The sequence below is a fragment of the Novosphingobium olei genome (genome assembly GCF_012927405.1).
Classification (GTDB): domain Bacteria; phylum Pseudomonadota; class Alphaproteobacteria; order Sphingomonadales; family Sphingomonadaceae; genus Novosphingobium; species Novosphingobium olei.
This window is the reverse complement of sequence record NZ_JABBGM010000003.1, coordinates 112,049-168,154: the sequence shown is the minus strand read 5'-3', so window position 1 is coordinate 168,154 and position 56,106 is coordinate 112,049. Positions and strand designations below refer to the sequence as shown.

The following is a 56,106-nucleotide window of genomic DNA, read 5'->3' as shown; positions in this document are numbered from 1 at the left end:
GGCGAGCAGCTTGCACAGCGAGGTTTGCGGGCCGGGCGGGCGGCCCTTGGCCACTTCCGACAGGATCTTGAGCTCGATCATCTCGAGCGCCTGGACTTCGAGCCGCACCTTGGCGACGCGGCGCTTCCAGTCGCGGTCTTCGGCAAGCGTGCCGCCGAAACCGTCGTTCTGACCCTGCGCGATGACTTCCACCTGATCTAGATCGTAGCCGAGCTTGGGCGCGTGGCACGAACCGCCGCGCTCGTTTTCGAGCAGGAACTTGGCGAGCTTCCAGCCGTCGCCTTCTTCGGCGATGCGGTTTTCGACCGGCACGACGACGTCTTCAAGGAAGACCTGGTTCACTTCGTGATCACCGGCCAGCGTCAGGATCGGCCGCACCGAGACGCCAGGCTGGTTCATGTCGATCAGCAGGAAGCTGATGCCCGCCTGCTTCTTGACCTCGGCATTGGTGCGCACGAGCGTGAACATCATGTTCGCCCAGTGCGCATGGGTGGTCCAGATCTTCGATCCCGTAACCTTGTAGTGGCTGCCATCCTCGCTCAGCACCGCGCGGGTCTGCAGGCTGGCAAGGTCGGAACCCGAGCCCGGTTCGGAGAAGCCCTGGCACCAGTAATCTTCGCCCGACAGGATGCGGGGCAGGTACTTCGCCTTCTGTTCCGCCGTGCCGAAGGTGTAGATCACCGGGGCGACGAGCTTCAGCCCCAGCACGGTAAGGTTGGGGGCGCCGGCGAGCGCGCATTCCTTCTCGAAGATGTAGCGCTGCACCGGGCTCCAGCCCGTGCCTCCGTGTTCCTTCGGCCACTGGTAGGCGAGCCAGCCCTTTTCGTTGAGCACGCGGTTCCAGTGCTGGCCGATGTCGGGTTCGACGAAGACGGTGGGCGAGGCGGCGGCGCCGTCCTTCACGTCCTGCGGCAGGTTGGCGGCCAGGAACGCGCGGACTTCGTCGCGGAAGGCAAGGTCTTCGGGGGAAAGCTCGATATCCATCTTGGGTCTTATCGCTCGAGAATGGTGACGGCCGAAACGCCCGGCGCGCCGTAGACATGGGTGTAGGCGGTCCTGGGGTCGCCCGGAACCTGGCGGCCGCCGCCATCACCGCGCAACTGCACGACGTTTTCGTAGACCTGGCGCAGGCCCGAGGCACCGATCGGTTCGCCGCAGGCAAGGCAGCCGCCATCGGTGTTGACCGGCAGCGCGCCGCCGATTTCGGTGCGGCCTTCGGCAAGCCAGGCTTCCTGTTCGCCATCCTTGCAGAAGCCGTTTTCGGCCATGTGCATGATTTCGGCACCGCATTCGGTATCCTGCAGCTGCGCGATGGCGATGTCCTGCGGGCCGATGCCGGCCATCTCGAACGCGGCGGCCGATGCGATCTGCGTGGCGGTGGCGGTGCCGCCGCCGATCTCGACCGAGGGCGCGAAGACTTCGAAGCTCTTGGGCGGGCGGGTGCGCATGGCCGCGGCCTTCAGCCGGATCAGCGGCTTGCCGAGTTCCCGCGCCTTCTTCTCGCTGGCGAGGATCAGCGCGACGCCGCCTTCAGCCGGCGAGCAGAACATGTACTTGCTGTAGGGGTCCGAAACCATCGCGCCTTCGAGAATTTCGTCGAGCGCCACCGGTTCGCGCCGCCAGGCGTGGGGGGCGTGCACCGCGTTGCGAAACGCCTTCTCGGCGACCCGGCCCAGCGTCGTGCGGCTGATGCCGTGCAGGTGCATGTAGCGGGTGATCTTGTTGGCGAAGAACTGCGTGGTGACCATGTAGCCCGCATCGCCGTACCAGTCGGGCAGATTGTATTCCGACGGCAGCGCGTTGAACGCACCGCGCGGATGCTTGTCGAAGCCGACGGCAAGGCCAAGCTCGAATTCACCTGACTTGATCGCCATCTGCGCCGAAAACAGCGCCGAACCGCCCGCCGCGCAGCCGTTGCGCACGTTGATGAACTGCATGCCCGTCAGGCCGAGCCGTTCGACCATCGTATCGGGATTGCCCGCCGCGTCCGAGCCGCCATAGGCGAACTGGAGATCCTGCCACGCGACGCCCGCATCGGCGAGCGCCTGGCGGACGGCGAACACGCCCTGGTCGAGCCCGGAGACGCCATCGGTGCGCCCGAACGGGTGAATGCCGATGCCGACGATGCAGACGTCGCCGCTCATGCCGCAGCTCCTATGGGTTGAAAGGCGTGGATCAGGACGGGATCGGCCGCTTCGGGATCGAGCGGGACCAGCGTCATTTCCAGCGGCATGCCGATGCGGATATCCTCGAACGGCACGTTGATGATGCGGCTTTCGACGATCACTTCGCCGGGCAGCTCGACATAGCCGACGGCCCACGGGCGGAACGCTTCGGGCCCGGCATAGGGCGGGCTCTTGGGCCGGAACCGCTGGATCGTGTAGGACCACAGCGTGCCGGTGCGCGACAGGGCGCGCGGTTCGTATCGTCCGCCCGGCGGGCAAGGGAACACCACCCGGCCGGTATCGGCATCGACACCCCCGATCAGGCGCGGTTCTGCCTCGTCCGTCCATATTCCTTCGGCGATAGCGCGCATTCTGGCCCCGGCCCCGTCAATCGATTCCTTCATTCATCTCTTAAGCGCCACCGCGCGGGCAACGACGACTCTGCAAAACGCTAGGGTTACCCCTTTTGCCAGTGTGCCATTGTGCCGGTGCGAAGACGGGGAGAGGCGCGGGTCGCGAACGCCCCCCGCGCGCTGCAGGGAAGTTCAGGCTGATGGCGGTGATCAAGTTCAAGGACGTGCGGGCCGGGTCGGCAACGGGCGATGCGCGCGCCGTGGCCGATATCCGCCGCCCGCATTTCGGCTGGACGATGCTGGAAAGTCCGCGGTTCCTGGCCGAAGCCGGGGCGCTGGCGCTGAGCTGGCCGCTGCTGTTTTCCGCGCCGCGCGGCGATGGGCATCCGGTGATGGTGCTGCCCGGCTTTGCCACCAACGATGCGATGACCGCGCTGCTGCGCCGTTATCTGCAGATGGTCGGCTACGACGTGTTCCCGTGGGACCTTGGCTGGAACCTCGACCAGCACAGCGCGGGCGAGAACGGCGAGCACGTGGCGCGGCGGATCGAGGAGATCGCACAGAAGGCCGGGGCGAGGGTCAGCCTTGTCGGCTGGAGCCTTGGCGGCGTGATCGCGCGCGAGGCGGCACGGCGCGAAGGGCCGGACGGCGCGTTGCGGCAGGTGATCACGCTGGGCAGCCCGTTCACCGGCAACCCGCGCGCGACCAGCCTGACCTCGCTCTACGAGCTGCTGACCGGCAACAAGGTTTCGAGCAACGAGACATCGGCGCGCTATGCGCAGGGGCACCAGCCGCTGCCGGTGCCGTCGAGCGCGATCTACAGCCGCACCGACGGGATCACCGCGTGGGAGAACTGCGTGAGCGGGACCGACGCGCGGACCGAGAACATCGAGGTGCACTGTTCGCACTTCGGCTTCGTGTCGAACCCGGCGGTATTCTATGCCGTGGCAGACCGCCTCGCCTTGCCCGAAGGCGGCTGGCGGCCGTTCGAAAAAGCGGGACCGTTCGCCGCGTTCTATCCCTGAACGCGCCCGCTCAGCGCATTTCGACTCAACCCATGCCGTAAGCGGATTTGAGGCCGCCCTGGCGGTCGATGTTGAGCGCCATTATCGCGATGTCGTGGGTTTCCCCCTCGGCATCGCGGACATGGTCGCGCAGCAGGGCTTCGGGCACGAAGCCCATGTCCTCGAACACCTTGAGCGCGCCGGCCTGATCGGGGGTGAGGCGGGCGACGATCTTGGTGACCGGCAGGTCCAGCGCCTGCGCCATGCATTCCTGGGTGAAGGCGCGGCCGAAGCCGCTGCCGCGCAAGGACGGGTCCACCACGATGCGGATTTCGGCCACGTGGGGCGACCAGCTGAATTCATCGCGGACCAGCGCGGTGCAGCCGACGACCTTGCCATTGGCGTCATGCGCAATGAGGCTGGCCATCTGGCCACGCTCCACCTGTTCGACCCAGGCGGCGACGACCTTGGGATTGCGGATATCGCGCAGCAGGAACAGCAGGTCGTGCGCGGGGATCGAGCGTGCGAAGGCGACGATATCGTCGGCATCGTACGCGGCGAGCGGGCGCACCGTCATGCGGTGCTGCTTGGCCACGATGGTGCGGGGGTAGGAAACGGTCTGGGACATCAAACGGACCTTTTGCCAAGCCAGTCGTCGATCAGCGGCCACAAGCGCCGCAAGGCTGCGGGGCCGGCCACGAGGCTGACGTGGCCGCCCTTGGAGATGATTTCCTCGCGGTCGGTCGAGCCGGTCAGCGTCATCAGCGGGCCGGCGGCTTCGCGGCTGACCACGTGATCGTGCTGCGCGATGATGTTGAGGATGGGGCAGGTGATGGACGAGAGGTGGGCGATGCGCCCGGCAACCTCCAGCCGGTCGTTGACCAGGCCGTTGTCCCACATCAGCTTCTTGATCTGTTCGCGGAAGTATTCGCCCGGCACCGGCAGCGTTTCCGCCGCCCAGCGATCGAACATGCGGTAGGAGCGGACGAATTCGTCGTTCCACATGTTGGTCCACAGATGCATGCGGCCCGCCGTGCGGTTGGCGGGGCGGGCAAGATCGAACGCGCCGAGCATCAGTTCGGGCGGGATCACGCCCAGCCGTTCGACCATCATGTCGACATCGAAGTGGCGCTGGTCGGCCCAGGTCTGGAACAGGCGCATCGTCGCAAAGTCGATGGGCGTGGCAAACAGCAGCAAGTTGGTGACGCGGTTGGCCGCCGCGCCCTGCGCCTCCGGCCCCGAATGAAGCGCGGTATGGATCGTCGCCAGCGTGCCGCCCATGCAGTAACCCGCAAGCGTCAGTTCGCGTTCGCCGGTGATCTCCTCGATCCGGGCCATGCTGTCGGGGATGAAGCGATCGACATAGTCCGCCAGGCCGAGGTGGCTTTCATCGTGGCGCGGCGGCGCCCAGTCGAGGTTGAACACATCGTAGCCGCGCTGCAGCAGGTATTCGACCATGCTCTGCCCGGGGGCGAGGTCGAAGATGTAGCCCTTGTTGCTGGGGGGCGAGACGATCAGCAGCGGAAGGCGGTAGATCTCGTCGACCACCGGCGTGAAGCGGTAGAGCATCGCGGTGCCTTCGCGGTGCACCAGCTCCTTCTTCATCGCGCCGACGTCCTGCCGCCCGGCGGTCAGGAATTCGAGCCCCTTGATGTTGCGCTTGAGCGCCCGGTCCACTTCGCGGCGGACCCGCTCGGCGATGTCTTCCCGGCTCGGTTCGGTTCCGCTCGCCAAGGCAGGCTTATCCCTTCACCGGCGGCTTGCGCGTGCGTTTCGGTTCCACCGGCGCCGGCGCGGCATCGACCGGCGCGTTGCCTGGCACCAGCACGCGCGCTTCGATGGCGAGGCGCAGGCGGTCGATCGAATCCTCGATTCCCGCCATGCGCTCGGCCAGTTCCTCGACCTGCGCCTTGGTCGGCATGGCGAGGGTGGTGAGCATCGATTCCATCTGTTCCGCCACCATCCGCTGCACCACCAGCTGGATGCGCGAGACGTTGCCGACCAGCGCGCCGAACTGTTCGTTGTCGGTCATCTTCGCCGACCAGCCGTTGATCTCCTGCTCCCACTTCTGGACCATGTCCGCCCAGGCGGCGACGGGATCGAACGGCTTGTCGGTCATGCGGGGGTGCCTTCAGGTGTTGAGCGAGATGTAACCAAGCTGCGCGGCCTTGAAGACGGTCTGGCTGCGGTTGACCGCATTCAGCTTCATCGAGGCGTTGTGGATGTGGAAGCGCACGGTGGCGCGGCTGCGGCCCATGATCATGCTGATTTCGAGGTCGGTCTTGCCGATCGCCGCCCAGCGCAGGCATTCGACTTCGCGCTTCGACAGGCGCGAGCCCGGCGGCAGCGCCTGGACCGAGCCCATGGCGTGGACGTAGCTGGCGATGAACGTGCGCGAATAGACGCCGAAGGCATCGCCATGTTCGAGGAAGGCGTCATCCAGCTCGGTCACCGTCGGATCGACCGGGTTGAAGCTGACCGCGCCGATCTGGCCGAAGGGCAGGTGCACCGGCACGACGATCGCGGCGCGGGTCATCGCGCGCGTTTCGAAATTGGTGAGGTCGATCGCGTTGAGGTAATGGTTGGGCTGGCGGGTGTGGAACCCGCTGGCATTGACCCAGAACGGTTCGCTTTCGAACCGGCAGGCCGATGTGATCGGCGAATCGAGCGCGATGCGCGAATTGCGCCACCACACCTTTTCATCGCTCCACCCGAACACGTCGTTGGCCAGGATGTTGCCGTCTGCGTCCACCGGCGTGCGCTTGTCCGCGATGTCGTGGGCGGGCGCGGCGCGCATCCCGGCGGCCAGCGCAAATTCGTGCAGCGCCTCGGCTGCGCGCCGCACGTCTCCAGGTCCACTGATCCGGACCCGGTCGATCGATTCCACCGAAAGCACCGCAACTCTCCCAAAATGCCTTTTGGTTCATAGGGGTCTTATGGGCGCTGAACAATCATCACATTCCCGCAAGAGCCCTAGCTTTTTGCAGAGCGTGGCGAAGTGTTCGACGGTGGTAGGGCTGGCCGTCTGTTGGACAGAGGGAACCCTTCGTGAACTTCGACCTCACCGAAGACGAGGAAATGCTCAAGGCCCTGGCCGAGCGCTTCGTCGAGGACCACTATGACATCGATCGCCGCCGCCAATATGTCGCGGCGGACGAGGGCTTCTCGCGCGCCAATTGGTCGCTGCTGGGCGAACTGGGTCTGATCGCTGCACCGTTTGCCGAAGAACATGGCGGCCTGGGGCTGGATGCCACGGCCATCGCCACGGTGTTCGAGGCGCTGGGCCGCGGGCTCGTGGTCGAACCGCTGATCGACAACGTGCTGGTTGCGGCGCGCCTGTTCGCGCAAGCGGCACCCGATGCGCTGCGCGATGCCTGGCTTGCCGGGCTGCTCGACGGCAGCCGCCGCATCGCGCTGGGCCATGCCGAAGCGGGCAGCCGCGATGGCAGCCTGTGGGTGGAAACCCGCGCGCAAGGTGCGGGGGCCGAGGCGCAGCTGACCGGGACGAAGGCCTGCGTCGTCGCGGGGGCGGGGGTCGATGGCTATATCGTGAGCGCGCGCGCAGCGGGCGCGGCGGGCGATGCCGAAGGGCTTGGCCTCTACTTCGTCGAAGCGCGGGCCGCCGGGCTTGTCGCCACGCCCTGGCGCATGGCCGACGGATCGGTGGCGGTGCGGCTCGAACTGGCGGGAACGCCCGCGGTTGCGCTGGCCGGCGGACAGGCCGAGCTTGCCGAGACCGAGACGCTTGCATCGCTGGCGCGGTCGGCCGAAGGGCTGGGCATCATGCAGCGCCTGTTCGACGACACGCTCGATTACCTGCGTACGCGCAAGCAGTTCGGCGTGACGCTGGGATCGTTCCAGGCGATCCAGCACCGCATGGCCGCGCAGTATGGCGTGATCGAACAGGCCCGCGCGCTGCTCAACCTCGCGATGGTCAGCAGCGGCACCGATGGCTTTGCCAAGGCGGTGGCCGGTGCGCGCGCCTACATCGCGCCAGCCGGGGTGACGCTGGGCCACGAGATGATCCAGTTCCACGGCGGCATGGGCGTGACCGACGAACTGACCATTGGCCACGGACACAAGCGGTTGCTGGTGCTGTCGCGCTGGCCCGACAGCCCGCTGGCCGCGCTCGACCGGTTCGCCGATGCCGCTTGATCGCGGCGCCGGTCGGTCGATCGCCGTTCCATCGAAGGCAGCTCAATCGAAGGGTTTGAGGCGGTCGCGCAGCGGCTTGCCGATCTCGACGATGGCCTTGTTGGCGGCATCGTTGCCCGCGTTGGTCACCAGCAGCGTGATGATGTCGTGCCGGGGCATGATGCGGATGTCGGCGAGCCAGTAGCCGTTGCTGCCCGAATGGGTCAGCAGGTCGGGCTTGCCGTCCGCCCCCGGCTTGACGCCCCAGCCGAGCGCGTAGGGCGCCACCACCACCGTGTGCAGCCGGGCATAGGTTTCGGGCTTCAGCAGCCGGCCCCGTCCATGGACGCCGTCGAGCTGGTCCTGCGCGAACAGCAGCCAGTCGTGCAGCGGCAGGCTGATCATGCCGGCCGGGCCGATCAGCGGCGGATTGTCGCTGCCCGGCGAGCCCGGATCGATGGCGACGAGCCTGCCGCGCACCGGCTTGTGGCCCCACGGCTGGTCGTGGGCGTGGGGCAGGGCGGGGTTGCCGAACCCCGAGTGCATCATGCCGAGCGGGGCGAACACTTCCTCGGCCACGAGCTGTTCCCACGGCTTGCCGGTGTGCGCTTCGGCGATGGCGCCGGCGATGATGTAGCCGAGGTTGGAATAGGCGAAATGCCCCACGGCGGTGGCGGGCGGACGCGACAGGAAGGCGCGGGCGACATTGGCGCGCTGCACCTGCCAGCCGCCGCTTGCAGGGCCGGCGATCGCCATCACGCTGTCGAGGTCCTTGTCGTCGGTCACGGGCAGGAGCCCGGCGGTGTGACTGAGCAACTGGACGATCGTCACCTTGCGCATCGCCGGGTCCATCGTCGCCGCCCAATCGGGGAACGCCTCGCCCATCGTCTCGTCGAAGCGCAGCAGGCCACGCTCGACCAGGCGGGCGATCATCGTGGCGGTCATCGCCTTGGTATCGGAGCCGATGTGCCAGAGATCGCCGGTCGTGACTTTCTCGGCAAAGCCGTTGGCGCGCAGGCCTTGCGCGGTTTCGGCAACGATCCGCCCGTCGATCTGCACCACGGCGGCAACGGCAGGCAGGTGGTTGCGCGCGCGGACCTGTGCCACGGTGCTCTCCAGAAAGGCCTGGAGGCCGGGATCGGGCGCGGCCATCGCCGGGAAGCCCACAGCCGCAAGGCCAAGGCCGAAGATCATGCGGGCCGGGCGGGGCAGGCGGAACGACATGGTGGGACCTTCCTGGCGCCGATCCCCGAAACGGGAAACGGCAGGGGCCACTTGTGCGCCCTGCCGTCCGTTGTGGCAAAGCCTCCGGTCGATGCGGGAGGCGAATTCGTCGAGTTCAGCCCTGGTTGGGCGCTCGGTCCTTGATCCAGCCGATCCCCCGCCGCAGAAGGTCGTAGAATACCGGGAGATCCCACGCGCAGCGATCCACCGTGGGCCACCAGTCGAGCATCGGCTGGAGATCGTAGTGACCGCGGCAATGGCCGAGCGTGTTGTAGAGCACCGCACCCTTGCCATGGGCCTTGATGTACATCACCGGATGGGTGCCGGGCGCGTCCGCCGCCTCGACGAAGCCGGTGCCGGGTTCGGTGCACTCGGTTTCCAGCAGCACGTGCAGATCGCCGTGGCATTCGAGGTGGTACAGCTCGTCGGTGGTGTCGAACGCCTCGATCCCCTGCGTCAGCGGGTGATCGTGGTCGGCCACGGTGACGGTGTAGGGCGCGATCGGCGGGTGGCTGATGAACTGGCTGCCGAGCAGGTCCATCATCAGCGGCGCCCAGCGCGGCGCGTCCCACAGGTCCTTGTTCGGCCCTTCGGTCAGGAAGCGCAGCACCGAGTTGGTGCCGTGCAGCGCATACCAGCGCCCGCCCGCCTGAAGCCAGCTGCGCAGCGCTTCCTGCGCCTTCAGCGAAGGGGTGACGTCGCAGGTGTAGGTGATGAGGATGTCGGCCGCCTCGATCGCGGCGATGTTCTCGTAATCCTCGAACACGCGGGTGCGCACGCGCGGGTCTTCGGCCAGCAGCTTCAGCAGCTCCAGCCGGGCGAAGTCCATGTCGTGCCAGACCCCGCCGCAGACCAGCACGCAGTCGATGCGCGGCGGATGGCTCTCTGTCGCGTCGTCGCTCATGGCTTGGCCCCCAGCTCGCCGTTCAGGTACTTGTCCAGCGTCTGGTGGAACTGGCGGATGCGGATTTCCTGGTAGTCGCCCAGATTGACCTGGCCGGTCTTGGAGGCGTGGAGGCCCCGCTGGACGTAGGGCAGGTTTTCCATGTCCTGTTCGAACACGTCCCCCAGCACGCCGAGTTCGGGCGCGTCGGTCCACTTCTGATCCGCCGTCAGCAGCTTCATCGGCACGGCGCGAGGGATCGGTTCGCCCTTCTTGACGCGGGCGAGGATGCGCACTTCCATCAGGCAGGTGTCGGGCGTGGCGCCGGGGCGCCAGCGATAGACGATGTTCGGCATGAACCCGCCCCACGGCGCGAAGTTCGGGAACACGTTATAGACAAGGCCATCGAGCAGTTCGGCATCGGTGGCGTGATCGTGGTCGTAGCCGGTCTGTTCGGTATAGCCCTTGCGCATCGCAGCACCGAGCGCTTCGCGCGCCGTCATGCCTTCGGGCACGGTCACCGCGAAGGGATCGCCGCTCGATTCGTAATTGTCGGCGCTGCGGCCGTTGTACTTGACGAATTCGTCGACGATCCACTGCTGGCTGCGGCCTTCGCCGTCGATGTGCGGGCTCATGATGCCGAAGGGCACCAGATTGACGTTCACGTTGTCGCCCCAGGTCCAGTAGGCGCTGTTCGCGTCACCGGTGAAGGGCAGCAGCTGCGGGTGGGTGACGACGGTGTGCCAGGCTTCCATGAAGGCTTCGGCGGTGACCTTCCAGTTCGCCGGCACTTCCTTGGCGACGTAGATCACCGTGGTGCATTCTTCGTGGCGCCAGCGCTTGAAGAATTCGGGGATCGGGGCGAGGAATTCCTCGAGGCTCGGCCCGCCCTTTTCCTCGCGCAGGAAGATGTATCCGCCCCAGCGGCCGACTTCGGCCTCGGGCAGTCCCATCTTGTCCTTCTGCAGGTGCTTGAAGTCCCACGAACAGGGCATGCCGTCGAAGCTGCCGTCCTTGTTCCAGGCAAAGCCGTGGAACGGGCAGACGAACTTGTCGGCCGCGCCGTCCTCGGTGCGCAGCTTGCGCCCGCGGTGGAGGCAGACGTTGTGCATTGCCTTGACCGAGCCATCGTCCTGCCGGCTGATCAGCCAGGAACGGCCGACGTTCTCGAACACGATGTAGTCGCCGGGCTCGGGAATGTCCTCTTCGCGCGCGGCGAACTGCCACACGTGGGGCCACATCTTCTCGCGCTCAAGCTTGGCAAAGTCCTCGCTGGTGTAGCGGGCGGCGTCGAGCGGCTCGCTGCCGCGGTACTGGTAGCTTTCTTCGGTCAGGATCGCGGGCGCGGGCCGCGAATCCTGCGCCATCAGGTCCTGCCAGCTGATGCCGTTGTCGCAGCGGGCGAGTCCGCCGCCGATTTGGGGGTCACTTTCGGCCATTTTCTCGATTCCTCACCCGGTCGGGATATTTCCGTCAATGTTGCCGGTTTTGCCGGTCCCGCGCGCGCGCGTCACCTTGCAAAAAAGCATAGGTTGCGCAGAGAGCCCAGTCGCCTACCACTTTCGACCACGGAATTCCTGATGAGCCGGAAACCGGCGGGAGAGAACATGGCTGGAAGACTGGAAGGCAAGGTCGCGCTCATCACGGGCGGCACGACCGGGATCGGCGCGGCCGCCGTGCGGCGACTGAGCGCAGACGGCGCGAAGGTGTTCTTCACCGGCTCGAAGGCCGAAGTCGCCCGCGCGCTGTGCGAGGAAACCGGCGCACGCTTTGCCACGCACCGCGTGCAGGATGCCGATAGCTGGCCCGGCCTGATCGACGAGGTTCTGGGCGCGTTTGGACGGCTCGACATCGCCTTTGCCAACGCCGGCACCGAAAGCGGCGATGCCAGCATCGAAGACGTCGGGATCGACGGCTGGAACAACGTCGTGGCGGTCAACCAGACCGGTGTTATGCTGACCGTGCAGCACGCGATTCGGGCAATGAAGGCCAATCCCGGCGGTTCGGGCGGGTCGATCATCATCAATTCCTCGATGAACGCCACGCGCCCGCTGGGCAACTACGTCACCTACTCGGTGACCAAGGCGGCAGTCTGCGCGCTCGCCAAGTCGGCGGCGGTGCATTGCGGGCAGCGGGGCTACAACATCCGCGTCAATGCGATCCTGCCGGGCGTGGTCGAGACCGAGTTGATCATGGGCATCCTTGCCGCGCAGGCCGATCCGGACGGCGCGCGCGCGATGTACAACGCGATGTCGCCGATGGGCCGCATGGCCAAGCTGGAAGAGATCGCTGGCCTCGTCGCCTACCTCGCTTCGGACGAGGCGGCCTTCGTGTCGGGCGCGGAACTCGCCATCGACGGTGCGACAACTGCCGGCATGATGGGGGTCTGAGAGCATGGAATTGTCTGCCCAGCGGCTGAAGGGCCGCGTCGCTTTCGTCTCCGGCGGCCTGCGCGGCATCGGCCTAGCCTGCGTCGAACGCTTCCTGGCCGAAGGTGCCGAAGTCGTGCTGTCCGACCTCGATGCGCCAGACAGCGATCTGGCGCGCGAGACGATGGCCAGGCTTGGCCAGGCGGCCAGCTACGTTTCGGCCAATGTCGCCAAGGAAGAGGACTGGGAGCGCGCCGTCGCCTTAGTGAAGGAGCGCCACGGCAAGTGCCACATCCTGGTCAACAATGCCGGCATCGACCTGACCGGTGCGGTCGAAAGCCTATCGATGGAAGGCTGGCGGCGGATCATGTCGATCAACGTCGACGGAGTGTTCCTGGGCGTGAAGCACTTCACCCCGCTGATGGCCGAAAGCGGCAAGGATGTTCGCGGCGGTTCGTCGATCATCAACGTCAGCTCGATCATGGGCCTTGTCGGCATGAACGAGGTTTCGGCCTACAACGCCAGCAAGGGCGCGGTGCGGCTGTTCACCAAGGGCATCGCCATCGAATTTGCGCAGAAGCAGACGCCGATCCGCGCCAACTCGCTGCATCCCGGCTTCGTCGAAACGCCGCTGCTGAAGGCCGGCTTCCAGCGCTGGGTCGACCAGGGCTTTGCCGAAAAGCCCGATGATCTGGTGGCGGGCGTCGTCGCCTCCACGCCGATCGGCCGTCTCGCGCAGCCGAGCGAACTGGCCAGCGCCGCATTCTTCCTCGCTTCCGAGGATTCAAGCTACATGACCGGCGCCGAGCTGGTCATCGACGGGGGATTCACCGCACAATGACAATCGCTCTCGACAACGTGGTGGCCGTCGTCACCGGCGCCGCCGGCGGCATCGGCCGCGAACTGGTCAAGGCGCTCAAGGCCGCAAACGCCACGGTGATCGCCACCGACATGGCCGAAACCGCCGATATCGAAGGCGCCGATGCCTATGTGCGGCACGACGTCACCAGCGAGCAGGACTGGGAAGCGCTCGCGGGCAAGATCTACAAGGACTACGGCCGGCTCGATGCGCTGGTGAACAATGCCGGCATTTCGATCGTCGAGAAGTTCGAGGATACCAGCCTCGAGGCGTTCCACCGTGTCAACGCCGTGAACGTGGACTCGATCATCATCGGCACGCAAGTGCTGCTGCCGCTGCTGCGCGAAGGTGGCAAGGCGCGCAAAGGGGGCGCCTCGGTGGTCAATTTCTCGAGCGTGGGCGGCCTGCGCGGCGCGCCGTTCAACGCGGCCTATTGCACCAGCAAGGCGGCGGTGAAGATGTTGAGCAAGTGCCTTGGCGCCGAATTTGCCGCGCTGGGCTACAACATCCGCGTCAACTCGGTGCATCCGGGCGGGGTCGATACCGGCATGCTCGGTTCGATCATGGACCGCTATGTCGAACTGGGTGCAGCGCCTTCGCGCGAAGTGGCGCAGGCCAACATGGAAGCGCGCCACCCGATCGGTCGACAGGGCCGTCCCGACGAGATGGGCGGCGGCGTTGTCTATCTGTGCAGCGAAGCGGCCAGCTTCGTGACCTGCGCCGAATTCGTGATCGACGGCGGTTTCAGCCAGGTTTGACGCCATCGTCCAGGCGACATGAAAAAGGCCCCGGTTCCATCAGGAGCCGGGGCCTTTTCGTTGCGCGGCGTGCGAACCGGTCAGCGCGTCAGGTAGCCGCCTTCGACCGCAAGGCTGTGGCCGGTGACATAGCTTGAGGCGTCGGAGCAGAGCCATGCGCTCGCTTCGGCGACTTCCTCCGGCTTGCCGAAGCGGCCGAACAGCGACAGGGCAGGGGCAAAGTCTTCCTCAGTATTGCCCGTGGTTTCGAGCGCGCCGCGCAGCATGGGCGTGTCGATGGCGCCGGGCAGCACGGCGTTCACGCGAATGCCCTTGCCTGCGTAGTCAAGGCTGCCAACCTTGGTCAGGCCGATCACGCCATGCTTGGCGGCCACGTAGGCGGGATTGAACGGTTGCGGTCGCACCGAGCTGACCGAGCCGATGTTGACGATCGAGCCTTGCGTGCCTTGGCGCAGGATCTGCGCAATCTCGTACTTCATGCACAGCATGACCGAGCGCAGGTCGACGTTCATCACCCGGTCGAACGCCGCCATGTCGGCTTCGTGGATGGGGAGGTTGTCCGGCGTGATCGCCGCGTTGTTGACCGCGCAATCGAGCTTGCCGAACACCGCGACCGCTTCTGCCACCAGACGTGCGACCTGCGCTTCGTCGGCAACGTTGCAGCGGAAGGCGTGGGCTTCGCCGCCCGCCGCGCGGATCGCCTCCGTGGTGGCGGCGGCAGTCTCGGCGTTGATGTCCGAGACGATGACCCTGGCGCCACGCGCGGCGAGCAGGCGGGCGGTCGCCCGGCCCATGCCGACGCCGGCGCCGGTAACGATGGCGACCTTGCCGGTCAGGTTCACGAGATCTGGATTCACGTTTTCGCTCCCGTCCTACTTCGCGTTCTCTAGCGTGCCCGATAGTGGCAGCAGGAAATCCATGGTGTAGCGCGTGGCCTTCCAGCCGGCGGCGGTGCGCCGGACGTCGAAGTAATAGCGGCCGTTGACGGTGACCGTGCTGCCGTCCTTGCCCACGCCCATGCCGATCACATAGGCGCGCATCGATGCCGTATCGCCGGCATAGGCGGTGACCGCGAAGTTGGTCAGGTAGTGCGCATGGTGCGCCATGTTGGCAAAGACGTTGGTGAAGAAGCCGCGGATGCCGTCATGGCCTTCGAGCGCGGCAAGGCCGATGCCGGAAAGATCGAACACCGCATCCTCGGTGAACACGTCGAGAATGCCATCGATGTTGCCGATGGTGTCCACGGCATGGGCATAGGCGATCATCAGGTCCTGGATCGCAAGACGATCCTCGATCGGGCAAGTCACGGACACGGTTTTCTCCCAAGGTGATGTGGTGTTGTGATGCGCCCTTTGCGGGCTGCATCGAGGTCTGGGATCAGGCGAACAGGGGGCGGAGTGGCTCGGTCACGCCGTCCCAATCCAGCGCGGCCTGGGCGATGCGGGTGAACGCCTCGGTCTGGCCCGCATCCTCCTCCACGATCTCGATCATGCAGCCGAGCGCGGGCGAGGTATCGATGTAGCAGAAGCGCATCGCGCCGAACCGGCCATCGACCGCGCTGATGAAGCCCTGGTCGAGATAGCGCTGGCGCGTCTCGTCATAGGCATCGGTGTAGATGCAGAAGTGGTGGAACCCCTGCGCACCCTTGGCGATGGTGTCGCGATAGGCGCTGGGGCGGTCGCAGTGCTGCTGGATCAGCTCGATCTGCGTGCCGCCCGACTGGGCGAGCGCAACCGAGAAATCGATGCCCTCTGCCGGTTGCCCGCGATAGTCCAGCTCGGCCAGCTGGATGTGGGGCACGATGAAGAAGGGACCGATGCCGGTGGCCCTGGTCCAGGCCCGCGCGGCCGCTTCGACGTCATCGACGATGAAGGCCGCCTGCATCAGGTGCGGCCCCGTGCGGCCGGGAACGATCGCCGGCAAGGCGGCCGTCCCCTGCGCCAGTGCGCTCACGCGCCGCCCTTGACGTAGTCGTTGAGCAGTTCGTGGAAGCGCTGGATGCGCTTTTCCTGGCCGGGCAGCAGGCAGCCCTTGAAGCCGCGCGAATTGAGGCCCTGCTGCTGGGTGGTGCCGATCGACAGGTCCTGATCGGCGACGTAGCCCACCGAAACGCCGTCACCGTAGACCGAGTGGCGGTGGATCGCGTCGTGCCTGAACGGTGCGCGGCCCACGGGCGTGTCGATCTCGGTCATGCCTTCGACCGGCGGATAGAGGCACCAGTGCTGGAACACGCACTTTTCCGGGTCGGTCGGGTGCGGTTCGGTGCGCAGAATCTGGCACTGTTCGGGCGACATCGTGATGGTGAGGTTCGGGAACAGCGTGCAGTGGAAGTAGTCCACCAGCTGCTGGTCGGTCATCTCGCTGTAGTCATAGCCGCGCTCGGCGCCCTTTTCGCGCTTGGCCTTGATCACCGCCTCGCGGATGTCGTTGGTGCGGCCGCGATATTCCTTGGGATCGATGCCCCAGGCTTCGGCCGCTTCATAGAGGCCCGGCGGCACGTCGCCGCTGACGTAGTCCTTGCGGGTGGTGGCCTGGTGGCCGATCATCCACATCGCGTTGTGGCCGCTCTCGTACATCTCGAACAGCGTGGTCGGCAGGCCGTCGTTGATGAAGGTGGCCAGTTCGGGGTGGATGGTGGGGAGGTGGTAGCTTTCGTTGAAGTTGTCGCGGATGATCTTCCAGTTGAAGTTCGCATCGGCCGACACATTCAGCACGCGCACCCAGTTTTCCAGCTTGTAGCCCTTGAGCCGTTCGGGGAAGGGCGAAAGCCATTCGTGCAGCGGGGCGACATCGTCGTCCATGCACCAGAACACGAACGGACCCCAGGTTTCGCAGCGCAGTTCGGACAGCTTGGTCTTGCCGCAGGGGTTGCCGCCGGCGAAATCGTCCGGGTCCTGCACGTGGACCAGCGTGCCGTCGGGATCGAACTGCCAGCCGTGATAGCCGCAGGTGATGCGCGGGGTCGAACCGGCATCGCCCAGGATCAGGCGGTTACCGCGGTGCGGGCAGGAGTTGTAGAACGCCTTGATCGAGCCATCGGCCTGCTTGACCATGATGACCGATTCCTTGCCGAAGTTGTGGCGGATGAAATCGCCCTCTTCCTCCAGCTCCGCCGTCACGCCGCCCAGGTGCCAGACCTTGGGCCACAGCCGGTCGCGCTCCAGCTCCATCCATTCCTTGCTGATGTAGCGGTCTGCGGTGATCGTGTCGCCGCGCACGGCGACGTCGAATTCGGGCGAATAGCGCGAGATCGGCTGCTCAACGGTCATCTTCGGTTCCTCTCCAGGCGGCTCCCCGCAAGGGGCGGTCTGACGGCGAATCTGGAACGCCGGCGACCGTTGGACCGCACTATCCTCCTGATGCCCGCCCCATGCCCACTCACCAAACTCGCAGGTTGCATTTCTGCGGCTTGAGGCGTGAAAACAGGCACCCTTGCCGGTTTCTTTTGCCACCGTTCACACGCGCGAAGAACCTGAAGTTTGTGATAGGAGCCCGAATGGCCACCACGATGCAGCAACGCATGCTCGATGCGATGCTTCCTGCAGATCTCGCGGCAGAGCCCGAGCGCTGGCAGCAGCGCAAGAGCGTGCGCACGCGCGTCCGGCTGGTGGAGGCCGCGATCGACTGCCTGGTCGAGGAGGGGTACTCCGGGCTCACCACGCAGAAGGTGGCAGAGCGCACGGGCTCCTCGCGCGGGGCGATGCACCATCACTTCGCCACCCGCATGGACCTTGCCGCCGCCGTGGTGGAGCATGTGTTCTATCGCCGGATGCAGGCCTTCCTCGACGATTACCTCTCTGCTGTTGCCGGCGCGCGCGACGAAGCGCTGTTCGAGATCAGCACAGAGGCGTACTGGCGCAGCGTCCAGACGCGCGACTATGCGGCCTATGTCGAGCTGGCTGTGGCGGCCCGCAGCGATAGCGACCTGGAGCGGGTGTTCCTGCCCGCCGCACAGCGCTTCGATGCCGTCTGGATCTCGGAAATGATCGAGAGCTTCCCGCAATGGCAGGCGCGGTGGGAGACGATGAAGCTCGTCAGCGATTTCGTGGTGACGGCCCACATGGGTCTCATGCTCAACCTGCCCGTCATCGGCGCGAAGCGCGCGGCGCTGGTTCGCCGGCTGGTGGCGCGCGTGGTGGCTTTGCTGCACGCCGAGGCGGCTGCCGGCATTCTCGACCTCGAAGAAAACAATCCGACTGGACTTTAATCTGGTTCTTCTGCCAGTATCCCGCCGTGCACCGCTGGGCCACAGCTTGGCCCACGGCATCCGCAGCAGACGGACGGGCGGGAGACGACGATGAACGAGAACAGCGCCAGCTTTGCCGCGCTCGATGGCCGCGATCCGGCCAACCTGCGTGGCGATCCGATCACCGGCGATCGCTACTATTCGAAGGAATTCGCGCAAAAGGAGTGGGATGGCCTGTGGTCGCGCATCTGGCATGTCGCCGGGCGCACTGCCGAAATTCCCGAGCCGGGCGACTTCCTCGTCCACACCTTCATGAAGGAATCGGTGATCTGCATCCGCCAGGATGACGGGTCGATCCGCGCCTTCTACAATTCCTGCCGCCACCGTGGCATGCGCATGGTTGCGGAAAGCTCCTCGCTTGAGGCGATCACCTGCCCGTACCACGGCTGGAAGTGGGGCAAGGACGGCGTGCTGCAGTTCGCGCAGGACGGGCACGATTTCCCGCAGGGCGATCCGTGCGGAAAGCTCAGCCTGAAGGAACTGCGCTGCGACACATGGGGCGGGTTCGTGTGGTACACGATGGACCCCAAAGCCGAGCCGCTGCTCGACTATCTCGATCCGATGCCGCAGCTCTACAAGAACTACCCGATGGACACCGCGGTCCGCGTGGCGTGGTACCGCATCGCGCTGAACGCCAACTGGAAGTTCGTGACCGACAACTTCTCGGAAAGCTACCACACCCGCACCGCGCATCCGCAGGTGCCGCCGTGGATCGACCAGGATGTCGACACCGCACGCCACGAAATGTGGCCGCGCGGGCATGGCCGCACCGTGCAGCCGATGCGTCCGTCGCTGTCCGACCGGCTGCCCGAGGGCGTGCCGCACCCGTTCGAGGCGATCCTGCAGCAATGGGATATCGATCCGTCCAGCTATGCCTCGTACGAAGACATGGCGATGCAGGGCTGGCTCGACCTGAAAGCCGCCAAGCGCCGGCTGTGGCAGGAGCGGGGCTATGTCCACTACAAGGACATGGACGACGAACAGATCACCGACAGCCCGCACACGGTGATCTTCCCGAACGTGACGATCAGCTTCCTGCCCGACAACCTGATCTTCTTCCGCAGCGAACCGCACCCCGAGGACCCGGAGAAGTGCTTCTTCGACCTGTGGTGCATGGCATTCCCGGTGGAAGGGCAAGAGACCTGCCAATCGATCATGGCCGGCGAAAAGCCGCTGCGCGAGGTGGAAACCTGCGAGCATCGCGATTTCGATGGCGGGCGCGGCATCCCCGAACTCGCAGGACAGATAGTTTACCAGGACATGGAGCTGGCCGAAGGTATGCAGGCCGGCATGCATTCGAAGGGCTATGAAGACGCCTACCTGCCGGCACAGGAAACCCGTGTGCGCTTCTTCCACGAAGTGCTCAACGACTGGCTCGAAGGGAGAAGGTAAGTCATGGCAACCGTAGCAATCACCGGCGCCGCGCGCGGCATCGGGCTGGAGATCGCGCGCCAGCACGTCGAAGCGGGGGACAAGGTGATCGCGCTGGCGCGCTCGGCCAGCGACCAGCTCAACGATCTTGCCGCCGCATCGAACGGCAAGCTGACGATCCATGCGATGGACGTGGCCGAAGATGCTTCGGTGAAGGCCGCCGCCGCCAGCGGCAGCGATTCCATCGACGTGCTCTACAATGTCGCCGGCGTGACCGGGCCTTCATCCGAGAAGGAGCTGGAGACGGCGGACTGGCAGGCGTGGAACGATACGTTCAACGTGATGGTGCAGGGCCCCTTGCGCGTGCTGCAGGCGTTCCTGCCGCGCCTGGGCAAGGGTGCCAAGGTGATCAACATCACCAGCCAGCTCGGCGCGTCGACCTGGCCCTATGGCGGGTTCTATGCCTATGCCGCGTCGAAGGCCGCGCTCAACCGGCTGATGCGCTCGGTGGCGATCGATCTCAAGGACAAGGGCGTCATTGTCGGGCTGGTGCATCCTGGCTGGGTGCAGACCGACATGGGCGGCGCCGGCGCCGACATCACGCCCACCGAATCCGCTGCCGGCATCCGCAAGGTGGCCGCCGACTGGACGCTCGAAACCTCGGGCGATTTCCTCAAGTGGAACGGCGAACCGCACGCCTGGTAAGGGAGGAGCAAAGCCATGCCGTTTACCGGCCCGATCGAGGACCGCACCGCGATCCGCGAACTGATGGATACGCACGCGCACGGCGTGATGACGAAGGACGCCGCGCTGTGGGGCTCGATCTGGGCCGAGGACGCGCAATGGGAACTGCCCGAATACCCTGATCTGGGGGTGTTCATGGGCCGCGAGACGATCGTCGCCGGCTGGGTCGAATCGATGAAGGCCTATGGCCTCGACAACATGACCCGGCCAATGATCTACTTCATGCAGCCCGGATCGATCGAGGTGGATGGCGACGAGGCCACGGCCGTTGCTTATACCATAGAGATCTACGACGACCCCCAGACGGGAAAGCGCGTCTACAATAACGGCCGCTACGACGATCGGCTGCGCCGGATCGACGGGGCCTGGAAGTTCACCTACCGCGCCTACAGGATCGTGTTCGCGGAATAAGGCTTCTTCTCCGAATCGGAATGGGCGGCTGCGGTAAGCGGCCGCCCGTTCCTTTTTCAGAACTCCACTTCGAGCAGCAGCCGCAGCTGGCCCCGGGTATCGTCGCGCGCCTTGTCGATGGCGAAGAGATAGCCGGCTTCGATCGCGATCTCGGGCCCCAGGCCTTCGACCTCACCCTTGACCACCGGGCCGAGGAAATGTTCGGCATGCGGCGCGAACCGGCGGAAATCGCCCAGGTCGCCGAACGCGGCCAGGCCCAGCCGGACTTCGTCGCCCGCCACGGCGTAGTCGGCCGACGCGGCATAGCCCAGTTGCACGCGCTCGCCCGTGGCCAGCGCCTTCTGGAAGATCAGGTTGAGCCGCGCGTCGAACGGTCCGGCCTTGCGCTGCAGCAGGATCTTGCCTTCGAGCGCATCGGGCGTTTCGTGCAGCAGGCCGACTTCATATTCGCCATAGACGGCGACATCGATGCCTGCGACGCGGCCGAGGCCGTATATCGCTTCGAAGCTCATCGCTTCGGCCTTGCGCGGGCCCGAAGGTTCGCGTTCGAGCTCGACTTGCGCACCCAAGCGCAAGCGCGAGGAGGGCGAGTAGGCGGCTTCGAGCTTGAGCGCATCTTCGCCGGCATCGGCGCCGCCCATCAGCCGGCCATAGCGCGATTCCAGCTCAACCTTTCCGGCCTCGGTCGTCGCACCATAGACTTCGTCGCCGGTGCCCGGCGCGGCGAAGGCCACCGCCGATGGCAGCGCCAGCGACAGGGTGAGCGCAGCGCGCACGATCGAATTCAAGATGTTCATGTTCCCCCCATCGCCCCGCACGCCGGCTAATGCGATAAACTCGCATTAGCAATGCAGAAAGATTCCGACACAAACATTGCTTGGGATCAAACAAGGGAAAACTGCGGCCGCGGACTCGTAATCTGCCCGCGCAGATTCTATCTCGGCCCTCGACTGGAGGACCCTTCATGGCGACGACGCACAAGACCCGCATGCTCATCATCGGTTCCGGCCCCGCCGGCCTTTCCGCCGCGATCTATGGCGCGCGCGCGGGCATGCAGCCGATCGTGGTGCAGGGTCTGCAGCCCGGTGGCCAGCTGACCATCACCACCGATGTTGAGAATTACCCGGGCTTCCGCGACGTGATCCAGGGCCCGTGGCTCATGCAGGAAATGCAAGCCCAGGCGGAGCACGTCGGCACGCGGATGATGTGGGACACGATCCTGGAAGTCAGCCTGGATGGTTCGCCCTTCCGCGCCATCGGCGACAGCGGCGATGTGTACGAAGGCGATGTCCTGGTCATCGCCACCGGCGCACAGGCCAAGTGGCTTGGCGTTTCGGGCGAAGTCGAATTTTCGGGCAAGGGCGTTTCGGCGTGCGCCACGTGCGACGGCTTCTTCTATCGCGGCAAGAAGGTCGTGGTCATCGGCGGCGGCAACACCGCGGTGGAAGAGGCGCTCTACCTCACCAACCACTCACCCGACGTCACGCTGATCCATCGCCGCGACAGCCTGCGCGCCGAGAAGATTCTGCAAGATCGCCTGTTCGCGCACCCCAACGTCAAGGTGCTGTGGAACAAGGCGGTCGAGAGCTTTTCGGGCGACCTTGGCGGTGGCGGCCTGCAGGCAGTCGAGCTAGTCGACACCGTAACCGGCGAGAAGTCGTCGCTCGCGACCGACGGTGCGTTCGTCGCCATCGGCCATGCGCCGGCGACCGAACTGTTCAAGGGCAAGCTCGAGCTGGACGAGAGCGGCTATATCGTCGTCCAGCCGGGCACGCCAAAGACCGCGATCCCCGGCGTGTTCGCCTGCGGTGACGTGATGGACCACACCTATCGCCAGGCGGTGACCGCCGCCGGCACGGGCTGTATGGCCGCGCTCGATGCCGAGCGTTTCCTGGCCGAGCTCGACTTCGCCGCGCACCAGGCCGAAGCGGCCGAATAACCGGCCCCTAGGCCAGGGCTTCCCGCAGGCGCGCGATCAGCCAATCGCGCGCCGGTTCGCTGTCAAAGGCGTGTCCGGCGCTGGCGTGCCGGGCGATGCGTTGGTCCGTGCGTGGCCAAGCCGCCTCGAACAGCTGGGCGGTTCGGTCGCCTTCGGCCAGCAGGATCGAGACTGGTCCGGCAAAGCGCGACAAGGCTTCGTCCATCTCGCGCACCAGCGCTGAGGCGCGCGGTGCCCTTGCGGCGCCGCCCACGTCGCGCGCCATGCTGGCAATGCTGACGCCCCCGCTCAACAGCCGCCGCCATTCGTCCGGGCGGGCCAGCTTGCCAATATAGCGCCGCCACAGGGCGCCTGCCGGCAGCGCGCCAGCAGCCTCTTCGGCATCGTCGCGCGTCCACGGGTTGGCGAGGACCAGCCCGTCCAGACCGGCATCGCCGCCAAACAGTGCCAGCGCGCTGGCGGCGTCGCAGATGCCGAAGCCGATCACCCGCCTGAGATGCGGCGCAGCCTGCCGGAACGCGACGAGCGCTGCGGCGATGTCGGGCGCGCTCGAGCGGTAGCCGTGGTTCTCGCCCTCGCTTTCGCCCACGCCGCGCCGGTCGAAGCGGAAGCAGGGCACGCCTTCCTCGCGCGCCAGCTGCGCGGTCAGCCGCGCCATGCCGGCAAAGGCGCCGCTGCGGATTTCATTGCCGCCCGAAACCACCAGCAGCCCCGTTGTCCCGGCTGCGCTCGGCGTGTCGAGCGTGCCGACAAGCTGTGCCCCTTCGCAGGCAAAGCCCAGATGCCGGCGCATCATGCCGCAACGATCCGGGCAAGTGCAGCAGCCTGCGCAGCATCCTCGCCGGGTTCGGCGCGTGTCCATAGCGCCGCGCCGCCGCCCAGCTCGGACAGCAGGATCGTGCGCTGGCCTTCATGCGCGGGAAGGGCGCCTTCCAGCCCGGCGATCATCGCCGGGTTGAAGCGATAGCCGGCAAGGATCAGGCCATGCTCGCGGCCCTGGTCGAGCAGGCCCTCGATCGTAAGCTGCTCGCCCGCCTCGCGCCCTGAGATCACGCGCGCGCGCAGCAGGTGACGCAGCAGTGACGCGCCCTTGACCGGTTCGAGCACGTGGCCGGGCAGGTGCGCGGGAAAGACCAGCGCCCCGCCGCGCACGGCGAGGACTTGCGTGGCGGCGAACTGTGCGGTCGCGTCGGCCATCGCCCGGCGCCAGGCATGAAGGCTCTGGTGCGCAAAATCCTGCGGACTTTCGTTGCAGCCGGGCAGGTCTGGCAGGAAGCTGTCGAGGCCCGCCGCATCGAGCCGCCGCATCGTTTCGACCAGCAGCCGACGGGTGCGGTTCTGCTCCTCGAACAGCGCAGGCACGATCAGCACGCGGCGTTCGCGGCCCCGATCGAAGGCGGCCGCATGCTCATGAATGGGGCCGTCGGGGCCGGGGCAGGTCCAGGTCGCGCAGAATTCCATGACGAGGCACCTGCGATAGCGCAAAGCGCCCGCAGTGTCGTCAGCGCAATGGTCCGGTTTCGGGACGCTTCTAGCCGAGGCGCGCCGCCGTGAAGGCGAGAAGGTTGCCGTAGGTTTCCAGCACCTCGCCATCGATGTCGTCGTCGTCGATGACGATGCCGAAGCGATCCTCGATCTCGGTCAGCAGGCCGGCCACCGCCATCGAATCGAGTTCGGGGATGGCGCCGAACAGCGCGGTATCGGCGTCGAAGCTGGCGACGGTATCGGCATTCAGCCCAAGCACGTCGCGCAGGATGGCACGCAGCCGGTCGTCGGTATCGTCACTGGCCAAAGCGCTCACCCTCACTGCTCCCGCACGAAATCGCTGTTTTTCCGGCCTCTAACCAGTGGAACCCGGCAAAACAAGGGGGCGCTTGATCCATCCGCGCAGAGCCAGCCGTGCGAGGCGGGGCCAGCTGGATGGCGAAGATAGTCTATGAAATTCAATCCTGTATAGTGGGCGGACCGCATCCATCCAGTCCCGCTTGTAGGCATCCGCGCCGGTTCCGAAGTCGATCCGCGATACCTTGTCGACGTCGATCGCATGGGAAAACATTGCTTGAGCAAGTAACGTGCCCGGGGAGCGGGCCTTGTGCCGTTCGTCGTGGGCCAGCTTGTGGATCCATGCAGTGCCGCCCTCGATCGTCCAGAACTGCGCGGCGACGGGTTCGCCATCGATCCGCGCGATGCCCAGCCGGAGTGCACCAGCAGCGCCTTCCGCTTCGGCAAAGCGGCGCAGGAACGCGGGGTTGCCTTCGGCGGGCTTCCAGCTGCGCTGATAGACTGTTTCGTACGCGTCCCACGCGTCATCGCTGAATTGCGAAAGCACCTGAAGATCGACCGCACAGTCGCGCCCCTTTCGGCGCACCGTGGCACGCAACGCACCGGGGCGTGCGCGCCACCAATCCTCGAAACAGGATGAGGTTATGTCGCAATAATAGTTGAAATCACACACTTCGATGTTGCCGAGCCAGCCCTGCGATCGCAGCGCCCCGGCCATCGCTTCGGCGTCCTCCTGCAGCATAGGGTAAAGCCGCAGCGGCCGGTGCAAGCTGGCGGCGAGTGCGGACAGCAAGTCCACATCGCGCCCGAGCGGGCGGATGAAGAAGCTGTACCAGTTGCCCAGTTGCGCGAACCCGAACGCCGTTTCGCGCAAGGGCAGGGCCACGATCCGATCGCCTTCGCGCGCCACGGCGAGGAAGCACCGGCCTTGCGCAAAGCACGTCTCGGCCAGCAGGCGAAGCCAGTCCAGCCGGTCGAACGGCGCGCTCGTGTCCGATCTCGCGAACAGCGCGGCGAGCGCCGGATCGGCTTGCGCTTCGCGCAGATCGACGTGATAGACCCGGATCGCCAAATTGCCCTTCCGCCTTTGCCTGCGACTGACCAGAGCCACCAAGGTAATCCCCGCGTGACCGCTGAACCCGACGCCATCGTTCGCCCGCTCGACCATCTGCCCCTGCGCGGCGAGGCTGGCGCGCCCGCGCTGGTGCTTCGTTCGGGCACGCTCACTTACGCAGAGCTCGATGCCCGCGTCGGACAGCTCGCCGCCTGGCTGCGCGGCAAGGTATCAGCGAAGGGTGAACGCATTGCAACCTGGGCGGGCAAGGGCGAGCTGACGTGCCTCGCGCCGCTCGCCGCCGTCCGTGCCGGGCTGGTGCATGTGCCGATCAATCCGCTGCTCAAGCGCGCGCAGGTCGCGCACATTCTGGCCGATAGCGGTACGCGCCTGCTCATTGCCAATGCAGGCCGCCTGACCAGCCTGGAGCCGGGCGACGCGAACCATGCGTCGCTTTGCGATGAAGCGGCGATCTGGTCTGAAATCAGTGACCTGACTCCGCTTCCTCCGTCAGATACTGAGGATGACGCACTGGCCGCTATCCTCTATACCAGCGGATCGACCGGGCGCCCCAAGGGGGTGATGCTGTCCAACGCCAATCTATGGCTGGGGGCGGCAAGCGTTGCCCATTATCTCAAGATCGCGCCGTCGGATCGCGTGCTCGCGGTCCTGCCGTTCGCCTTCGACTACGGCCAGAACCAGCTGCTTTCGACCTGGCATGCCGGCGGCAGTGTGGTCCCGCTCGACTACCTGATGCCGCGCGACGTGATGAAGGCGGTGGATCGGCACGGCATCACGACCATCGCCGCGGTACCGCCGCTGTGGCTGCAACTGGTCGAACTCCAGTGGCCGGCGGAGATCGCGGCGAAGCTGCGGCGGCTAACCAACAGCGGCGGCGCGCTGACGCCGTCGCTTGTCGCAGCCTTGCGCCGCACGTTCCCGCAGGCCGATCTCTACCCGATGTACGGCCTGACCGAAGCCTTCCGGTCGACCTTCCTCGATCCCGCGCTGGTCGATGCGCACCCGACCTCGATCGGCACGGCCATTCCCTTTGCGGAAATCCTGGTCGTGACCGATGACGGCCGTGCGGCGGGCCCGGACGAGGAGGGCGAACTGGTCCATGCCGGGCCGCTCGTCGCCCAGGGCTACTGGCAGGATGCGGAGCGCACTGCCGAGCGTTTCAAACCGGCGCCCGCGTTCTCGGTAATGGGCGGCATGGCGGTGTGGTCGGGCGACCGTGTGCGGCGCGACGCGCAGGGTCTGCTGCACTTCGTCGGCCGGCGCGATGCCATGATCAAGACCAGTGGCAACCGGGTCAGCCCGCAGGAGGTGGAGGAAGCCGCCGTCGCAACCGGGCTGGTGGCCGAGGCGGTGGCACTCGGGCTTCCCGATCCGCAGCTGGGCCAAGCGATCCACCTCGTCGCGCGGGCCACGGGCGAGGCCGATACGCCGGCGCTCATCACGGCGCTGGCGCGTTCGCTGCCCAATTTCATGGTGCCGCGCCACGTCCACTGGCGCGATGTCATGCCGGTCAGCCCCAACGGCAAGCTCGATCGCGTTGCGCTCGCCGCCGAACTCGCGCAAGGGCCCGAGGCATGAAACCGCTCGGTCCCATCCCCGAAGGATTTGTCGCGATCGACGGCGAACTCGCCATTGCCGGTCGCAAGGCGAGCGATCTGGTCGCCGAGGCGGGCCGCACCCCCCTGTTCGTCTATGCCCGCGAACGGCTCGATGCGCGCGTCGCCGCCCTGCGCGCGGCGATGCCCGACCGGCTGGCGATCCACTATGCGGTCAAGGCCAACCCTTTCGCCCCGCTGCTGGCGCACATGGCCGGGCTGGTCGATGGCTTCGACGTCGCCTCTGGCGGGGAGCTCGCTTTGGTCGAGGCGGCCGGGATTGATCCCGCCAAGGTCAGCTTCGCCGGCCCCGGCAAGCGCGATGCCGAGCTGGAACTGGCCATTGCCAAGGGCGTGACGCTCAATCTTGAATCGGTGCGCGAAGCCGAGCGCGCGCTGGAGATCGCCGGGAAGATCGGCGTGACGCCGCGCCTTGCCATTCGCGTCAATCCCGATTTCGATCTCAAGGGATCGGGCATGAAGATGGGCGGCGGGGCCAAGCCGTTTGGCATCGATGCGGACAAAGTGCCTGCGCTGGCGCGTCGGCTGGTCGATGCCGGGGCCGACTGGCGCGGGTTCCACATCTTCGCCGGAAGCCAGGCGCTGGACGCCGCCGCGATCATCGAGACGCAGGCGCAGACCCTTGCCCTCGCTGCACGGCTTGCCGAGGAGGCGGGCGTGACCGTGCCGAAGTGCAATCTTGGCGGCGGCTTCGGCATCCCTTATTTCCCCGGCGACAAGCCCCTGGACCTTGCCGCCGTCGGCAATGCCCTGGCCGAGCGCTTCGCCGATCTGCCCGCGGTTTTGCGCGATACCGCTTTCTGCATCGAGCTGGGCCGGTTTCTCGTCGGCGAATCAGGGGTTTACCTGACCCGGGTGATCGATCGGAAGCAAAGCCACGGCGAAATATTTCTCGTCACCGATGGCGGCCTGCATCACCAGCTGGCGGCCAGTGGCAACTTCGGCACCGTCGTCAGGCGCAACTATCCCAGCGCCATCGCCACGCGCTTCGATGCGCCGGTGGAAGAAGAGGCGAGCGTGGTCGGCTGCTTGTGCACACCGCTGGACCGACTTGCCGAGAAGGGCGGTTTTCCGCGGGCCGAGGAGGGTGATCTGGTTGCCGTGTTCTGCGCCGGGGCCTATGGCGCCAGCGCCAGTCCGGTCCATTTCCTGGGGCAAGGGCCAGCGGCGGAAGTTCTCATCTGAAACAAATGATTAACCATTACCGTGTGCGACGTGCCAAATCGGGACTGCCCCTGCAAACCCCTTGTCACTTGGGGGTTTGCGAACAAGGCTAACGCAATCTTCACCACTCGGCGGTAATTCCCCGGGGGAGCACGGTCGCAATTCCGCAGATGGTCCCGGGTCATGGGACAGTCGTGGAACTGGCCGTGCGGAAGTTCCGAAGGATCTTGCATGCGGACCGTGTTGCGCCCCAGTTTCCTCCTTGCCGGCACTGCGCTGGCCGGCATGGCGCTCTCCGGATGCGCCGCCGCGAAGCCTGCGCAGCAGTTGCCGCCCGCCTCGTTCGTGGCGTTGCAGGAAGGCCCGGGCGAGGAATACGTGATCGGCCCGCTCGACGAGCTGACCATCTTCGTCTGGCGCAACCCCGAACTGGGCGCGAGCGTGCAGGTGCGGCCAGACGGGCGCATCACCACGCCGCTGATCAACGACATGCCGGCCGTGGGCAAGACCCCGTCGATGCTGGCCGAAGATATCAAGCTCCAGCTGTCGCAGTACATCCAGGAGCCGATCGTCTCGGTCATCGTCAACAAGTTCGCCGGCACGTTCAGCCAGCAGGTGCGGATCGTTGGCGCGACCGAGAAGCCGTCCTCGATCCCCTATCGCGCCAACATGACGCTGCTCGATGCTATGATCGCGGTGGGCGGCCTGTCCGAGTATGCCGCCGGCAACCGGGCGCGGCTGGTGCGGTTCGACAAGACCACGGGCAAGCAGAAGGAATACAACCTGCGCATCGGCGATCTGCTCAAGAAGGGCGAGAGCAAGGCCAACGTGATGCTGATGCCGGGCGATGTCATCATCATCCCGGAAAGCAACTTCTGAGCGCGCGGAGATCCCGACCGGCATGACCAACATCTACGAGGAAGTGCGCATCGCGCTCTACGGGATCTGGAACCGGCGCTGGCTGGCGCTGGGGATCGCGTGGGTGGTGTGCCTCGTGGGCTGGCTCGCGGTCGCCATGGTGCCCAACAGCTATGAATCCAAGGCGCGCATCTTCGTTCAGATCGACGACGTGCTGTCCGACCAGATCGGCATCGGCGGCGATCGCAAGCGCGACATCGAACGCGTGCGCCAGACGCTGACCAGCTCGGTCAACCTCGAAAAGGTGGTCCGCGCGACGCGGCTGGGCGACAAGGTCACCTCTGACAAGCAGATGGAATCGACGGTTGCCGGCCTTGCCAAGGCGATCAAGGTGGTCAGCCAGCAGGACAACCTGTTCGAGATCACCGCCTCGTCGGGCAGCCGCGGCTATTCCGATGTCGAGAATGCCAAGCTGGCGCAGGACATCGTGCAGAAGATGATCGACATCTTCCGCGAGGAGAACCTTGCCGGCGGGCGCGGCGAGATGACCGATACCATCGCCTTCATGGACCAGCAGCTGCAGGACCGGCAGAAGGATCTCGAAGCCGCCGAACAGCGCCGCCAGGCCTTCGAGGCCAAGAACGCCGGCCTGATGCCCGGCAGCGGCGGCGTGACCGCCCGGATCGAAGGTGCCCGCAGCGAACTGCGCGGTGTCGATTCCGACCTGCTCGCGGCGCAAAGCGCGCTTGCCGCAGTGAACGGCCAGCTTTCGGGCACGCCGCCGACGATCATGGTCCCGGGTGCGGCCGGCGGGGCGAAGGGCGCGCTGGCGCAGGCGCAGTCCGAGCTTGCCGGGATGCGCGCGCGCGGCCTCACCGACAGCCACCCCGATGTGCAGGCGCTCAAGAGCCAGATCGCCGGCCTTGCCAAGCTGGCAGCCGGCGAGGGCGGGCCGGCCGGCACGCCGAACCCGGCCTATGTCTCGCTCCAGTCGATCAAGGCCGACCGGCAGGCGAGCATCGTTGCGCTGCAATCGCGCAAGGCATCGCTGCAGCAGGACATCGCCCAGCTTTCGACGCAACAGTACAGCGAACCGGCCGTCGCGGCCGAAGCTGCGCGCATCAACCGCGATTATGACGTGCTCAAGGAACAGTATGACAAACTGCTGCGCGATCGCGAACAGCTGCGCCTGCGCGGCCAGGTCGAAAGCGAGCGCAATGCGGTGAAGTTCGAAGTGATCGATCCGCCGACCACGCCGCGCAGCCCCTCCGCGCCTGATCGGCCGATGCTGCTGATGCTCGTGCTGGTGGTGGGCCTTGCTGCCGGATGCGGCGTCGCTTTCGCGATGGCCCAGCTGAAGTCGAGCTATTCGACCACGGGCCAGCTGGAACGCGCGACCGGGCTTCCCGTGGTGGGGTCGATCTCGCTCGGCATGACGCGCGAACAGCGCAGCGAATACTGGAAGCACCTCAAGTGGTTCGCCGGAGGAACGGTCGGCCTGGCTGCCGTGCTCGTGGTGCTGCTGGCGCTCGAATACATGAAACGTGGCATGGTGGCATGACGGGATGGACACCATGACCGAAGATCGCGACGAAATCGCCGCCGCCAAGGCCGCATCGAAGGGCCGCCCCTCGCTGATCGAGCGTGCGGCGGGCCGCTTCGGGCTAGACCCGTTTTCGCTGCCGCCGACACCGCCGCTTGGCGGAGCGGTGCCGCCGGCTGCGCCCATCGTCACGCCGGTGACGGGCACATCGCCCGAAACCGTGCCCCAGCCCGAACCGACCAGGGAGCCGGTCGCAGCCGCTCCCGAACCCGCGTTCGAGCCCCAGCCCGAGCCCGAGACCGAGTCCCAGCCCGAGCGGGCACCGTTCGCCCCGCCGATCGAGGGCATTCCGGCCAAGCAGGTGTTCCGCCGGGTGATCCATCAGGTCGACCGCAAGCGGCTGCGCGATCTCTGCCTGATCGAGCCCGAGGGCCCGGTTACCTCGCTGCTCGAGGAATTCCGCATCGTGAAGCGCCAGCTGCTGCTGACCGCGGCGGAATCGCGCAAGGGGCGCGGGCCCGATCACGGCGAGCGAATCCTGATCTGTTCGGCCCATCCGGGCGAGGGAAAGACCTTCACCGCGGTCAATCTGGCGCTGTCGATCGCTTCCGAAAAGGACAACGAAGTCCTGCTCGTCGATGCCGATTTCGCCAAGCCGAGCGTGCTATCGACGTTGGGGCTGCCCGGCGGATCGGGCCTGATGGACGCGCTGGTCGATCCGGCCATCGCGGTCGAGGATTGCATCCTGGCGACCGACGTGCCGGGGCTGTTCGTGCTGCCTGCTGGCAACCCCAGCGGGCAGGACACCGAGTATCTCGCCTCGGCGCGGACGCAGCGCGTGCTTGACCGGCTGACGGCGCAGGCGCCCAGCCGCATCGTCATCTTCGACAGCCCGCCCGCGCTCGCCGCATCGCCAGCTTCGGAACTGGCCATGCACGTCGGCCAGGCGCTGATGGTCGTTCGCGCCGATCGCACCGGGGAGGCGGCGCTGCGCGATGCCGTCAACATCCTGGCCGGGTGCGAAGACATCAAGCTGCTGCTCAACGGCACGCGCTTTTCTCCCACCGGTCGCCGTTTCGGCACCTATTACGGTTACAAGGACTGATCGTGCGCGCCGCCCGGAACCTTGGCCTGCTGCTGTTCACGGCGCTGCCCGCGCTGGCGACGACGCCCGCGCTTGGCCAGAGCGCCGGCGGTTCGACCTCCGCTTCGAGCATGCCCGCAGCGGGACAGGACGATCCCGAGGCTCCCACCGGCGGCGACGGGCCGACGGTGAAGCGCGCGGGCGGTGGCATCACCCGCACCCGCATTCAGCCCTACATCGAAGTCCGGCAGAACTTCATCAAGGAGCTGCGCCCGGGAGACGATACCGTCACCTACACCGCGCTGGCGGCGGGTGCCGACATGCAGTTCGGCGGACGCTATACGCAGGGCTCGCTTTCGGTGCGGTACGAGCGCCGCTTCGTCGAGAAGGGCAACTTCAACGATGGCGATTCCATCTCGGGTCTTGCCCGCATCCAGCGCGACCTGATCCCGCGCACGCTGCGGATCGAGGCGGGCGCGCTGGCATCGCGCACGCGCGTCGATTCCACCGGCAGCGCGCTGGTCAACGGCGGGCGCTTCACCGATTCGGTGACGCAGGTCTATGCCGTTTACGGCGGGCCGACCTATTCGTCGCGGATCGGCGACGTGAAGGTCAATGCAGGCTACACCGCCGGGTATACCAAGGTGGACAACAAGGATGCGCTGCAACTGGTCCCCAATGGGCCGCGCACCGACATCTTCGACCACTCGTTTACCCAGAACGCCCAGGTTTCGGCCGGCGTCCGTCCGGGCGAGGTCCTGCCGGTCGGCGTGACGGCCAGCGGCGGCTTCACGCAGGAAGATATCTCGAACCTCGACCAGCGCATCCGTTCGCTGCGCGCAGGCGTGCAGGTCACCTTGCCGGTCACGCTCAGCCTCGCTCTGGTCGGCGATGTGGGCTGGGAACATGCGCAAGTCTCTTCGCGCGATGCGGTCCGCGATGCCGATGGCAATCCGGTGCTGGGCAGCAACGGGCATTACCTGGTCGACAAGTCGAAACCCCGCCAGATCGCCTATGACAGCGAAGGGCTGACCTGGGACGTTGGCGTAATCTGGCGGCCCAGCCGGCGCACCTCGCTTTCGGCCTTCATCGGCCGGCGGTACGACAGCACGACCTATTACGGCTCGTTCAGCTACAATCCCAACCCGCGCCACGCGCTGCAGGTGTCGGTCTACGACGGCATTTCGGGCTTCGGATCGAGCCTTGGCAACCAGTTGCAGAGCCTGCCGACCGATTTCAACGGCAGCCTCGATCCGGTGGGCGGGGGGCTGACGGGCTGCGGCTTCGGCGCGACCGGAGGCACCTGCCTCAACGGTCCGTTCGGCTCGCTTTCGTCCGCCGCCTTCCGTGGTCGCGGCGTGAACGCAAGCTATGTGCTGACCTTGCAGCGCCTGCAGTTCACCTTGGGCGCGGGATACGCCAACCGCCGCTTCATCGGCGCGCCGGGCACCGTGCTCGGCATCGTCAATGGCACAGTGTCCGAAAACTGGTACGTGACCATGGGCCTTGGCGGTCCGATCGACGCGCGCTCCAACTTCGGGGTCAACGTCTACAGCGCCTGGTTCCGCAATCGGCAGAACCGCCTGGGCGATTCGAACGCGGTCGGCGCTTCGGCGTCGTACTACCGCCAGCTGACCGATCGTCTTGTGGCCTCAGCAGCCTTGGGTTTGGATGCTGTTAACTATAATGTGATTGAGGATCAGCTTATCCTGTCGGGCCAATTGGGCCTGCGCTACAATTTCTGACGGAGCGAGCGGCGCCATGTACGACGACTTCTACCAGCTGACGGGAAGGCCGTTCCAGCTCACGCCCGATCCGCAGTTCTATTTCGAAAGCCTGACGCACCGCAAGGCGCTGTCCTACCTCGGCTACGGCCTGGCGCAGGGGGAGGGTTTCATCGTCATCACGGGTGAAGTCGGTTCGGGCAAGTCGACCCTCGCCGCGCACCTGATGGCCACCGTCGATCGCCAGCGCCTCAGCGCCGCGCAGATCGTCACCAGCAAGCTTGATGGCGAGGAACTGGTTCACATGGCCGCGCGCGCCTTCGGTCTCGAAGTCGCCGGGCATGACAAGGCGAGCGCGCTCGCCCGCCTCGAAGCCTTCCTGCATGACGAAGCACGCGCCGGGCGGCGGTGCCTGCTGGTGGTCGATGAATCGCAGAACCTCGCGGTCACCGCGCTCGAGGAACTGCGCATGCTGTCGAACTTCCAGCTGGGCGCGCATCCGCTGCTGCAGATCCTGCTGCTCGGCCAGCCCGAATTTCGCGCGCTGCTTTCGGGCACGCCGGAACTGGAGCAACTGCGCCAGCGCGTGATCGCCTCCTACCACCTCGATGCGATGGAGCCGTCGGAAGTCGGCCCGTATGTCGAACACCGGCTCGCCTGCGTGGGCTGGCGCGGAAATCCGGCCTTCGACCAGCGCGTTTATGCTGAACTCGCCAAGGCGAGCGGCGGCATCCCGCGCCGGATCAACCAGATCGTCAATCGCCTGCTGCTGATGGGCGCGGTCGAACAGCGCACCCGGCTCGATGCCGCGATGCTGCAGGACGTGCTCGCCGATCTCGATCAGGACGGTGGCTTCGGCTCGGCTCTGGCCCGGCCGGTCCAGCCTACGCCCGCGCCGGCGCAACCCGGCGTCGAGCCGGTCCTTCGCGCTGCTGCGCCCGAGCCGGTTGCCGCTTCGCCGGTCGTCGCCGGCATCGATCCCGAAACCTTCGAGCGCGAACTGCGCATGCGCGATGAACAGATCGCCGAGCTGCAGCAGGCGGTCATCGAGCTGTCCGACCAGCGTCACGCCATCGTGCCAGAGCCCGCGCCCCAGCCCGATCCGGTCGATGTCGAGGCGGTCGCCACCGCTGCTGCGCGCCAGGCGGTGGAAGACAGCGACGTCCTCGCCCAGATCGCCGAGCGAATCGCCGGTCTCGCCAGCCGGATCGAGGCGATGGAAGACCGCACCAGCGAACAGGAACAGGCGCTGCGCCATGTCCTTGCCATGCTGATCGAATGGATCGAAAGCGACGGCCACCACCGCGCTGCCGCCTGATCGCGAGCGAAAGATTCCCGTGCCCGCAACTGCCTCCGGTCTGGTCAACGGCCTGTCGGTCGACGTCGAGGACTGGTTCCAGGTCGGCGCGTTCGAAAGGACCATCGCCCGCAGCGACTGGGACGGGCTCGAATTGCGCGTGGAGCGCAATTGCGACGCGATCCTGCAACTGTTCGCCGATGCGGGCGCCAAGGCCACCTTCTTCACGCTCGGCTGGGTTGCCGAACGCCACCCTGCGATGATGCGACGCATCGCCGGGCAGGGGCACGAAATCGCCAGCCATGGCTGGGACCACGCCCGCGTGTTCACGCTGGGGCGCGACGCCTTTGCCCAGGACATCGCCCGCGCCCGCGCCGTGCTGGAGGATGCCTCCGGCACCCGCGTCACCGGCTACCGCGCGCCGAGCTTCTCGATCGACGCGCGCACCCCTTGGGCGCACGAGGTGCTTGCCGAACACGGCTATGCCTATTCCTCCAGCGTCGCGCCGATCGTCCACGATCACTACGGCTGGCGCGAAGCCCCACGCTTCGCCTTTCGTCCCGTGGAAGGCGCGCCGCTGATCGAAATTCCGGTGACCACCGCCGAAGTTGCCGGTCGGCGCATGGCGGCGGGCGGCGGCGGGTTCTTCCGCCTGTTGCCCTACGCCGTCTCGCGCTGGGCGGTGGCGCGGGTCAACTCGCGCGATCACCGCCCCGCCGCGTTCTATTTCCATCCGTGGGAGATCGACCCCGGCCAGCCGCGCCGCAGCGATGCGCCGCTGCGCTCGCGCCTGCGCCACTATACCAACCTCGATGCGATGGCGGGCAAGCTGCGCCGTCTGCTGGGGGACTTCGCGTGGGGCCGCATGGACGAGGTTGCGCGCGCCGAAGCGGCGCGATTGGGGTGAGGGCATGACCGCGCCCGTCACGGTGCGCCTGGCCAGCGATGCGGACGCACCGGCGCTTGCCGCCTTCGTCGCCGCCGATGCGCAGGCCAGCGCCTTCCACACGCCCGCCTGGCAATCCGCCGTGACGCGCGCCTGCGGGCACGAAGCGGTTGCGCTCGTGGCGGAACGGGGTGGCGGCATCGTCGCCATGCTGCCCTTCCACGTCGTCCATTCGCCGTTGTTCGGCCGCGCGCTCGTTTCGACCGGGTTTGCCGTGGGCGGCGGGATGCTCGGCGACGCCGCTTGCGCCGAGCAGCTCTATGCCGCTGCCTGCGAACTTGCCGTGCGGCGCAACGTCCCCACCATCGAACTGCGCGGCGGCCCCCTGCCGCAGGCGCGTGGTTGGCATGTGAAGACCGACAGCCACGCCGGCTTCGTCGCCCCGCTCGCCGCCGATGACGAAGCGCAACTGCTGGCGATTCCGCGCAAGCAGCGCGCCGAGGTGCGCAAAGGGCTCGCCCATCCGCTCGAAGTGCGCGTTGGCCACTCGGCGCAGGATCGCGCCATGCACTATGCCGTCTACGCCGAATCCGTGCGCAATCTCGGCACGCCGGTGTTCCCGCGCGCGCTGTTCGACGCCGTGCTCGATGCCTTTGGCAGCGACGCCGACATCCTCACCGTGCTCCATGACGGCGCGCCCGTCGCCAGCGTGCTCAGCCTCTACCATCGCGGGGCGGTGCTCCCCTACTGGGGTGGCGGCACGCGCGCGGCGCGGACCCTGCGCGCCAACGATGTCATGTACTACGCGCTGATGAACCATGCCCGCCAGCGCGGTTGCGACCGGTTCGATTTCGGTCGATCGAAGGTCGATACCGGCGCCTACCACTTCAAGCGCAACTGGGGCTTCGCGCCCGAACCGCTCGCCTATGCACACTGGACGGCGGACGGCATGGCCCCGCGCGATATCAATCCGCTCAGCCCGCGCTATCGCGCCCGCATCGCCGCGTGGCAGCGCCTGCCGCTGGGCATTGCCAATCGCCTAGGTCCGTGGATCGCGCGGGGGCTGGCATGAGCGAAGTCCTGTTCCTCGCCCACCGCGTGCCGTTCCCGCCCGATCGCGGCGATCGCATTCGCTCCTCGCACCTGCTGCGGCGCATCGCGGAGGCAGCCACGGTCCACTTCGGCTGCCTGATCGAGGACGAGGCCGACAAGGCCGCGCTTCCCGCGATCGAGGCGCTCTGTGCCAGCCACCACTGCGCCGCCCGTCCACCCATTGGTCGGGCGGGGATCGTCGCGCTCGCTCGTCGCCAGCCGGTCAGCGTCGCCGCGTTCGATGCCCCTTCGCTCCACGCTTGGGTCCGCGATACGATCAACACGCGCCCGATCTCGGCGATCTTCGTCTTTTCCGGGCAGATGGCGCCCTACGTGCCGGACGACTTCGCGGGGCGCGTGGTGATGGACTTCGTCGACGTCGATTCTGCCAAGTACGAAGCCTACGCCGCCGCGGCGGGCCAACCCCGGCGCTGGCTCTATGCTCGCGAGGACCGACTGCTGCGCGGGCTGGAGGAAAGCGCCGCCCGTCGCGCCGATCTGTCGCTGTTCGTTAGTGCCGAGGAGCGCGACCTTTTCTCGGCGCGGCTTCGGTCACACGACGGTATTGCGCTCGCGGCGCTCGGCAATGGCATCGATGCGGCCGCGTTCGATCCCTCGGGCATCGCTTCCACCCCCGAACTCGCCGATGGCGGCCCGCATCTCGTGTTCACCGGGCAGATGGACTACCCGCCCAATGTCGAGGCGGTGACGCTGTTCGCGCGCCAGGTCTTTCCCCGCGTCCGCGCGCTGTACCCCAACGCCCGCTTCGCCATTGTGGGCCGCGCGCCGACCGCGACCGTGCAAGCGCTCGGCGCCTTGCCCGGGGTGCTGGTCACCGGCGCGGTGCCCGATGTGCGTCCCTGGCTCGCCGGTGCCGATCTCGTGGTCGCGCCGTTGGCCATTGCCCGGGGCGTGCAGAACAAGGTGCTCGAAGCCATGGCCATGGCGCGGCCCGTGCTGCTGACCAGCGGCGCTGCCACCGGCATTGCCGCGCGTGATGGCGAACACTTTGCCGTGGCCGATGGCGCCCACGCTTTCGGCACGCGCGCACTCGCCCTGCTGGGGCAGGCGCAAGCCCGCCGCGCCATGGGATGCGCCGCGCGCGATTTCGTCCTCGCACACCATGCATGGGAAAGCGTACTTGCCCCGTTGCCCGCGATGCTGGGGCTCGCGGTATGAGCGCCACCGCTCCGTTGCCGCGTCTTCTCCTGCGCCTGCCGCAGGACTGGCGGCGCCCGCTCGGCCTGCTCGCGCTCGCCTGGTGCGCGCTCGTCGCCGTTTTCTTCCGCGATTGGGCGGACATGGCCGGGCAGTGGTGGGATTCCTCGACCTACAACCATGTCCTGCTCGTACCTGCGATCCTCGCCTGGCTGGTGAGCCAGCGCTGGCCACAGTTGCGCCAGTTGACGCCACAGGGCTGGTGGCCTGCGCTGCTGCCCTTTGCCGGCGGTGCGCTGTTGTGGATGCTGGGCGATTTCTCCGGCTTCTCTCTCGCCCGCCAGCTTGGCGTCGTCGTCATGGCGCAGTGCATGGTGCCGTTGCTGCTGGGACCGCGCGTTACCGCCGGGTTGCTGTTCCCGCTCGGCTACATGCTCTTCCTCGTGCCCTTCGGCGACGAACTGATTCCCACGCTCCAGCAGATCACCGCGCGCCTCGCCATGCTGCTGCTGCGCGTGGCGGGAGGGCCCGCGGTGCTCGATGGCGTGTTCATCAGCACGCCAGCCGGTTACTTCGAAGTGGCAGAGGCGTGCTCGGGGGTGAAGTTCCTGATCGCGATGATCGCGTATGGCACGCTGGTGTCCAATGTCTGCTTCCGGTCCTGGCCGCGACGCGCCGCTTTCATGGCGCTGTCGCTGGTCATCCCGGTGCTGGCGAACGGCGTGCGCGCTTGGGGCACGATCTGGCTTGCCGGGATTTTCGGCATCCAGTTCGCCGCCGGTTTCGATCATATCTTTTACGGTTGGGTGTTCTTCGCGGTGGTCATGGCCTGTGCCATGGCGCTCGGCTGGCGCTTCTTCGATCGGCCGGTCGACGATCCCTTCATCAATGCCGCCGCGCTCGAAGCTTCGCCGGTGCTGACCAAGCTCGGTCGGGCAAGGGTCGCCGGCCCGCTGGCGCTCGCGGGCGCAGCCGCCATCCTCGTCACGATCTTCGCGTGGGCCGCGGCCGCTACCCGCATCGAGGCGCAGCTTCCGCAGCGCATCGCCTTGCCCCAGGTGCCGGGCTGGACGCAGGTCTCCATCGTTCCCGAAGCGCCATGGCAGCCACTCCATACCGGTGCCGACCATCGCCTGTTCGGTCGCTATGCCGACAGGGCCGGCCATGTCGTCGATGTCTCCTTCGCCCTCTATGCCACGCAGTCCGAAGGGCGCGAGGCTGGCGGCTTCGGGCAGGGCGCCCTGCCGCTCGGCAGCATTTGGGCGTGGGAAGGGGTGGGGCCCGCCTTCGCCGATGCGCGGGTGGACCTGTTGCAGGCGCCGGGGCCGGTCCACCGCCTCGCCGTCACCCGTTATCGCAGCGGCGATGTCCTCACCGGCAGCAACGCCCGGCTCAAGCTCGCCAACATCCGCGATCGGCTCTTGCTGCGCGCCCGGCCAACCTCGGTGCTGATCCTGTCGAGCGAGCGCGACGTATCGGGCGCGTCCATCCACGCTTTCGAAGCCGCGATCGGCGATCCGGCGGCATGGATGGACCGCATCGGCCAGGCGCGCTAGGCGGCTCGCATGTGCGGCATAGCAGGCATCTTCCACACCGAGGGCCTCAAGCCTGTCGACCCGACGCGCGTGCGCGCCATGTGCGATGCCATCGCGCACCGGGGGCCGGACGGCGACGGGATCTGGACCGCGCCGGGGGTCGGACTCGGCCATCGCCGCCTCGCGATCATCGACCTCGCCGGCTCGCCCCAGCCGATGGCCTCGGCCGACGGCGCGGCGATGCTCGTGTTCAATGGCGAGATCTACAACTACCGCGAGCTGCGCCGCGAACTCGCCGCCGAAGGCATGCAGTTCCACACCGATGGCGATAGCGAGGTGATCCTCGCCGCCTGGCAACGCTGGGGCGTCGATTGCCTGCCAAGGCTCCATGGCATGTTCGCCTTCGCGCTTTACGACCTGCGCGAACGTACGCTGCTCCTAGCCCGCGACCGGCTCGGCGTGAAGCCGCTGTTCACCGCAACGCTGGCCGATGGCAGCGTGATCTTCGGCTCCGAACTCAAGGCGCTGCTGGCGCACCCTTCGCTGCGGCGTGAGATAGACCCGCTGGCGATCGAGGACTATCTCGCGTGGGGCTACGTCCCCGACCATCGCTCGATCCTGAAAGGCGTCGAAAAGCTTGCCGCCGGCCACTACCGCCTGCTGCGGCACGATCGCGTGGCCCCGCCGACGGTGCAATGGTGGGACATCTCGTTCGCCGACCGCGAGCGTGGCAGCGAGGCGGACCTTGGCGTCCACCTGCTCCACCGCCTGCGCGAAGCGGTCAGCTCGCGCATGGAAGCCGATGTGCCGCTTGGGGCTTTCCTTTCGGGCGGTGTCGACAGCTCGAGCGTCGTCGCGCTGATGGCCGAGGCGAGCACCAGTCCGGTCAAGACCTGCTCGATCGGGTTCGACGTCGCCGCACTCGATGAAAGCAGCTACGCCGAAACGATCGCGCAGCGCTTTGCGACCGAACACCACGCCGCGATGGTTGGCGCAGATGACTACGCGCTGATCGACCGCTTGGCAGGCATGTTCGACGAACCCTTCGCCGATGCCTCGGCGCTGCCCACGTTCCGCGTCTGCGAGCTTGCCCGGCGCCACGTCACCGTCGCGCTGTCGGGCGATGGTGCGGACGAAGCCTTTGCCGGATACCGCCGCCAGGTGTTCCACCATGGCGAGGAGCAGGTCCGCCGCCTGCTGCCGCAAGGCTTGCGCCAACCGCTGTTCGGCACACTCGGCGCGCTCTATCCCCGGCTGGACTTCGCCCCGCGCCCATTGCGGGCCAAGGCCACCTTGCTCAGCCTCGCCCGCGATGGAAACGAAGGTTACGCCCGCGCGCTCGCGGTCACGCAGGCCGAACAGCGACAGGCGCTCTATTCGGCCGATTTCCTGCGCTTGCGCGGCGATTACCGGGCCGAGCAGCCCTTTGTGGAAACGATGCGCCGGGCGCCGGCCCGCAGCGGGCTCGATCGCGCGCAATATGCCGATCTCAAGTTCTACCTGCCCGGCGACATCCTCACGAAGGTCGATCGCACCAGCATGGCGGTCGCCCTCGAAGCGCGCGAGCCGCTGCTCGATCACCGCCTCGTCGAATTCGGCGCCCGCCTGCCCGAAACGCTGCGCGTGCGGCGCGGCACCGGCAAGTACCTGATGAAGCAGGTCATGCGCCGTAGCCTGCCCGACGAGGTGCTGTTCCGCCCCAAGATGGGCTTCGTCACGCCCATCGCACAATGGCTGCGGGGCCCGCTCGCCGGTCAGGCAAGGGCCATCGCCGACAGCGCCACGCTTGCCCGCACCGGCTGGTTCGACGCCGGCCAGTTGCGCCGGTTAACCGATGCGCATATCTCCGGAACGGCGGACAACAGCCGCCTGCTATGGCAATTTGTCATGCTCGATCGATCTCTTGCGGGCCTCGTCTGAAGTCAGGTAGCTGAAATCGTTTGCTATCGATGGTTGACCCCAGGGTAACCAGGTAAGGCAATATCAACCAATTCGGACTATTCCGATCGCGTAAGCCCTCTTTTCGCGACGGTCGATGCGCCAGTTCCTGCGTTCTCCCTTGGGCATAGCCCTGCTGATCAGTCTGGCGCTGGGCATCCCCGGCGTCTGGCTGCCGATCAGCTCGTTCTACTGGAACAAGGTGGCGCCGATCATGGCCAGTCCGGCTTCGGACCGGGTGATCATCGTGCGCATGGATCAGGGAGCAGATCCGACGACGGCCGACGCCGCCACCTTGCTCACGCAGATCCGGCGCGAAATGCCTCGAAGCGTGTTCTTCGACGCGAAGGTGTCCTACGGCGTCAATGAGAGCGGGGACGAGGCGCTCCGTCACGCGATCGCTTCGTTCGGACGGGATTTCACGTATGTCGTGCGGGCGCAGAAGCCCGATCAGTTCGAGCCCGATGGCTTCCGACTGCCGCCTCGGCAGATCGTGCCGGATTCGCAAATCGCGATCTCGGCATGGAACACCAACTTCATGTACAAGGCGGAATCCGCGCCCTACTACGTGAGCCTTAACGGGCGGGACTATCCGACTGTCAGCACGGTACTCGCCGATCGGCATTCGGGCGCGCAATCCCAATATTACCCTGATTTCTCAATAGCGCCGTCGACGATACCCACGGTATCCGGCCATGCCTTGCTGCGAGGCGAAATCGCGCCGGGTACTTTCACCGGGCGCTCCGTGGTCCTGACATCGGATCAGGGCGCCCTCATGAGCTATTTCGGCACGAACCTCGTTCAGCCGATCGCGATCGACATCGCCGCTGCCGAAGCGCTGCGCAAACCTCTGTCGATGAGCCTCAGTTTTGTGCCCTTGCTCGTGCTCGTCGGGATGGCTGTGTTTGCCATTCGTGTGATCCGCAGGCAGCGTTATCGCGTCATCTCCTACCTGGCCCTTTTTGGCGCCACCTTGTTCATACCGATGCAACTGCGCGCGTGGGGCATCGTCTGCGAGCCGGATGCATCGATCATGTTTTTCGTGATCTACGCAGCCATCCGCGGATGGCAGAAGCGCACACGCCGGATCCAGCACACGTCGCTGTCCGGCCTTCCGAACCTCGCGGCCTTGTCCTCGCAACAGATCGAAGTGGGGCGAGATGTCGTCGTGGTGGTCGTGGCGCGCTACGAAGAGATGATGGCGACGCTGCCACGCGATCTTCATGGTGAGGTCGCGCGGCAGATCGCCCGCCGCCTTTCGGTCGGCTCTGGCGCGAACGAGATCTATCATGGCGAAAGCGGCCACTTCGCCTGGACCGAGGAAGCGCGCCCGCTCGAAATGCAGCTCAATCATCTCGAAGGCTTGCGCGCGCTGTTCTCGGCGCCGCTGCAGATCGGCGAGCATACCTTCGATACCAATATTCACTTCGGCCTCGACCGGAACGAGGGCCTCGATGCCTCCACCCGCGTCAATTCGGCGCTCGCCAGCGCCAACGAGGCGCTGGCCAATGGGCGCTCGATCGAGCTGTTCGAATCGCAGCGCCTGGTCGAAGCGCCGTGGGAACTGTCGCTTCACGCGCGAATCGAGGAAGGCCTGCGCAACGGCGAGATCTGGCTCGCTTTCCAGCCGCAGTGGGATTTTCTCGAGGGTCGCGTCAGCGGTGCCGAGGCGCTGATTCGCTGGAACCATCCCACACGCGGGCCGATCGCGCCCGATGCCTTCATCCTGCAGGCCGAACGCGCCGGGCGCATCGACACATTGACGTACTGGGTGCTCGAGGAAGCCATCAGCGCGGCACTTGCGCTCAATGCTCTGGGCCCACGGTTCCAGATGAGCATCAACCTCTCCGCGCAGATGGTCGACAAGGCGGACCTTGTCACCAACTTCGCCGAAATCGTTCGCCGACGCCGCATCGAGCCTTCGCTGCTCACCATCGAGGTTACCGAAACCTCGAGCGTGCGCAATCGACCCGCGGCCTGTCACAACCTCACCAAGCTGCGCGAGATGGGTTTCCGGCTGTCGATTGACGACTTCGGCACGGGCGAGGCCAGCCTTGCCTATCTCGCCGACCTGCCAAGTGACGAACTCAAGCTGGACCGCCGCTTCGTCTCGCGCCTGCTCGACAGCGAACGCGACCGGGCGATCATCACCAGCACGATCGGTCTTGCCCACGCCCTGCGCCAGTCGGTCGTTGCCGAGGGAATCGAGGACGCCGCAACTTTCGCGATGCTGCGCGATCTCGGCTGTGACCATGCCCAGGGATACTACCTCGGAAGGCCGCAGCCCTTCGCGGTTTTCCTCAGCGATTACGAACAGGGAAGGCGCCGAGCAATTTCCGACGTTTAGGTCTTGTTAACCAAAGCGGGTAATGATATTTAAGCTTCCGTCACCGTGGATGGAGGCTTTTATGCGTCGTTGGGATTTCTGGTCCTGGGCCCTCAAGTGAGCTGATCCTGCGGGATCACTTGCTTGCCTCAGGCAAACAAAAGCAAAAAGCCCGGGTGTCGAACCCGGGCTTTTTTTGTTGGATTTCCGCCATTTGGTGGCAACTTCCAGCAGGGCGGGCGTTCAGTCCTCGCCGTGGCCCAGCGCCAGGTACTCCTGGCTCTGCATCTCCATCAACCGGCTGACGGTGCGGTCGAAGGCGAACCGGCCTTCGTCATCGCCTTTGCCCCGCGAATCATAAAGGTTAACGGGATCTGCCGCCGCCGTGGCGATCAGCTTGACCTTGTGTTCGTACAGCGCGTCGATCAGCGTGATGAAACGCATCGTCTCGTTGCGCAGTTCGGCGCCCAGGCGCGGGATCGCGACGACGATCACCGTGTGGTACTTTCGCGCGATCGCAAGGTAGTCGGCCGCGCCGCGCGCTTCGGTGCACAGCCGCTTGAAGCTGAACACCGCAACGCCCTTCAGGCTCTTGGGAACGTGCATCGTCCGGCCTGTGCCGACGTCGATATCCGCGCTGGGCACGTTGGCGCTGTCTTCGGGCGGATAGTCGGTCAGCCGGAAGAACGCCTCGCGCACCGCCTCGGTCGATTCGGGTCCGATTGGTACATGCCACGTGCCCACGCCCCGCATCCGCTCCATGCGGTAATCCACCGGCCCGTTGAGCGTCAGCACGTCGAGCCGCTGTTCGACCAGCGCGATGAACGGCAGGAAGTGCTCGCGGTTGAGCCCGTCCTTGTAAAGGTTCGCCGGGACCCGGTTCGATGTCGTCACCACCACGACGCCGTGGTCAACGATCAGCGCGGTGAACAACCGGCTCATGATCATGGCGTCGGCGCTGTTGTTCACGACCATCTCGTCGAAGCACAGCACGCGCGTCTCCGCCGCGATGCCCGCTGCCACCGGCAGGATCGGATCGCCGCTTTCCTTCTTGCGCTCCTCGCGCAGCCGGGCGTGGACGTCGAGCATGAATTCGTGGAAGTGCGCGCGGCGCTTGGCGGGGACGTCCAGGTTGTCGTGGAACAGGTCCATCAGCATGGACTTGCCGCGTCCCACATCGCCCCACATGTAGATTCCGCGGGGGCTTTCGGGCGCCTTGCGACCGAGCAGCTTGCCCAACAGGCCGGGCGAGGGCGGCGGGCTCTCGAGCTCGCGCTGCAACGCGTCGAGCTTCTGTGCCGCTGCCGCCTGTTCAGGATCGGGCTTCAGTTCGCCGGCGGCCACCAGCGCGGCATAGCGGGCGGCAACGCTGCCCATCAGCGCGAAGGTTTGCGGATCGTGCCGTTGAACGCGGCGATCGTTTCCTCGCCCTGTTCGACCAGCCCGCGCAGGAACACCAGCCGCTTGGTTTCGCGCAGCACTTCGACCACCGCGTCGAGCGGCTGGTCGAGCCTGCCGGCACCGATGAACTGGGTCGAAAGGTCCAGCGTTACCGATCCCGCCGCATTTCCGTTTAGGATCAGCCGCATGCCGGTGAACAGCGCGATGTCGATCAGTGACAGCGTCGCGCCACCGTGTACCGCATCGAGCAGGTTCGAATGCTTGCGCTCGGGAAACATCCGCAGCCGCGCCCGGCGCTTTCCGTCCGGCCCGTCTTCCAGCCGGGCGACCAGCTTGCCGATGGCGTTGGCGTTGTAGCGGGTCGGATCGGCCAGGTCCCAGGTCAGCCAGCCCTCATGCTCGGGGCTGGGCTCGACCCGGAAACCGGTCATCATCTCGGTCATGGCGAAACGATCAAGTATGGATGGTCAGGCCGGACGCGATCAGATCGCGCGTTCGGCCTGCATCTTCTTGATCTCGGCGATCGCGCGCGCCGGCGACAGGCCCTTGGGGCAGACGTTGGCGCAGTTCATGATCGTGTGGCAGCGATAGAGGCGGAAGGGATCTTCCAGTTCGTCAAGCCGCTCGCCGGTCATCTCGTCACGGCTGTCGGCCAGCCAGCGATAGGCCTGGAGCAGGATCGCCGGGCCAAGGAACTTGTCGCTGTTCCACCAGTAGCTCGGGCACGACGTCGAGCAGCAGGCGCACAGGATGCATTCGTACAGGCCGTCGAGCTTTTCGCGCTGTTCGGGGCTCTGCAGGCGCTCCTTGCCCGAAGGCGTGGGGCTGACGGTCTGCAGCCAAGGGCGGATCGAGGCGTACTGCGCATAGAAGTGCGTGAAATCGGGGACCAGGTCCTTGATCACTTCCATGTGCGGCAGCGGCGTGATGCGGATCTCGCCGTTCAGGTCTTCGATCGCGGTGGTGCAGGCAAGGCCGTTGCGGCCGTTCATGTTCATCGCGCACGAACCGCAGATGCCTTCGCGGCATGAACGGCGGAACGTCAGCGTCGGGTCTTGCTCGCCCTTCATCTTGATCAGCGCGTCGAGCACCATCGGCCCGCACTGCTCAAGATCGATCTCGAACGTGTCGTAGCGCGGGTTTTCGCCGCTGTCCGGGTCGTAGCGATAGACCTTGAACTTCCGGATGCGACCATTGGTGGCCGCGGCGTGGTGGCGCGACTTGCCGGTGATCTTGGAATTCTTCGGAAGCGTGAAGGTTGCCATCTACTGTTTCCCCGATGCGCTATTCGAATCGTCCTTAGCGAATGCGCAGGGCAGGGCAAGTGCTCAGGAGGGCAGGTGGCAAGTCTCTGCCTTGATGGAAGTGCAGGGCGCGGGAGGCCTGACCATCACCCCGGCGCGCCCTGCGTCGGCGCGGTCAGGCGCCAGTGTTCACCGTCGTCGCCACTTTGTTGAACGTGCCGGAGAGCGAACTGCCCAGCGAGCTCATCGCCGTGATCGCCGCCACCGCGATCAGCGCTGCGATAAGGCCGTACTCGATCGCCGTGGCGCCGCGGGTATCGCTCATCAGAGTGCGAATGGTCTGCATGGATCGTCCTTCTTCCATATCGTTGGACCCCTGCGGCGTTCTCTAGATTTAAACTATGAATAATTTATAACTTTGGTTTGTTTACGCCCTCCGTTTCGACAAGGGCTTGCGCCTCACGACAAGGGGCGCATCCTCGTGTGCAAACAAAGGGGATGAAGGGCATGGGCGGTTTCTGGGACAGGGTCGTGGTGCCGCGGCTGATCCGGTGCGCCTGTTCGGCGCCCGGCATCATGGATTTGCGCGCACAGGTGGTGCCCAAGGCAAAAGGCGCCGTGTTCGAACTTGGCTGCGGGGGCGGGCTCAACCAGAGTTTCTATCGCGCTGAGGCGATCAGCAGTTTCGCCGGGCTCGATCCCTCGCCGTTGGGTCTTGACCAGGCACGGGGTGAAGCCGCGCGCAAGGGCTGGCAGGCCGACTTGCGCCAAGGCGAGGGCGAGGCGATTCCCTTTGCCGATGCAAGCTTCGATACGGTCGTGTGCACCTACACGCTTTGCTCGGTGCACAGCCCGGCCCGTGTGCTGGGTGAACTGCGCCGGGTGTTGCGGCCCGGTGGGCGTCTGCTCTTTGCCGAGCATGGCGCGGCGCCCGATCCGGGCGTCGCGCGCTGGCAGCGACGGATCGAGCCGGTGTGGAAGCGCATCGCCGGGGGTTGCCACCTGACACGTCCCGTCATCGCCGGGATCGAGCAGGCGGGATTCACCGTCGCACCCGGCGGGCGGCGCTACATCGACAAGACCCCGCGCTTTGCCGGCTGGATGGAGTGGGGCGAGGCAGTCCGCGCAGACTGACCGCTGACACGAAAAAGCCCCGCCGGTCCGTAGACCAGCGGGGCCGTTTCCATCCGGTCAGGCGCGCTGGATCAGGCGCCGAACGTCCGCTGCCACCAACCGCGACGCGGCGTGCCGCCTTCCTCGCCTTCGGTGGTCTCCCCCCCGTTGGCTTCCACGGTCTGTGCCGCAGGCGACGTCTCCGCTGCCGGGGCCGGTTCGGCTTCGACCGGAGCGACATCCGCTGCTGGGACGGCTTCGGCTTCAACGGCCGCGTCGGCCTTCTTGCGGCGCGTGCGCTTGGGCTTGGCCGGGGCCTCTTCGGCCACCGGCGCAGGCTCGGCCACCACTTCGGTCACGGCTTCGGCCGGAGCGGCCTCTGCTGCAACGTCGGCCTTCTTGCGACGGGTGCGCTTGGGCTTGGCAGGCGCTTCCTCGCCAGCCGCTTCGGCAGCGGCCACTTCGGCAGGCGCTGCCGCGACCGGTGCCGCTTCTGCCGGCACGTCTTCGGTCACGACCGGAGCTGCTTCGGCGGCAGCGTCGGCCTTCTTGCGGCGGGTGCGCTTGGGCTTGGCCGGCGCTTCCTCGGCAACCGGCTCGGCCTCGAGGGCAGGCGCCTCGACCGCCGGCGCTTCGGCGACCGGCGCGTCCGCAGCGACGGCATCGCCTTCACCGGCTTCGGTCTCGGCTTCGTTGCCTTCGGTCTCGTTGCCCTCGTTGTCGCGACCGCCACGGCGGCGACGGCTGCGACGGCGACGGCGGCGACCGCCGCGCTCTTCGCCATTGCCCGCTTCGCCTTCGCTCGCGTCCCGACCTTCGCCGGCGCCTTCGGCTTCGTCGGTCTCGGTCTCGACGGCCTCGCCTTCAGCGGTCTCGCTGCCTTCGCCGCCTTCGTCCTCGCGACGATCGCGACCGCGACCGCGCCGACGCTTGCGGCGCTTGCGGCGACCGCCTTCATCGCCATCGCGACTTTCGCGGCCACCATCGCGCGGCTCGCGCTCGCGGCGGCCTTCGCTGTGGTCTTCGGTGGCTTCGTCCTCGGTGTCGTAATCGTCTTCGATCTCGTCGTCCTGGTCCTCGACCAGCTCCACGATCGGCGCGAACTTCGGCACGAATTCGTTGCGGGGCCCGCGCGAGGCGACGCGCATCTTCGCGCCTTCGTTCTCGCCTTCGGGGATCACCTCGACCGAAACGCCATAGCGGTCCTCGATCTCGGCAAGATCGGTGCGCTTGGCGTTGAGCACGTAGATCGCCGCTTCCTGTGAAGCATAGAGCGTGACGACGGTGCCCTTGCCCTTGGCGGCTTCGTCCTCGATCAGGCGCAGCGCCGAAAGGCCGGCGGACGATGCGGTGCGGACCAGGCCCGAACCATCGCAGTGCGGGCAGGCACGGGTGGTCGCTTCCAGCACGCCGGTGCGCAGGCGCTGGCGGCTCATCTCCATCAGGCCGAAGCCCGAGATGCGGCCGACCTGGATGCGGGCGCGGTCGTTCTTGAGCGCGTCCTTCATCGCCTTTTCGACCTTACGGATGTTCGATCCGTATTCCATGTCGATGAAGTCGATGACGACGAGGCCCGCCATGTCGCGCAGGCGCAGCTGGCGGGCGATTTCGCGCGCGGCTTCGAGGTTGGTGGCAACCGCCGTCTGCTCGATGCCGTGCTCCTTGGTGGAACGGCCCGAGTTGATGTCGATCGAGACCAGCGCCTCGGTCGGGTTGATCACGAGGTAGCCGCCGCTCTTCAGCTGCACCACCGGATCGTACATCGCCGTCAGCTGGTCCTCGGCGCCATAGCGCTGGAACAGCGGCACCGGGTCGGCATACTGCTTCACCCGTTTGGCGTGGCTGGGCATCAGCAGCTTCATGAAGTCCTTGGCGGCGCGGTAGCCGTGCTCGCCTTCGACCACGACTTCCTCGATCTCGCGGTTGTAGATGTCGCGGATCGCGCGCTTTACCAGGTCGCTGTCCGAATGGATCAGCGCCGGCGCGCTCGACTTCAGCGTGCGCTCGCGGATCTCGTCCCACAGGCGCGCGAGGTAGTCGAAGTCGCGCTTGATCTCGGGCTTGGTGCGCTGCAGCCCGGCGGTGCGGACGATGCAGCTCATCGAACGGGGCAGTTCCAGCTCGGAAATGATCGTCTTGAGCCGCTTGCGGTCCGCGGCCGAATTGATCTTGCGGCTGATGCCGCCGCCGTGGCTGCTGTTGGGCATCAGCACGCAGTAGCGGCCAGCGAGGCTGAGGTAGGTGGTCAGCGCCGCGCCCTTGTTGCCGCGCTCTTCCTTGACGACCTGCACCAGCAGCACCTGGCGGCGCTGGATCACGTCCTGGATCTTGTAGCGGCGGCGAAGCGCCATGCGCTTGGCGCGCAGTTCGTCGGCTTCCTTGCCCTGCGCACGGCCCTGGCGACGGCCACGGCGCGGACGGCGCTGGCCGCCCTCTTCGTTGCCTTCGTCCGATGCCTCGGCGCCTTCGTCGGCATGATCGGCATCGCCGTCATCGTCGAAGCCGTTCTCGACCACGCCGCCTTCGATCGTGGCGACATGGTCCTTCTCGGAGGTGTCGACTTCGGTCACGCCGCCGGAGAAGTCGCCTTCGTCCGATGCGTCGTAGCCTTCCTCGCCCCCAAAATCCTCGCCTTCGTACTCGTCGTCCTCGGCGTCCTCGGCAGCGCGCAGCGCGGCCTCTTCCTCGGCGTGCGCGGCTTCTTCGGCCAGCAGCGCCTCGCGGTCTTCCTTGGGGATCTGGTAGTAGTCGGGGTGGATTTCGCTGAAGGCCAGGAAGCCATGGCGATTGCCGCCGAAATCGACGAACGCCGCCTGCAGCGACGGCTCTACGCGCGTAACCTTGGCGAGGTAGATGTTGCCCTTGATCTGCTTGTGATCCGCAGATTCAAAGTCGAATTCTTCAATACGGTTGCCCTTGAGCACCGCCACCCGGGTTTCTTCCTGGTGGCGCGCATCGATCAGCATGCGCGTGGTCATTATGGATTCTCCAGCCGCGCCGCCGCGGGACAAAGCCCGGGAACTTGGCGCGGATCGTTGTAGTGGCGCGAATGGCGTGCGCGCCGGCTTCGGGCCGGCGCTGTCGCTTCGCGAATGCGGTGGTGCCGGATGCAAGCGCGGACGGATCGTCCATGCGCGAGCCGCCCGGCGGCGGCAGGTTCGTGTCTGCGGTAATGACGATCGGCGATAGTGCGCGCTTGCCGATCAGCGCCCGAGCGGCCGGTCCCGCGAGGGGACCTTTGCGCTGGACGTCAACTCGGCTCATCATCACGGCATCAACCTCTGGCGCGGGGGTTGGCGCGAATGCGCTTGAAAGTTCCCCCGCAATTCTTCTCTCGCAAGTCGGCGGCCGGGTGCCACTTTGCCCTGTCCCCTTGCGGCTCCTTGCGCTTTGCCAGCACATTCCTGCGGAACCTTGGGCCGGGCCTGGTACACCAATCTGGTGCCTGCCTGCTTGCGATACTTGGGGTGCTAGCACTGCAATTGCAAAGCGGCAATTAAATTGCATTGCGGATAGATGACGCAATTTCGCGGGGCCTCGAAGGTTTGGCAACCTATCCTGCCTGCACCAGATCGACACCCGATGCGTACCCGGCGAAGCAAGAACATGCTGGACCGGTTCGGCCGTGCCGTTGCATAGCGGCGATGAATGGAAGGGCGCGCGATCTTTGTCAGGCAGGCGGCACTGGCGCTGGGGCTCGCCCTGCCGCTGTCGCTGCTGGTCGTCGTGGGCGTGGGCGTGTGGAAGGTGCGTCAGGTCGCGCGCGCCCAATCCTATGTGATCCACCTTGCGCTGCCCGATGCCGGCGCGCGGCTCGGCCTGCCGCCGATCGAAGGCCCGGCCGATAGCAGCCGTCCGCTGGTGGTGATCGATGCCGGCCACGGCGGGCACGATCCGGGCGCAAGCGGCGCCAACGGCACCCGCGAAAAGGACGTCACGCTGCTGCTCGCCCGCGCGGTGCGCGATGCCCTGCTGCGCGAAGGCCGCCTGCGCGTGGCGCTTACCCGCGATGCCGACCGCTTCCTCGTGCTCGATGAACGCGCCGATCTGGCCCGCAGGCTGGGGGCGGACCTGTTCGTTTCGGTCCATGCGGATGCCGCGGGCAACGATCAGGCGGGCGGCGCCACGGTCTACACCCTGTCCGATCGCGGCAGCGATGCGCTGGCCGATGCGCTGGCCCGGCGGGAAAACCGCGCCGACGGACCTGTTGCCGATGTCAGTGCGTCCAGCGCGGTGTCCTCGATCCTGGTCGATCTGTCGCAGCGCGAAATGCGCGAAAGAAGCGTCGCTTTCGCCGATCTCGTCGTGCGCGAAGGGCAGGGCCGCATCGCCTTCCACGCAGACCCGCGCCGCCAGGCGGCCTTCGTCGTGCTGAAGTCGCTCGATCTGCCGTCCGCGCTCGTCGAAGCGGGCTACATCAGCAATGCCGACGATGCCGCGCGCATGGTCGATCCCGCCTGGCGCGCCCGCTTCGGCGAAACCATCGCGCGCGCCGCCACGATTGCGCTCGCCCGGCGGGAAGCAGCCCCCTGACCTGCGCAACGCGGCACCCTTACAGGTGCGTCGTCATCCACAGCGCCATGGCGATCATGCCCAGGTTTTCGACCAATGAAACGAACCCCAGCGGCACGTTCGACGATCCGCCGACGCACGCGCACTTCAACTCGCGCCGGTCGATGTAAACCGCCTTGAACACCGAAACCGCGCCCACCGTGCCGATGAACAGCGCCAGCGGGATCGACAGCCATGGCAGCACGCCCGCGATCATCAGCACGCCGGCCAGCGCCTCGGCGAAAGGGTAGACATAGCCATAGCGCACCCAGCGCTTCGCCAGCAGGTCGTAGTTGAGGAACATCGTCGAAAACCGCTCGACATCCTGCAGCTTCAGCAGCGCCAGCGTCGCCATGCTGATCCCGCCGAACCACTGCAGCGCCAGCGCGGTGAACGCTGCGCCCAGCGCCGCCTTGCTCGCCGCCAGCGCGATCAGCGCGGTCATCGCGAACAGCGCCGCGACCGGGCGATAGCTGGTTGCCCCGGCCACCGGCACGGGGATGCCGAAATGGCGGCGCAGGTCATCGTATCCGCCGATCCGCTTGCCATCGATGAACACCTGCGGCGTCGTTGCCACGCCATGCTCCGCCTTGAACGCGTCGGTCTGTTCGCGGGTGGCCAGATGGTGGTCCTCCACCGCAAAGCCCTTGCGCTTCAGCAGGTCGAGCCCCTTCAGGCCATAGGGGCACGTGTGGCTCGGCATGACCATGCGGTAAAGCTCGGCGGTCGAACCGGTCTTGGCAGGGCCGGTCTTGGCAGGGCCGGTCTTGGCAGGGATGGACACGGGGCCTCGCTCCTCGTTGCTTGTATCGTGACCCACCCTATCTAGGGTCCGTACCATGGTGCGGAGTCAAGGGGTGGCCCGATGAAGCAGATGACGATCGCGGGCCTTGCCCGTTCCGGCGCGGTCGGCGTCGAAACGGTGCGCTATTACCAGCGGCGCGGATTGCTGGCGGAACCGCCGCTGCCTGCAGGCGGCGGTTTCCGCACCTATGGCGATGACGATGTGCGGCGCCTGCGCTTCATCCGCCAGGCGCAAGGGGCGGGCTTCACGCTCGAACAGATCGCCGAACTGCTCGATCTCGATTCGGTCGACGACCGCGCCCGCGCCCGCCAGCTGGCACGCTCACGCATCGCCGAACTCGATGCGCGGATCGCGGAAATGCAGGCCGCGCGCGATGCGCTGCAGCGCCTTGCCGACGATTGCGGTCGGGGCGGGCAGGGGGCCTGCCCGATCCTTTCGGCCTTCGATCAGGCAAGTCGCTCCGCCGTCTGACCGCTGCTAGGCCATTACCTGCGCAGCCCCGCTGGCGTTTGCGCAAAGCGGCGTGCTAGAGGGGCGCGCAAGATGGCCGACGATTTGCCCGAGAACGAGCCCGGCGCGCAGCGCTTCCGTATCCGCCGTGGCGTTGGCCTGCTGCGCTCGCCGGGCCTCGCCCGCGTCGCCGATGTCTGGCGCTCCAGCAAGTGGGTGCGCCGCGCAGGCTATCTGCTGGCCGCTCTGGTTCTGGCCTATGCGCTGCTCTGGGTCACGGTGATCCGCACGCTGCCCTCGGCCGACAAGTTGCTCACCTACCAGCCGCCGCTGCCCACCATGGTGCGCGGCAACGATGGCGAGATCGTCTCGAGCTATGCCCGCGAACGCCGCGTCCAGCTGCGCTTCGTCGATTTTCCCGAACCGCTGATCAACGCCTTCCTCTCGGCCGAGGACAAGACGTTCTGGACCCATGGCGGCGTCGATGTGTTCGGCTTTGCCGGCGCGGTGGTCGATTATGTCACCAAGTACGGCTCGGGCCAGCGCGCGCGCGGCGGTTCGACGATCACCCAGCAGGTCGCCAAGAACATCCTCGTCGGCGATGAATACTCGGTCAGCCGCAAGCTCAAGGAAATCCTGCTCGCCCGCCGCATCGAAGGCGTGCTGAACAAGCAGCAGATCCTCGAACTCTACCTCAACGAAATACCGCTCGGCCGCCAGAGCTTCGGCGTCCAGGCCGCCGCGCGCGCCTATTTCGACAAGGACGTGGGCGATCTCAAGCTCAACGAAGCGGCCTTCCTCGCCATCCTGCCCAAGGCGCCCGAACGCTATGGCCGCAAGAAGTACGAGGAACAGGCGATCACCCGCCGCAACTGGGTGCTCGACCAGATGGTCAAGAACGGCTGGGCCACCGCGGCGCAGGCCGAAGAGGCCAAGGCGCAGCCGCTGGGCCTCGTCCCCCGTCGCAGCGAAAACTACACGGCCGACGCCGGTTACTTCCTCGAAGAAGTGCGCCGCCAGCTGATCGACAAGTTCGGCGAAAATGCCGAAGAGGGCCCCAATTCGGTCTATGCGGGCGGCCTGTGGGTGCGCACCTCGCTCGACACCCAGCTCCAGACCGCGGCGCAAAGCGCGCTGCGCACCGGCCTGTTGCGCTATTCCGCCGGCCGCGCCTGGCACGGCCCGATCGCCACCATCGATGCGGGCGACAGGTGGCAGACCGAACTGATCACCAGCAACATCTCGATCAACTATCAGGACTGGCGCGTCGGCGTCGTGCTGTCGCGCAGTGGCGGGTCGGGCACGATCGGCTTCAGCGACGGCAAGACCGCGCCGCTCTATGGCATGCCCGATGCGATGAAGGCGGGCGACGTGATCGCCGTCGCGCCGTCGGGCGGGGGCTGGACCGTGCGCACCGTGCCCGAAGTGTCGGGCGGCATGGTCGTCGAAGATCCGCAGAGCGGCCGCGTGCTCGCCATGCAGGGCGGGTTCGATGCGCGCCTCGGCTCGTTCAACCGCGCCACGCAGGCCCAGCGCCAGCCGGGCTCCACGATCAAGCCCTTCGTCTATGCGACCGCGCTCGACAACGGCATGACCCCGGCCTCGCCGGTGCTCGACGGCACCTTCTGCGTCTACCAGGGCGCCGCGCTCGGCCAGAAGTGCTTCCGCAACTTCGACATGCGCGGGGCAGGGGGCACCCACACCATGCGCTGGGGCCTCGAACAGTCGCGCAACCTGATGACCGTGCGCATCGCCAACGATACCGGCATGGACAAGGTCGTGCGCACCATCAAGAACGTGGGCATCGGCGATTACCAGCCGTTCCTGTCGATGGCGCTGGGCGCGGGCGACACCACCGTCGCGCGGATGGTCAACGCCTATGCCGCGCTCGCCAACCATGGCCGCCAGCACGAACAGACGCTGGTGGACTACGTGCAGGACCGCAACGGCAAAGTCGTGTGGAAGGCGGACAACCGCGAATGTTCGGGCTGCAACATGCCCCGCTGGGACGGGCGGCCGATGCCGCGCTTCAAGCCGCTGGGCAAGCAGGTGATGGACCCGCGCACCGCCTACCAGGTCGTCCACATGCTCGAAGGCGTGGTCGTGCGCGGCACCGCCGAAGTGCTGGCCGACCTGAAGCTGCCGCTGTTCGGCAAGACCGGCACCACCACCGGTCCCACCAACGTGTGGTTCTGTGGCGGCTCGCCCGACATCATCGCCGGCCTCTACATGGGCTACGATTCCCCGCGCAGCCTGGGCGGCTATGCCCAAGGTGGTCGCACGGCCGCGCCGATCTTCAAGCAGTTCGTGCTCGATACGCGCAAGCGCTGGTCCGATACCCCCTTCACCGTTCCGGCCGGCGTGCGCATGGTCAAGATCGACCGTGTTTCGGGCAAGCGCGTCTTCGCCGGCGTGCCGCAGGACGATGAGCGCAAGGCCAGCGTGATCTGGGAAGCGTTCAAGCCCGATACCGAACCAAAGCGCACCGTCCGCGCCGAAGAGCTCACCGCCAAGGAAGCGGTGATCGAAGCGATCAAGCGCGCCCGCGCCGCGCGCGGCCTGCCGGTGCAGCAGGATGCAGCGCCGGCCGACGAAGGTGATTTCCTGGAAGAGCAGGGCGGCATCTACTGATTGCTGCCCCTTGGAGCGGGGCCGCTGGAATTGTGTTGTCGGCCGCCCGCGCTGTGATAGCGTCGCGCCCATGAACCGCTTCATTGCCAAGGCCTTGCTCGCCGCTCCCGCCGCAGCCGCGCTCGCGCTTCTCGCGCCCGCCGCTGCCAATGCCGAACTGGCGCAGGGCGCGCTCGCGCCCGATTTCACCGCGCAAGGGGCGCTCAAGGGCAAGCCTTTCGCCTTCCACTTGCGCCAGGCGCTGAAGAAGGGCCCGGTCGTGCTCTACTTCTATCCCAAGGCGTTCACGCAAGGCTGCACGCTCGAAGCCCACGCCTTCGCCGAAGCCAGCGCCCAGTTCGCCAAGGCCGGTGCGCAGGTCATCGGCATGTCG

The 56,106-nt window shown here is 66.6% G+C and carries 53 protein-coding genes (2 of these 53 only partly in view); 28 read left to right on the top strand and 25 right to left on the bottom strand.

Annotated elements, in window-relative coordinates; translation table 11 throughout:
- The 3 genes in view from HHL27_RS08620 to HHL27_RS08610 are tightly spaced (at most 8 nt apart) and all read right to left on the bottom strand, a layout consistent with a single transcriptional unit that may run on beyond the window.
- Positions 1-984 carry the 5' portion of an acyl-CoA dehydrogenase family protein gene (locus HHL27_RS08620; RefSeq protein ID WP_169492994.1) on the bottom strand. The gene continues 231 nt to the left of window position 1, outside the view, so 984 of the gene's 1,215 nt are visible here — the first part of the coding sequence; it begins with the start codon at positions 982-984; its stop codon lies off the left edge, out of view.
- An 8-nt stretch (positions 985-992) separates the two neighbouring features.
- Complete coding sequence (locus HHL27_RS08615) at positions 993-2,144, bottom strand: thiolase family protein (RefSeq protein ID WP_169492993.1); 1,152 nt, start codon at positions 2,142-2,144, stop codon at positions 993-995.
- Positions 2,141-2,569: a Zn-ribbon domain-containing OB-fold protein gene (locus HHL27_RS08610; protein ID WP_420874036.1), complete on the bottom strand. Its 429-nt coding sequence runs from the start codon at positions 2,567-2,569 to the stop codon at positions 2,141-2,143. Before HHL27_RS08610 ends, HHL27_RS08615 begins: the two co-directional genes overlap by 4 nt.
- Positions 2,570-2,718: 149 nt before the next feature.
- On the opposite strand from HHL27_RS08610, the gene HHL27_RS08605 reads away from it, so the two are divergent.
- Complete coding sequence (locus HHL27_RS08605) at positions 2,719-3,543, top strand: esterase/lipase family protein (RefSeq protein WP_240959594.1); 825 nt, start codon at positions 2,719-2,721, stop codon at positions 3,541-3,543.
- 25 nt (positions 3,544-3,568) lie between these two features.
- Here HHL27_RS08605 and HHL27_RS08600 read toward each other — a convergent pair whose 3' ends face one another.
- Genes HHL27_RS08600 through HHL27_RS08585 form a run of 4 tightly spaced genes read right to left on the bottom strand, consistent with a single transcriptional unit; the run spans position 3,569 to position 6,418 of the window.
- A complete protein-coding gene (locus tag HHL27_RS08600; RefSeq protein ID WP_169492992.1) occupies positions 3,569-4,150 on the bottom strand; it encodes a GNAT family N-acetyltransferase in 582 nt (193 codons plus the stop codon).
- Positions 4,150-5,256 carry an alpha/beta fold hydrolase gene (locus HHL27_RS08595; protein WP_169492991.1) on the bottom strand — a complete coding sequence of 369 codons (1,107 nt, stop codon included), beginning with the start codon at positions 5,254-5,256 and terminating at the stop codon, positions 4,150-4,152. The genes HHL27_RS08600 and HHL27_RS08595 overlap by 1 nt, the downstream gene beginning before the upstream one ends.
- A gap of 7 nt (positions 5,257-5,263) precedes the next feature.
- Positions 5,264-5,641 carry a hypothetical protein gene (locus tag HHL27_RS08590; protein ID WP_169492990.1) on the bottom strand — a complete coding sequence of 126 codons (378 nt, stop codon included), beginning with the start codon at positions 5,639-5,641 and terminating at the stop codon, positions 5,264-5,266.
- A 12-nt stretch (positions 5,642-5,653) separates the two neighbouring features.
- Positions 5,654-6,418 (bottom strand): helix-turn-helix transcriptional regulator, encoded by a 765-nt coding sequence (locus HHL27_RS08585; RefSeq protein ID WP_169492989.1) that lies wholly within the window; start codon positions 6,416-6,418, stop codon positions 5,654-5,656.
- Between the two features lie 152 nt (positions 6,419-6,570).
- Here HHL27_RS08585 and HHL27_RS08580 point away from each other — a divergent pair, with 152 nt between their 5' ends.
- Complete coding sequence (locus tag HHL27_RS08580; RefSeq protein WP_169492988.1) at positions 6,571-7,677, top strand: acyl-CoA dehydrogenase family protein; 1,107 nt, start codon at positions 6,571-6,573, stop codon at positions 7,675-7,677.
- A gap of 42 nt (positions 7,678-7,719) precedes the next feature.
- Here HHL27_RS08580 and HHL27_RS08575 read toward each other — a convergent pair whose 3' ends face one another.
- From HHL27_RS08575 to HHL27_RS08565, 3 genes are all read right to left on the bottom strand, one after another.
- On the bottom strand, positions 7,720-8,880 hold the full coding sequence (locus HHL27_RS08575) for a serine hydrolase domain-containing protein (RefSeq protein WP_169492987.1): 1,161 nt from the start codon (positions 8,878-8,880) through the stop codon (positions 7,720-7,722).
- A gap of 115 nt (positions 8,881-8,995) precedes the next feature.
- The gene (locus tag HHL27_RS08570) at positions 8,996-9,784 is read right to left on the bottom strand and encodes a ThuA domain-containing protein (RefSeq protein ID WP_169492986.1); all 789 of its coding nucleotides are present in this window, start codon (positions 9,782-9,784) and stop codon (positions 8,996-8,998) included.
- Positions 9,781-11,202 (bottom strand): aromatic ring-hydroxylating oxygenase subunit alpha, encoded by a 1,422-nt coding sequence (locus HHL27_RS08565; RefSeq protein WP_169492985.1) that lies wholly within the window; start codon positions 11,200-11,202, stop codon positions 9,781-9,783. Before HHL27_RS08565 ends, HHL27_RS08570 begins: the two co-directional genes overlap by 4 nt.
- A gap of 168 nt (positions 11,203-11,370) precedes the next feature.
- Between HHL27_RS08565 and HHL27_RS08560 the strand changes: the two genes are divergently transcribed.
- Genes HHL27_RS08560 through HHL27_RS08550 form a run of 3 tightly spaced genes read left to right on the top strand, consistent with a single transcriptional unit; the run spans position 11,371 to position 13,749 of the window.
- Positions 11,371-12,153, top strand: a complete 783-nt coding sequence (locus tag HHL27_RS08560) for an SDR family NAD(P)-dependent oxidoreductase (protein ID WP_169492984.1) — start codon at positions 11,371-11,373, stop codon at positions 12,151-12,153.
- Positions 12,154-12,157: 4 nt separating this feature from the next.
- Positions 12,158-12,973, top strand: a complete 816-nt coding sequence (locus HHL27_RS08555) for an SDR family NAD(P)-dependent oxidoreductase (protein WP_169492983.1) — start codon at positions 12,158-12,160, stop codon at positions 12,971-12,973.
- Positions 12,970-13,749: an SDR family NAD(P)-dependent oxidoreductase gene (locus HHL27_RS08550; protein WP_169492982.1), complete on the top strand. Its 780-nt coding sequence runs from the start codon at positions 12,970-12,972 to the stop codon at positions 13,747-13,749. The genes HHL27_RS08555 and HHL27_RS08550 overlap by 4 nt, the downstream gene beginning before the upstream one ends.
- 80 nt (positions 13,750-13,829) lie before the next feature.
- Here HHL27_RS08550 and HHL27_RS08545 read toward each other — a convergent pair whose 3' ends face one another.
- From HHL27_RS08545 to HHL27_RS08530, 4 genes are all read right to left on the bottom strand, one after another.
- A complete protein-coding gene (locus HHL27_RS08545; protein WP_169492981.1) occupies positions 13,830-14,606 on the bottom strand; it encodes a glucose 1-dehydrogenase in 777 nt (258 codons plus the stop codon).
- A gap of 15 nt (positions 14,607-14,621) precedes the next feature.
- On the bottom strand, positions 14,622-15,062 hold the full coding sequence (locus HHL27_RS08540) for a nuclear transport factor 2 family protein (protein ID WP_338114854.1): 441 nt from the start codon (positions 15,060-15,062) through the stop codon (positions 14,622-14,624).
- 64 nt (positions 15,063-15,126) lie between these two features.
- Complete coding sequence (locus HHL27_RS08535; RefSeq protein ID WP_338114853.1) at positions 15,127-15,702, bottom strand: VOC family protein; 576 nt, start codon at positions 15,700-15,702, stop codon at positions 15,127-15,129.
- A complete protein-coding gene (locus HHL27_RS08530) occupies positions 15,699-17,018 on the bottom strand; it encodes an aromatic ring-hydroxylating oxygenase subunit alpha (protein WP_169492980.1) in 1,320 nt (439 codons plus the stop codon). The genes HHL27_RS08535 and HHL27_RS08530 overlap by 4 nt, the downstream gene beginning before the upstream one ends.
- Before the next feature lie 227 nt (positions 17,019-17,245).
- Here HHL27_RS08530 and HHL27_RS08525 point away from each other — a divergent pair, with 227 nt between their 5' ends.
- The 4 genes from HHL27_RS08525 (at position 17,246) to HHL27_RS08510 (ending at position 20,521) form a co-directional block, all read left to right on the top strand.
- Entirely contained in the window at positions 17,246-17,956 is a 711-nt protein-coding gene (locus tag HHL27_RS08525; protein WP_169492979.1) for a TetR/AcrR family transcriptional regulator, read from the top strand.
- A gap of 90 nt (positions 17,957-18,046) precedes the next feature.
- Entirely contained in the window at positions 18,047-19,387 is a 1,341-nt protein-coding gene (locus HHL27_RS08520; protein WP_169492978.1) for an aromatic ring-hydroxylating oxygenase subunit alpha, read from the top strand.
- A gap of 3 nt (positions 19,388-19,390) precedes the next feature.
- Complete coding sequence (locus HHL27_RS08515; protein ID WP_169492977.1) at positions 19,391-20,071, top strand: SDR family oxidoreductase; 681 nt, start codon at positions 19,391-19,393, stop codon at positions 20,069-20,071.
- A 15-nt stretch (positions 20,072-20,086) separates the two neighbouring features.
- Positions 20,087-20,521, top strand: coding sequence for a nuclear transport factor 2 family protein (locus HHL27_RS08510; RefSeq protein ID WP_169492976.1), 435 nt, complete (start codon positions 20,087-20,089; stop codon positions 20,519-20,521).
- Positions 20,522-20,577: 56 nt separating this feature from the next.
- Here HHL27_RS08510 and HHL27_RS08505 read toward each other — a convergent pair whose 3' ends face one another.
- Positions 20,578-21,318 carry a hypothetical protein gene (locus HHL27_RS08505; protein ID WP_169492975.1) on the bottom strand — a complete coding sequence of 247 codons (741 nt, stop codon included), beginning with the start codon at positions 21,316-21,318 and terminating at the stop codon, positions 20,578-20,580.
- Between the two features lie 167 nt (positions 21,319-21,485).
- On the opposite strand from HHL27_RS08505, the gene trxB reads away from it, so the two are divergent.
- Positions 21,486-22,460: a thioredoxin-disulfide reductase gene (gene trxB / locus HHL27_RS08500; RefSeq protein ID WP_169492974.1), complete on the top strand. Its 975-nt coding sequence runs from the start codon at positions 21,486-21,488 to the stop codon at positions 22,458-22,460.
- A 7-nt stretch (positions 22,461-22,467) separates the two neighbouring features.
- Here the strand turns inward: trxB and HHL27_RS08495 are convergent, their stop codons facing one another.
- The 4 genes from HHL27_RS08495 to HHL27_RS08480 form a co-directional block, all read right to left on the bottom strand.
- On the bottom strand, positions 22,468-23,256 hold the full coding sequence (locus HHL27_RS08495) for a hydrolase 1, exosortase A system-associated (protein WP_169492973.1): 789 nt from the start codon (positions 23,254-23,256) through the stop codon (positions 22,468-22,470).
- The gene (locus HHL27_RS08490) at positions 23,253-23,921 is read right to left on the bottom strand and encodes an alpha/beta hydrolase family protein (protein WP_169492972.1); all 669 of its coding nucleotides are present in this window, start codon (positions 23,919-23,921) and stop codon (positions 23,253-23,255) included. The genes HHL27_RS08495 and HHL27_RS08490 overlap by 4 nt, the downstream gene beginning before the upstream one ends.
- A gap of 70 nt (positions 23,922-23,991) precedes the next feature.
- Positions 23,992-24,261 (bottom strand): acyl carrier protein, encoded by a 270-nt coding sequence (locus HHL27_RS08485; protein WP_420874035.1) that lies wholly within the window; start codon positions 24,259-24,261, stop codon positions 23,992-23,994.
- A gap of 39 nt (positions 24,262-24,300) precedes the next feature.
- Positions 24,301-25,314: a GNAT family N-acetyltransferase gene (locus HHL27_RS08480; protein WP_240959593.1), complete on the bottom strand. Its 1,014-nt coding sequence runs from the start codon at positions 25,312-25,314 to the stop codon at positions 24,301-24,303.
- A 54-nt stretch (positions 25,315-25,368) separates the two neighbouring features.
- On the opposite strand from HHL27_RS08480, the gene HHL27_RS08475 reads away from it, so the two are divergent.
- The 13 genes from HHL27_RS08475 to HHL27_RS22390 all read left to right on the top strand — a co-directional run bounded on the left by HHL27_RS08475 (position 25,369) and on the right by HHL27_RS22390 (position 43,559).
- The gene (locus tag HHL27_RS08475) at positions 25,369-26,895 is read left to right on the top strand and encodes an acyl-CoA ligase (AMP-forming), exosortase A system-associated (RefSeq protein WP_169492969.1); all 1,527 of its coding nucleotides are present in this window, start codon (positions 25,369-25,371) and stop codon (positions 26,893-26,895) included.
- A complete protein-coding gene (locus HHL27_RS08470) occupies positions 26,892-28,118 on the top strand; it encodes a pyridoxal-dependent decarboxylase, exosortase A system-associated (RefSeq protein ID WP_169492968.1) in 1,227 nt (408 codons plus the stop codon). The genes HHL27_RS08475 and HHL27_RS08470 overlap by 4 nt, the downstream gene beginning before the upstream one ends.
- Positions 28,119-28,328: 210 nt before the next feature.
- Positions 28,329-28,976 carry an XrtA/PEP-CTERM system exopolysaccharide export protein gene (locus tag HHL27_RS08465; RefSeq protein WP_169492967.1) on the top strand — a complete coding sequence of 216 codons (648 nt, stop codon included), beginning with the start codon at positions 28,329-28,331 and terminating at the stop codon, positions 28,974-28,976.
- Positions 28,977-28,998: 22 nt separating this feature from the next.
- Positions 28,999-30,516 (top strand): XrtA system polysaccharide chain length determinant, encoded by a 1,518-nt coding sequence (locus HHL27_RS08460; RefSeq protein ID WP_169492966.1) that lies wholly within the window; start codon positions 28,999-29,001, stop codon positions 30,514-30,516.
- Positions 30,517-30,529: 13 nt separating this feature from the next.
- Positions 30,530-31,603 carry an AAA family ATPase gene (locus HHL27_RS08455; RefSeq protein ID WP_169492965.1) on the top strand — a complete coding sequence of 358 codons (1,074 nt, stop codon included), beginning with the start codon at positions 30,530-30,532 and terminating at the stop codon, positions 31,601-31,603.
- Positions 31,604-31,605: 2 nt separating this feature from the next.
- The gene (locus tag HHL27_RS08450) at positions 31,606-33,327 is read left to right on the top strand and encodes a preprotein translocase subunit YajC (RefSeq protein ID WP_169492964.1); all 1,722 of its coding nucleotides are present in this window, start codon (positions 31,606-31,608) and stop codon (positions 33,325-33,327) included.
- Between the two features lie 16 nt (positions 33,328-33,343).
- Positions 33,344-34,624 carry an XrtA/PEP-CTERM system-associated ATPase gene (locus HHL27_RS08445; RefSeq protein ID WP_169492963.1) on the top strand — a complete coding sequence of 427 codons (1,281 nt, stop codon included), beginning with the start codon at positions 33,344-33,346 and terminating at the stop codon, positions 34,622-34,624.
- A gap of 40 nt (positions 34,625-34,664) precedes the next feature.
- Positions 34,665-35,510 carry an XrtA system polysaccharide deacetylase gene (locus tag HHL27_RS08440; protein WP_169493278.1) on the top strand — a complete coding sequence of 282 codons (846 nt, stop codon included), beginning with the start codon at positions 34,665-34,667 and terminating at the stop codon, positions 35,508-35,510.
- Between the two features lie 4 nt (positions 35,511-35,514).
- The gene (locus tag HHL27_RS08435; protein ID WP_169492962.1) at positions 35,515-36,561 is read left to right on the top strand and encodes a FemAB family XrtA/PEP-CTERM system-associated protein; all 1,047 of its coding nucleotides are present in this window, start codon (positions 35,515-35,517) and stop codon (positions 36,559-36,561) included.
- On the top strand, positions 36,558-37,760 hold the full coding sequence (locus tag HHL27_RS08430; RefSeq protein WP_169492961.1) for a TIGR03087 family PEP-CTERM/XrtA system glycosyltransferase: 1,203 nt from the start codon (positions 36,558-36,560) through the stop codon (positions 37,758-37,760). The genes HHL27_RS08435 and HHL27_RS08430 overlap by 4 nt, the downstream gene beginning before the upstream one ends.
- Complete coding sequence (gene xrtA, locus HHL27_RS08425; RefSeq protein WP_169492960.1) at positions 37,757-39,295, top strand: exosortase A; 1,539 nt, start codon at positions 37,757-37,759, stop codon at positions 39,293-39,295. Before HHL27_RS08430 ends, xrtA begins: the two co-directional genes overlap by 4 nt.
- A 9-nt stretch (positions 39,296-39,304) precedes the next feature.
- Positions 39,305-41,194, top strand: a complete 1,890-nt coding sequence (locus HHL27_RS08420; protein ID WP_169492959.1) for an XrtA/PEP-CTERM system amidotransferase — start codon at positions 39,305-39,307, stop codon at positions 41,192-41,194.
- A gap of 115 nt (positions 41,195-41,309) precedes the next feature.
- Positions 41,310-43,559: an EAL domain-containing protein gene (locus HHL27_RS22390; protein WP_240959591.1), complete on the top strand. Its 2,250-nt coding sequence runs from the start codon at positions 41,310-41,312 to the stop codon at positions 43,557-43,559.
- 222 nt (positions 43,560-43,781) lie between these two features.
- Here the strand turns inward: HHL27_RS22390 and zapE are convergent, their stop codons facing one another.
- From zapE to HHL27_RS08395, 4 genes are all read right to left on the bottom strand, one after another.
- On the bottom strand, positions 43,782-44,915 hold the full coding sequence (gene zapE, locus HHL27_RS08410; RefSeq protein WP_169492958.1) for a cell division protein ZapE: 1,134 nt from the start codon (positions 44,913-44,915) through the stop codon (positions 43,782-43,784).
- Complete coding sequence (locus tag HHL27_RS08405) at positions 44,915-45,382, bottom strand: PaaI family thioesterase (RefSeq protein ID WP_169492957.1); 468 nt, start codon at positions 45,380-45,382, stop codon at positions 44,915-44,917. Before HHL27_RS08405 ends, zapE begins: the two co-directional genes overlap by 1 nt.
- Before the next feature lie 39 nt (positions 45,383-45,421).
- On the bottom strand, positions 45,422-46,204 hold the full coding sequence (locus HHL27_RS08400; RefSeq protein ID WP_169492956.1) for a succinate dehydrogenase iron-sulfur subunit: 783 nt from the start codon (positions 46,202-46,204) through the stop codon (positions 45,422-45,424).
- 154 nt (positions 46,205-46,358) lie between these two features.
- Complete coding sequence (locus HHL27_RS08395) at positions 46,359-46,529, bottom strand: Flp family type IVb pilin (RefSeq protein ID WP_169492955.1); 171 nt, start codon at positions 46,527-46,529, stop codon at positions 46,359-46,361.
- A 161-nt stretch (positions 46,530-46,690) separates the two neighbouring features.
- On the opposite strand from HHL27_RS08395, the gene HHL27_RS08390 reads away from it, so the two are divergent.
- Complete coding sequence (locus tag HHL27_RS08390; protein ID WP_169492954.1) at positions 46,691-47,317, top strand: class I SAM-dependent methyltransferase; 627 nt, start codon at positions 46,691-46,693, stop codon at positions 47,315-47,317.
- Between the two features lie 71 nt (positions 47,318-47,388).
- Here HHL27_RS08390 and HHL27_RS08385 read toward each other — a convergent pair whose 3' ends face one another.
- The gene (locus tag HHL27_RS08385; RefSeq protein ID WP_169492953.1) at positions 47,389-50,274 is read right to left on the bottom strand and encodes an Rne/Rng family ribonuclease; all 2,886 of its coding nucleotides are present in this window, start codon (positions 50,272-50,274) and stop codon (positions 47,389-47,391) included.
- 670 nt (positions 50,275-50,944) lie between these two features.
- Here HHL27_RS08385 and HHL27_RS08380 point away from each other — a divergent pair.
- Entirely contained in the window at positions 50,945-51,829 is an 885-nt protein-coding gene (locus tag HHL27_RS08380; RefSeq protein ID WP_169492952.1) for an N-acetylmuramoyl-L-alanine amidase family protein, read from the top strand.
- Between the two features lie 19 nt (positions 51,830-51,848).
- Here HHL27_RS08380 and HHL27_RS08375 read toward each other — a convergent pair whose 3' ends face one another.
- Positions 51,849-52,556, bottom strand: coding sequence for a glutaredoxin family protein (locus HHL27_RS08375; protein ID WP_169493276.1), 708 nt, complete (start codon positions 52,554-52,556; stop codon positions 51,849-51,851).
- A gap of 156 nt (positions 52,557-52,712) precedes the next feature.
- On the opposite strand from HHL27_RS08375, the gene HHL27_RS08370 reads away from it, so the two are divergent.
- The 3 genes from HHL27_RS08370 to HHL27_RS08360 all read left to right on the top strand — a co-directional run.
- A complete protein-coding gene (locus HHL27_RS08370; RefSeq protein WP_169492951.1) occupies positions 52,713-53,123 on the top strand; it encodes a MerR family DNA-binding protein in 411 nt (136 codons plus the stop codon).
- Between the two features lie 72 nt (positions 53,124-53,195).
- On the top strand, positions 53,196-55,733 hold the full coding sequence (locus HHL27_RS08365) for a penicillin-binding protein 1A (RefSeq protein WP_169492950.1): 2,538 nt from the start codon (positions 53,196-53,198) through the stop codon (positions 55,731-55,733).
- Between the two features lie 70 nt (positions 55,734-55,803).
- Positions 55,804-56,106: the 5' portion of a peroxiredoxin gene (locus HHL27_RS08360; protein WP_169492949.1), read on the top strand. 261 nt of this gene lie beyond the right edge of the window; 303 of the gene's 564 nt are visible here — the first part of the coding sequence; the start codon lies at positions 55,804-55,806; its stop codon lies beyond the right edge, outside the window.

Coding starts and splice junctions, on each gene's coding strand:
- HHL27_RS08615 (WP_169492993.1), bottom strand. CDS start 2,144: ATGAGCGGCGACGTCTGCATCGTCGGCATCGGCATTCACCCGTTCGGG.
- HHL27_RS08610 (WP_420874036.1), bottom strand. CDS start 2,569: ATGAAGGAATCGATTGACGGGGCCGGGGCCAGAATGCGCGCTATCGCC.
- HHL27_RS08605 (WP_240959594.1), top strand. CDS start 2,719: ATGGCGGTGATCAAGTTCAAGGACGTGCGGGCCGGGTCGGCAACGGGC.
- HHL27_RS08600 (WP_169492992.1), bottom strand. CDS start 4,150: ATGTCCCAGACCGTTTCCTACCCCCGCACCATCGTGGCCAAGCAGCAC.
- HHL27_RS08590 (WP_169492990.1), bottom strand. CDS start 5,641: ATGACCGACAAGCCGTTCGATCCCGTCGCCGCCTGGGCGGACATGGTC.
- HHL27_RS08575 (WP_169492987.1), bottom strand. CDS start 8,880: ATGTCGTTCCGCCTGCCCCGCCCGGCCCGCATGATCTTCGGCCTTGGC.
- HHL27_RS08570 (WP_169492986.1), bottom strand. CDS start 9,784: ATGAGCGACGACGCGACAGAGAGCCATCCGCCGCGCATCGACTGCGTG.
- HHL27_RS08565 (WP_169492985.1), bottom strand. CDS start 11,202: ATGGCCGAAAGTGACCCCCAAATCGGCGGCGGACTCGCCCGCTGCGAC.
- HHL27_RS08560 (WP_169492984.1), top strand. CDS start 11,371: ATGGCTGGAAGACTGGAAGGCAAGGTCGCGCTCATCACGGGCGGCACG.
- HHL27_RS08555 (WP_169492983.1), top strand. CDS start 12,158: ATGGAATTGTCTGCCCAGCGGCTGAAGGGCCGCGTCGCTTTCGTCTCC.
- HHL27_RS08550 (WP_169492982.1), top strand. CDS start 12,970: ATGACAATCGCTCTCGACAACGTGGTGGCCGTCGTCACCGGCGCCGCC.
- HHL27_RS08530 (WP_169492980.1), bottom strand. CDS start 17,018: ATGACCGTTGAGCAGCCGATCTCGCGCTATTCGCCCGAATTCGACGTC.
- HHL27_RS08525 (WP_169492979.1), top strand. CDS start 17,246: ATGGCCACCACGATGCAGCAACGCATGCTCGATGCGATGCTTCCTGCA.
- HHL27_RS08520 (WP_169492978.1), top strand. CDS start 18,047: ATGAACGAGAACAGCGCCAGCTTTGCCGCGCTCGATGGCCGCGATCCG.
- HHL27_RS08515 (WP_169492977.1), top strand. CDS start 19,391: ATGGCAACCGTAGCAATCACCGGCGCCGCGCGCGGCATCGGGCTGGAG.
- HHL27_RS08510 (WP_169492976.1), top strand. CDS start 20,087: ATGCCGTTTACCGGCCCGATCGAGGACCGCACCGCGATCCGCGAACTG.
- HHL27_RS08505 (WP_169492975.1), bottom strand. CDS start 21,318: ATGAACATCTTGAATTCGATCGTGCGCGCTGCGCTCACCCTGTCGCTG.
- trxB (WP_169492974.1), top strand. CDS start 21,486: ATGGCGACGACGCACAAGACCCGCATGCTCATCATCGGTTCCGGCCCC.
- HHL27_RS08495 (WP_169492973.1), bottom strand. CDS start 23,256: ATGATGCGCCGGCATCTGGGCTTTGCCTGCGAAGGGGCACAGCTTGTC.
- HHL27_RS08490 (WP_169492972.1), bottom strand. CDS start 23,921: ATGGAATTCTGCGCGACCTGGACCTGCCCCGGCCCCGACGGCCCCATT.
- HHL27_RS08470 (WP_169492968.1), top strand. CDS start 26,892: ATGAAACCGCTCGGTCCCATCCCCGAAGGATTTGTCGCGATCGACGGC.
- HHL27_RS08465 (WP_169492967.1), top strand. CDS start 28,329: ATGCGGACCGTGTTGCGCCCCAGTTTCCTCCTTGCCGGCACTGCGCTG.
- HHL27_RS08460 (WP_169492966.1), top strand. CDS start 28,999: ATGACCAACATCTACGAGGAAGTGCGCATCGCGCTCTACGGGATCTGG.
- HHL27_RS08455 (WP_169492965.1), top strand. CDS start 30,530: ATGACCGAAGATCGCGACGAAATCGCCGCCGCCAAGGCCGCATCGAAG.
- HHL27_RS08445 (WP_169492963.1), top strand. CDS start 33,344: ATGTACGACGACTTCTACCAGCTGACGGGAAGGCCGTTCCAGCTCACG.
- HHL27_RS08435 (WP_169492962.1), top strand. CDS start 35,515: ATGACCGCGCCCGTCACGGTGCGCCTGGCCAGCGATGCGGACGCACCG.
- HHL27_RS08430 (WP_169492961.1), top strand. CDS start 36,558: ATGAGCGAAGTCCTGTTCCTCGCCCACCGCGTGCCGTTCCCGCCCGAT.
- xrtA (WP_169492960.1), top strand. CDS start 37,757: ATGAGCGCCACCGCTCCGTTGCCGCGTCTTCTCCTGCGCCTGCCGCAG.
- HHL27_RS08420 (WP_169492959.1), top strand. CDS start 39,305: ATGTGCGGCATAGCAGGCATCTTCCACACCGAGGGCCTCAAGCCTGTC.
- HHL27_RS22390 (WP_240959591.1), top strand. CDS start 41,310: ATGCGCCAGTTCCTGCGTTCTCCCTTGGGCATAGCCCTGCTGATCAGT.
- zapE (WP_169492958.1), bottom strand. CDS start 44,915: ATGGGCAGCGTTGCCGCCCGCTATGCCGCGCTGGTGGCCGCCGGCGAA.
- HHL27_RS08405 (WP_169492957.1), bottom strand. CDS start 45,382: ATGACCGAGATGATGACCGGTTTCCGGGTCGAGCCCAGCCCCGAGCAT.
- HHL27_RS08400 (WP_169492956.1), bottom strand. CDS start 46,204: ATGGCAACCTTCACGCTTCCGAAGAATTCCAAGATCACCGGCAAGTCG.
- HHL27_RS08395 (WP_169492955.1), bottom strand. CDS start 46,529: ATGCAGACCATTCGCACTCTGATGAGCGATACCCGCGGCGCCACGGCG.
- HHL27_RS08390 (WP_169492954.1), top strand. CDS start 46,691: ATGGGCGGTTTCTGGGACAGGGTCGTGGTGCCGCGGCTGATCCGGTGC.
- HHL27_RS08385 (WP_169492953.1), bottom strand. CDS start 50,274: ATGACCACGCGCATGCTGATCGATGCGCGCCACCAGGAAGAAACCCGG.
- HHL27_RS08380 (WP_169492952.1), top strand. CDS start 50,945: ATGGAAGGGCGCGCGATCTTTGTCAGGCAGGCGGCACTGGCGCTGGGG.
- HHL27_RS08375 (WP_169493276.1), bottom strand. CDS start 52,556: ATGGTCATGCCGAGCCACACGTGCCCCTATGGCCTGAAGGGGCTCGAC.
- HHL27_RS08370 (WP_169492951.1), top strand. CDS start 52,713: ATGAAGCAGATGACGATCGCGGGCCTTGCCCGTTCCGGCGCGGTCGGC.
- HHL27_RS08365 (WP_169492950.1), top strand. CDS start 53,196: ATGGCCGACGATTTGCCCGAGAACGAGCCCGGCGCGCAGCGCTTCCGT.